This window comes from Lentzea alba, assembly GCF_047445655.1.
GTDB lineage: Bacteria > Actinomycetota > Actinomycetes > Mycobacteriales > Pseudonocardiaceae > Lentzea > Lentzea alba_A.
Genome location: NZ_JAJAEG010000022.1, coordinates 115,344 through 170,811, shown reverse-complemented (window position 1 = coordinate 170,811; position 55,468 = coordinate 115,344). Strand labels below are relative to the sequence as shown.

Here is a 55,468-nt window from a genome sequence, read left to right as displayed (position 1 = left end):
ACAGGAGGCCTCGTGCGTCCGTTGCCAAAGCGGCGCGTTCGGCGGCGAAGGACACGGCGGCGTCGCGTGCGGGGCCGTTGCCGCGGGCCAGTGCGCCGCCGATGCCGGCGACCAGAGCGGCGACGATCACGCCGATGGCGGCCAATTCCTGGTCCACCAGGAACAGCAGCAGGCCGACCAGTGACGTCAAGCAGCTCAGAGCCAGCAAAGCGTTGCGCAGGAACGGGTTCGGCATCGCGATCTCCTGCACCTGCACGGCCGCCACGTCGGCCTCCACCTGGGTGCGGGCTGCGTTCGCGGCGGCCTCGTCCTGGAACTGGCGGGCCGCGTCGACCTCGATCGACGCGGTGGTCAGGCGGGCGCCGGCGGCCGGGTCCAGGCGGGTGGCCAGGCCGCGCAGCACGGAAGGTTCGGCGGAGGTCGAGGGGGACGGGCGGCGTTCGTTGTGGGCGGCGGCCACGGCGAAGGCGGTTTCGTAGGCGGTCGCCACCACGCGGAGGTCGTCGTCCAGGGCTGTCTCGCCGACCGGGAAGTCCGGCAGGGATTCCAGCTCGCCCTCGAGGGTCGCCGCGGACGGGCCGGTCAGCACCCGCGGGTTCGGGGCGGCTCGCCAGGCGGCCAGAGCGCGGTTGACCACGTGGGTCAGCTCCTCCTGCGCGGCCAGGCCGGACGGTGGGGAGTCGCCGAATCGTTCCTGCAGCGTGCGAATCCGGTGCACACGGGCGGAAAGAGCTTCGAGCGCAGCGGAATGCTCCTGCACGGCCAGGCGAGCACGGGCGGCAGCAGCCGAACGGGCCTGCGTGCGCAGATCCAGGTAACGGGAGTGCTCGAGGCGGGCCGCGGCCAGGTCGGTTTCGGCTTCGCGCAGACGGTTCTGGGCGTCGCGCAGCTCGTCAACCGGGGCAGTGAGCCGTTGCAGCGCCTGCTCGACGGTGCCGTCCGTGCCCGCGGTGGCGGCGGCGCGGCGCAGGTGGTCCTGCAGGCCGTCGGCGGCGTCCAGGACGTTCAGGAGCTGTGCCTGGTCGACGCACGCGGTGGCGGCGAACGACGTGCGGTCCAGGCCGAGGCGTTGGGAGACGTCTGGGCACGAGTCGTCGTTCAGGTCGCGGTCGACGGTCACCACCTCGCCGGACTCCAGCGAGACCGTTGCCGCCACGCGCCAGGACTCGCCTTGCCACGGGCGGTGCCGCGACGACGGTTCGCCGCACAGGGCAGCGCGGATCGCGGCGTGCCAGGAGGACTTCGCGGACTCGTTCACGCCCGACACCACGGTCAGGCCCGGCGCCAGCGGCAGCGTCCGGCCGTGCAGCGGCCCGAAGGCGTGCGCGGTCACCGACTCGATCCTCATCGCTCCTCCAACGCGCGCAGGCCGGCCGAGAGCACACGGCCGCGCAAAGCCGTGTCCAGAGACGGATCCGCCAGCACGTCGCGCACGAACTGGCCACGCACGGTCCGTTCCGCCGCGACGGAATCGAAGTCCAGCAACGGGAACGCGTCCGATGCCTCGGCCACCAGCCCGAGCGACCGCGCCGCCGACACGTCGAACACCTCGCGCGACACCGTGCCGTCCTCGTTCACCGTGCACAGCACTGCGCCGCGTTCGCCGGTCTCGTCCGACGTCAGCGGATCGGGGTTGCCGGGGAACGTGTAGTGCGCAGCGTGCTCCGGCGTGTGCACGTGCCCCAGGAACGCGTGATCCAGACCGGTGATCGCGACGTCCTCCGGCGCGGAACCGTGGCACAGAGCCAGGTTCACACCCGAACGGTTCACCGCGAACCCGTCCAGGAAGTCCCGCGTCGGCCCCGGACCGACGTGCGCGGCTCCCCACAGCGTCACGCCGTCGACGAGCTCCACCGGAGTCAGGCATCCCGCGGAGAACACGTGCACGTTCGGTGTCCAGTCCACCTGCTGGTAGACGGACTCGGCGCCGTACCAGTCGTCGTTGCCCGGCGCCAGGAACACCGGCAACGAGCAGTCGAACGCAGACTGCAGGAACGAGGCCGTCGAGGGGGAGCAGCGATCGTGCTCGTACAGGTCGCCGGCGCACAGCACCGCGTCGACATGCGACTCCTCGGCGAGATTCACGATGCGGCCCAACGTGTCGCGCAGCGCCTGGCGCCGCGCGGGCCCCGCGCTGGCGAACTGGGTGTCCAGGTGCAGGTCCGCGAACAGCAGAAGTTTCACCGGTGCCTTCAGGTGAGGTCGATGGTGCCGGACAGGGTCAGGGTCGGCTGGAGCGCCTCGACCACGGCCGCGGTGTCGGCGTGCCAGCCGCGCAGCTCCGTGACGGTCGGGTTCAGCTCGTAGCCGTGGTGCCGGATCGCGCGGCTCAACGCGTGCCACAACTGGGAAGCGTCGTGTGCCACGTCAGCGTCCACATGGGACGGAAGGCTGATCAGCAACGCGTGCACGGGCTGGTCGGTGTTCTCCGCGCCGCAAGCACGCGCGACCGAGCGTTCCACCGCCGTGCGCAACAACTCCGCGCAACACCGGATTCGCACGCCGTCGAGCTGGTCCGGGCGCGCCAGCAGGTTCGCGACGCAGACGAGCCGGTCCTGGACGTCAGAAGGAAGGCTCATCTCTGCAGCCACCCCGCGAGCAGCTCGGTGTCGCGGATCAGCACGTCGAGATCGCCGCCGTCGCCGCCGACGCGGCACGCCTGCAGCAGGTCGACGGCCCACGAGCCGACGACGTCCTCCAGGTGCGGCAACAGCTTTCCCGGCTCGCCGAGGTCGTCGAGCACTGCCAGCGCGATCTTCTGCCTGGTCGTCAGCGCGCACTCCAGCACGCGTTCCACCTCGGCGTGCGGCATCCCGCGACCGAGCCGTTCGCGCCGGAACCGGGCGTGCGACGCGGCTTCGAGAGCCGCCCGGCAGCACGACGCCACCAGCTCGGCCCGCAACGCCTCGGGCAGGTCCTCGTCGCCCCGCATCGCCCGCGCGTCGTTCAGGCACCGGCCGACGGGATCGTCGGACATCCGCACCTGCACCACGGATTCCTCCCCGCGGCACACCTCCCAGACGGTGGCGGTCAGCCGCAGCCGGCGCAGCGCCTCCACGAGTCGTTCGTCGTGCGTGAAGACCACGACCTGGCGGGTCAGCCCGACATCCGCGAGCACCTGGGCGAGCCCGTCCACCTTGGACGGATCCATCGCCTGCACCGGGTCGTCGATCACCACGAACCGGAACGGGCTCTCGTCCACCATCGCGCGCGGCAGGAACAACGCGAGCCCCAGCGAGTGCAGCTCGCCCTGGCTCATCACCGCCAGCGCCGAGTTCGAGACACCGTCGACCGACACGTCCAGCTCGACGTTGCGGGTACCGCCGAGCCGCACCGCGCCCAGGTCGACGTTGCTCTGCTGCCGCAGCCGCTGCCAGATCCGCTGCGACTCCTTGGCGAACGGCGCGATGCGCTGGGACCGCAGCGTCGCGGCGGTCTTGCGGATCCAGTTCTCCGCCTCGGTCACGTCGGCGAGCACCTCGGAGTCCGCAAGCGCTTGCTGCGCCTGCGAATGCCACTCGAACAACGCGAGCGCCATCGGCCGCCACACCAGGTCACGCCGGTCGATCTGCTCGCGCGCCACGGACTTCAGCTGGTCCACGGCCTGTACGAGGTCCGCGTACCGGTCGAACAGCTCCTGTCGCAGCCGCACGGGGTCGTCGATCGAGAAGCAGTCCTCCCACGCCTGCCACGCCTGCAGCACGGCTGTCGTGTCGAGCATGTCCTGCGCCTCGTGCAGCACCTCCGGAGCCGGCTGGCACAACGCCCGCGCGGCTGCCATCGCCACGTCCAGCCGGTCCGCGGCCTCGTGCAGCTCCGCGGCGGCCTTGGTGAGGTGCTCGGCGCGCTCCTTGGCCTTGCCGAGCCACAGCCCGTCGAGCCGGCCGAGGTCGCACACCGGGCACGACTGGTTGCCGCCGGACTCCTGCAGCTGGATCGCGAGCCGCAGGATCTCGCTGCACCTCAACGAGTCCTGCGCGTTGTCGGTCGCCACCACGGTCACCGCGCCGAGCGCCAGGTCGAGGGTGTCGCGGCACCGGTCGATCTCGTCGTCGGGCGTCAGCGGCAGGTCCACGATCTGGTGCAGCAGGCTGGTTCCGCTGCCGACGTCCGCGCCCAGCGCCAGATCCGCGATCGCGTCGAGGTCGGGGGAGTCGCTGCCGAGCAGTGCGGCGGCGCGCCGGGCGCGTTCGTCCGGGGACGCCGCCAGCTCCGCACGTACCCGTTCGCGCCGGTCGTAGGGGCGCGCGACGATCTCGGCGAGGCGCTTGCGGTGTTCGGCGAGAGACTGTTGAGCTTCCGTTATAGCTTCTAACCCCAGCAGACGGTGTAACGCTTCATAGAGGTCCTCAGGCTGCGCGTCGAGGACAGTCCCCAGTTCGCTGTACGGCAGAAACGGCCGGTAGGTCTCCAACGCGTCGTGCCACCTGCGGTCGTCGAACGGCCGGCCGTCCTGCGTCCACTCGCCCTGCGCCAGGTCCTCTTCCAGCGTCCAGCGCCTGCGGATCGTGGTCCGGTCGTTCTGCCCGGCTTGGACCAGCTCCAACTCGACGGCCGTGTCGTTCTGGTGCAGGTTGCGCCACCCCTGCCGCCACACGTCGTGCCGTGCGCGGGTCCAGCGGGCGTTGTAGCCGGTCAGCGCCAGTTCCGCGGCCTCGGCGAAGCTCGACTTGCCCGAGCCGTTGCGCCCGGTGACGATGGTCAGGCCAGGACCTGGCGCCAGCGGCAGGCGTGCCTCGGGACCGATGCCCCGGAAGCCGCGCACACGGATCTCCGACACGAAAATCCCCTGGCCGGGGCCGTCCGTCCGTTCCCGCGGCGCCTCGTGCTGGACGGGCACGCCGGTGAGCGCGCGTTCCAGCGCCGCTTCGCCTCGGCACGCCGCCAGCACCAGTTCCGCCGCACGTGGGGTGAGATCGTCCTTGGTCAGTCGCCCGGCCATAAGTTCGAGTAACCCGGCTTCACCCGCCACGGTCACATTTCCTCCAGCTGCCACCACTCGATAGGGCGGCAACCTAAGGACCAAATGAGACCTACTGGTGAGTACTCACACGATCGAGTGGTGTTACATAGGGTGACTAAAGTAGTTCGCCCTCGTTATGGCTCCCACACTTCCAGCGCCCGGATCACGAAGTACGCGTCGGGCACGTAGGTGCCGTGCTTCGGGTAGGTGGTGAACTCGGCCTCGGTCGAGCAGTTCTCCCGTTGGTAGACACTCGCGTCCCTGCTCAGACGGTTGATGAACGACCTGCCCACGATGTTCAGCGGGATGCATTCGTCGGGGTTCGCGGACTCCAGGTCGAGGCGCTGCACGGCCCCCGTGTAATCCGGCCCCGCCCACACGCAGAACTCGCCCTTGTCGCAGTTCTTGTCACTCTGTGCAACGGCGATCCCACTGGAGGCAACCGCGCCCGCAGTGATCACCAAGGCGGCGATGAGGCTCTTCGTCGACATGGGCGCACCTCCGTCAGAGAACGAGTGTGCGTCCGTTTGGATCAATCGGCGAGACGATCTTGGAGCGCTCGAGCGTCGCGTGGGGCGTAGGCCTTCGCGTCGTTGTCGAAGTAGACGAACACGTCGTGGTGCTTGCGCCACTTCTTGATCTTCTTCGCCCACATGTCGAGGCCTTCGTCGGTGTAGCCGCTGACGTACAGCTCGTCGTGGCCGTGCAGCCGGACGTAGACGAAGTCGCTCGTGACCTCTTCGATCAACGGGTACTTGCCGGCGGCGTCGGCGATCACCAGCGCGATGTCGTGGCGCTTGAGCAGGTCGGTGAACTCCGGCGTCTTGTAGCTGTCGTGGCGGATTTCGAGCGCGTAGCGCATCGGGCGTTCGGCGTCCGTGGTCGTGTGCGCGGGATCTACGCGGTGGTCGTGGCGTTCGGCGGTTTCCGCGGCTTCGGTGGTGGTGCGGGGGAGGCCCTCGAAGAAGCTGGTGAGCAGGTCGGCGTCGAACTGCAGGGTGGGCGGGAGCTGCCAGAGGATCGGGCCGAGCTTCGGGCCGAGTGCGAGAACGCCGGACGCGAGGTAGTTCGCGAGGAGCTCGTTGCCGTCTTTGAGGCGCTTCATGTGCGTGATGAAGCGGCTGCCCTTGACGGCGAACTTGAAGTCGTCCGGGGTTTCCGAGGCCCACTTCTGGTAGCTGGACGGGCGTTGCAGCGAGTAGAAGGAGCCGTTGATCTCGACCGAGTTGAGCTGCTCGCTGAGGTAGGCGAGCTCGCGCTTCTGCGTGACGCCCTTGGGGTAGAACGTGCCGCGCCAGGGCGGGTAGACCCATCCCGAAGTGCCGATCCTGACCTCACCCATGTGGCTATCGTGGCATGGTGGACGCATACCTACAGCGCATCGGTGCCTCGCGTGACTCGTCGTTGGCAGAGCTGCACGAACGGCATCTGCTGAGCGTCCCGTTCGAGAACCTCGACACCCACATGGACACCAGGATCGTGCTGCAGATCCCGTGGCTGTACGACAAGATCGTGGAACGGCGGCGGGGCGGGTTCTGCTACGAGCTCAACGGGTTGTTCGCGGAGTTGTTGCGGCACTTGGGGTACAGCGTCCAGTTGCTGGCCGCGCGGGTGTTCAACGGCGAGGGGTTCGGGCCGCCGTTCGACCATCTCGCATTGCTCGTGGACGACGCGTGGCTGGTCGACGTCGGCTTCGGCTCGTTCGTCCTGCACCCGCTGTCGTGGAGGTCGCGAGAGGACCAGAAGGACCCGTTCGGCATGTTCCGGCTGGTGGACGCCGGTGACGACGTCGAGGTGCTGATGAACGGCGAGCCGTGCTACCGGCTGGAACGGCGGCCGCGAGAACTCTCGGAGTTCGTGCCGACGTGCTGGTGGCAGCAGACCTCGCCGGAGTCGCACTTCCGCAAGGGGCCGATGGCGTCGCTGGCGTTGCCCGACGGGCGGATCACCGTGACCGGCGACAAGATCGTGGTGACGGAAGGCGACCGCAAGACCTCAACCGACGTCGAGGATCCTGCGGCCGCGTTCCTGGAGCATTTCGGAGTTCACTTCCGGCAGAGCAGCGCGTCCGGGGTCCTGCGCCAGTTGTAGGCGACGCCGGCGATGTGCTCGTCCTGCGCGCACTGGCCCTTGTAGTGCCCGTTGGCCCAGTCACCGCCCTGGTCCGGCCGGTTGTCACTCCGGTCGAACCACAGGACGCGTGAGCTGGTGCCGGTGGCGATCGGCGCGCAGACCAGCGTGAAGTTCGCGTAGCCGACGGCCGCGTTGTTCGGCGGACACTGGAGTTTCGTGTAGCCGGACGCCCAGTCGTTCGTCACGTGCTGCTCGTTGGTGACCCTGGTCGTGTTGCTCCACTGTGGACCGCTGACGCACAGCCCGCGGTTGCCCGTGTGGCTGATGCCGACGAGCTTTTCGTTCTGTGGACAGGATTCCTTGAGGAGCATGTTCCACCGGGTCTCGCGCTGGATCTGGCCGGTGCGGCTTGGTGCGTTGACGAGCCGGTTCCACGCCGACGCGCGCCAGTCGTCGCCGTCGTTGACGCCCATGCGGTTTCCGTTGGCGTCCCAGTGCAGGAGCGCCCAGCCGTTGCCGCGCCGGTTGCTGTGGAAGCCGACCAGCGGCCAGTACGCGAAGTCGGTGTCGGTGGCGATCAGGTGGTTCACGAACCGCTCGAACCAGTCGCGCGCCTTGGGGTTGCTCTCCTCGCGCCCGCCGACACCGAACTCGCTGATCCACAACGGCGCGGTGAAGTGCTTCTGCGCCTCGGTGATGAAGAACGCTTGGCGTTGCAGGACGTTGATGTGCTCCTGCGGTGACAGGTCCTGGTAGCGCGGGTCGCTCGTCTCACCGGTTCCCGTCGCGCCGCTGTGGTTCGGGCCCGTGTAGCCGTAGAAGTGGGCCGAGTAGACGAGCTTGTCCGGGTTGGCGAGCGTGTGGCTGAGGAACCGGGCCGGCTCCAGCGTCGGGCGTCCGTGCGGGAAGCCGTCGACCGGGATGCCGGTCCAGTTGATGCCCTCGACGATGACGAGGAGGTCCGGCGCGGCCTGCTGGATGCGGTCCGCGGCCTGCTGCGAGGCCTTGTGCCAGTCGTGATCGTTGCCCCAGCCCCAGTTCGGGTCGTCCCAGATGTTGCGGCGCACCTCGTTGTAGAGGTCGGCACCCACGACCTTCTTGTTGGCCTTGTACCGGTTGGCCATGAACGCCCAGTCGTTGACCCACTGGTCCGTGCTCTGGCTGGTGTTCCAACGCTCGTTGCCGTCCACACCGCAGCACCACCTGGACGTGGTGGTGTGGTTGTTGAGGATGACGGCGAGGTTGTTGCGGGTGAGCTCCGCAACGACGGCGTCGTAGATCTCCAGGGGGCGCTTGCCGTTGAGCTGCGCGTCTTTCAGGCCGTTGACCGGGTTGGTGTCCTTGATCATCTGGTTGGAGAACGGCAGCCGGACGCTGTTGACGCCGATCTCCTGGAAGCCGCCGATGATCGTGGCCATGGTCGCGCGGTCGAGGCCGAGCGGGACCTGGTCGGCCTTCTCGCCGGCGTGGTGGTTGGCGGGGTCGTTGATGTCGCCGGAACCGTTCCAGGTGCCGCTCGCACCGTGCCAGTTGCCGGACTTGAGCTTGAAGCGGTCGCCGTTGGCGTCGACGATCCACCGTCCGCGCGTGCTCAGCGGGCCGGTCCAGGACGCCGGTTCCGCCTGCGCGGGAGCTACGAGACTCGCGGCCAGGAGCAGGGTGGCCGAGACGCGAGAGAGTTTCACGTATGTGAAGTTAGCGGCGAGCCGAGTCGTCGCGCCAGTCCCTTGGCGTTGTCCGGCGCGGCACCTTTCATGGTGTTGTCGAAGTAGACGTAGGTGTCGCGGTTCCAGTCATGGATCTTCTGCGCCCACTCGTCGAGCTGTTTGTCGTCGTAGGAGCTGATGTACAGCTCGTCATGGCCGTGCAGCCTGATGTAGGCGAAGTCGGCGGTGACGGCCTCGATGCACGGGAACGTCGGTGCGTCCGACACGACGTGAGCGACGTTGTGCGCGCGCAGCAGGTCGAAGTAGGTGTCGGTGCGGAACGACTCGTGGCGCGGTTCGATGGCGTGCCGGCTCGGTGGGAGGGCGGCGAGGAAGTCGGCCAGCGTGGCTCGGTCGAACCTCAGGCTCGGCGGCAGTTGCCAGATGAGAGGGCCCTGCTTGGGGCCCAGGGCCAGGGAGTCGAGGAACGTCTTGAGCGGGTCCTCGATGTGGCGCAAGCGTTTGATGTGGGTGATCAGCTTCGGGCCTTTGACGGCGAACACGAAGTCCGGCGGGGTCTCGGCGGACCACTTCTGGTAGTTCGAGGGTGGCTGGAGCCGGTAGAACGAGCTGTTGATCTCGATGGTGGCGACCTGCGTGGCGAGGTGGCTGAGCCAGCGCCGTTGCGGGACGCCGCGGTAGAAGCCGTCGCGCCACTCGGGGTAGCGCCAGCCGGACGTGCCGATCCTGATCACGTTGCCCGGGGTATCCCGGACGTGGTGTAGCTACTCTGTAGCACTTTTCTCGGGTTTGAGCTACCTTGGTGCTATGCAGCAGCTCAAAGCCATCGGGCAGCGTGAGCTCCGCAACGACAACGCGGAGATCATGCGCCGTGTCGAGGCGGGTGAGAGCTTCGTCGTCACCCGCAACAACAAGCCGGTCGCCCAGCTCTCGCCCTATCGGGGGGAAGCCACGTCCCGCCCGCCGCTCGGTGATGTCCAGGTGCTGTTCGGCACGCTGCCGTCGGTCGACGCGGATCGGTGGGAGGCGGACCGGAAGGCGGCTGACGAGATCTTCGGCGCGGACGACCCGCTGGAAGACCCGTGGCAGAGGTGAACCGCTGCCTGCTCGACACCTGTGTGCTGATCAGGCTCGAGCGGGCGAACCTGGGCGAGTACCTGAAGGCCCAGCCGTTCCTCAGCGCGGTCACGATCGCGGAGCTGGCGTTCGGGCTCGACACGGACGACCCGGTCGAGCGCTTCGCCCGCACGGAGCGGTACTACGCGGCGCTGCAGACGTTCGAGGTGCTGCCGTTCGGCGTGGAGGAGGCCAAGGTCTACGGGCAGATGGCCTCGCTGGTGCGGCGCGCCGGTCGCAGCCCCCGGCCGCGGCGGATGGACCTGCAGATCGCCGCCACGGCATCGGTCGCGGGCATGCCGGTGCTGACGATGAACGTCAAGGACTTCAAGGACCTCGACCGGCTCGTGGAGGTCGTGCCGATCCGTCAGGTCTGAGCGGCGCCGTGGAAGAAGAACTGGCCGAGCCCGACGGTGAACACGAGCATCCCGTACAGCGCGTGCTCGATCGACGCCGCCAGAAGTGACCGCGTGCGGCGGTAACGGTTGGCGAAGATCCAGCCGCCCGCCGCCGACAGCACCACGGACACCCAGCTGCCGAAGATGATGTGCACGAACCCGAACGCCGCCGCGCTCGCCGCCGCGGTCCAGTTGCCGAACGCCGGCCCGTAGCGCTCGAACAGGAACGCGCGGAACACCAACTCCTGCGGGTACACGCTGAGCAGTGGGTAGAAGACCATCACCGCGAGCCACAGCAGCGGTTGTTGCCTGGGGAACGCGAACAGCTGGTCCGGGAACAGGACGGCGACGATCGCGATGGCGGCGACTGCGGTGATCGCCCACAGGGTCAAGATCGGGCGGAGCGGGATGTTGCCCGCTCGCCACAACGACTTGCGGTCGAACGTGGGTGAGCGCAGCAGGTACGCGACGCTCGCGCTGCCCAGGACCAGCAGCACGGGGATGGGGCTCGTGCCGCGGGCCAGCAGGTCGTAGACGAGGGTGAGGCCGAAGAAGATGACGACGAACTCGGCCGCCAGCCAGGCTTTGCGCTTCGCGTCGATCGCGAGAAGTGCCACGGCATTCAGCGTAGGTCGTCGAAGTGGCTCGAAACGGGAGTGACAGCAAGCGTTCATCTTTAGGCTGCCCGGCATGGGGTTCACCTGCACGTGTTGCGGTCAGGAGCACGACAGCCTGCCGTTCGCTTACCTGATGGCCGCGCCCGTGTACTGGTCGCCGCAGCTCGCCGAAAACCCGGACAACGTGCTCGGCGACGAGTTCTGCGTGATCGAGAACGAGCACTTCTTCGTGCGCGGCCGGATCGTGCTGCCGGTGCGCGACGCCGCCGAGGACTTCGAGTGGGGCGTGTGGGTGTCGCTGTCCCAGGCGAACTTCATCCGGATGGGAGACGTCTTCGAGGACCCGGCCCGCGTCGGCGAGCCGCCGTACTTCGGCTGGCTGTCGACGATCCTGCCCGGTTACGAGCCCACGACGCTCAACCTCAAGACCAACCTGCACACGCAGCCGCTCGGGGTTCGGCCGTTGATCGAGGTCGAGCCCACTGACCATCCGCTCGCGGTGGAGCAGCGTGAGGGGATCACGCTCGCGCGGGTGCACGAGTTCGCCGAGATGGCACAGCACAGCTGATATATCGGTGACGTTGACCTGCGCCTTAGCAATGACTCTTTGGACTTCGCCCGCAAAAGACTCATTGCAAGGGTGGCGCTGGCGCCGATATGTCAGTCGCGGGTGAAGTACGTCCGGATCCGTTCGAGGTGGTCGATGGTGATGCCTCGGCGGGGGTCGACCGGAACAAGCAACGTGTCGGGCCGGGCCGCCGCCCACTCCGGATCGCGACGTTGGAACTCGTCGTCCAGCCACGCGATCGGCCGCGAGCCGGCTCACTCGGTGATCGCGGGAACCTTGCCGTGGTGACCGTCGCGGTGGTCGGCGCCGCGCCCGCCGAAGCCGATCCACTCCAGCTCGGGCAGCCCGAGTCGCGGCCCGATGAACTTGTTCGCCTCGTGTTCCCACGTCGTGGCCCACACCAGGTCCGCACCGGTCGCGGCCGCGAGCGAAAGCGGCCACGGGCCGTGCGACAGATCCAGCCACACGCGCAACGGTCGGGAGAAACCCGCAGGACGAATGCGGTGTGTGGTGTAGCTGGCCGGACACCGTGTCGGCTTCGCCAGGTATGGGTTCAGCGGGCCGTCGACGTCGACCAGAATCGCCGGTCGCGACAACATGACCTGATCGAAACATCCAGTTTGCTAATGATCCCGCGATTTTTCCCGATACGGGACACATGACTCTCACGGAGATCGCGGCCTGGTGCACGGCAGACCACGTGCGGGCCGCGCTCGAACGTCAGCTCGAAGGCGCGCTCGTGGAGGTCCCCGAGGACGACGACTCACCGCGCCGGGCGTTCAGCGAGGCACTGCGGCGGTCGTTGAACCTGCGCCAGAAGCACCCGTTCGACGTTGTGGCGATCGGCTTGCCCGACCTGCTGCGCTTCCGGGACCTGGTGGCCGGTTCCGAGGTGACGCTACGGGCGACGAACATCGAGGCCTACTTCATCCGGCGGGACGGCAGCGTGGAGCAGTACCAGCCTGAGACCGAGGACTAGGACCACACGACCGGCAGCGCGGTCACGCCGCGCACCATGTAGCCGCGGTTCCAGCCGAGCGACGGTTCTGGCACCGCCAGGTGCAGCGCGGGCATGCGGACGAGCAGGCGTTCCAGCGCTACCTGGAGTTCCAGCCTGGCCAGTTGGGCGCCGAGGCAGTAGTGCGCGCCGTGCCCGAACGCCAGGTGCGGGTTGGGGTCGCGGGTGATGTCGAGGACGCCGGGTGCGGCGAACACGCGCGGGTCGCGGTTCGTCACGGGTACCTCGACGAGCACTGGGTCGCCGCGTGCGATGACCACGTCTGCGACCGGCACGTCCTCGGTGGCGAAGCGTGCGAACACCGCGGTTGTCGGCAGCGGGATGTAGCGCAGCATCTCCTCCACCGCGGCGGGTAGCAGAGAGAGGTCGGCGCGCAGTTCCGCGTGCAGTGACGGTTGTGTCAGCAGCAGGTAGACCATGTTCGGCAGCTGCGTCTTCACGGTTTCCAGGCCGCCCACCAGGATGCTGAACGAGACCATGACGAGCTCTTCGATCGTGAGCTCGCCGGCGTTCAGGTAGCGCACCAGCGCGCCGAACAGGTCGTCCGTCGGCGCTGAGGCACGCCGCGAAGCGAGCGAGGCGAGGTAGTCGCAGATTGCCGTGTAGTGCGATGCGGCGACGTCGGCGGGCACCGCGCCCGTGCTGAGGAAGCTGTCCGCCCACAGGCCGAACTTCTCGTGATCCTCCTGCGGTACGCCCAGCAGGGTCGTGATCATGAGCATCGGGAACGGCCGGGCCAGGCCGGCGACCAGATCGGCCGGCGGGGTCAGGTCGTCCAGCAGCGAGTCCACGATTTCGGCGGCGCGTGGGCGTAAGGCTTGTACGCGGCGCACGGTGAACACGTTCGTCACGAGCTTGCGCAGCCGGGTGTGCTGCGGTGCGTCCAGGGCGAGGATGCCTGGGGCGTTGTTGTGTTCGCCCATACGTGGCTCGTCGAGCGGGTCGGCCGTGGTGCGCACGAAACGGGGATCGCTCAGCACCGCGCGTGCTTCCCGGTGGCCCGTGATGAGCCAGGTTTCCTTGCCGTACGGCATTTTCACGCGGATCAGGGGCGGTGCCGCCGCCAGCTCGGGGTCTATTTCCAACCGATCGGGCTCAGCGAACGGATAACTTCTGGCCATAGGCCGAAAGTAGGCTGATGATCTTGCGAGGTGTAGGCCCGAGCAGGCGAAAGCCCCGGCTCCGTCGAGGAAGAGCCGGGGCTTCAGCCAACACGCACTAGGCAGGCACGGAGGCCACACCCGGTGCCAGGAAACGCTTGCCGGTCACCTTCTCCGAGATGCCGGTGCGGTCCAGGTACGGCGTGATGCCGCCCAGCCAGAACGGCCACCCGGCGCCCAGGATCATGCACAGGTCGATGTCCTGCGCCTCCGCGACCACGCCCTCGTCGAGCATGATGCGGATCTCCTCGGCCAACGCCTCCAGCGCGCGGTTCTTCACCTCGTCACCGGTCAGCGGCGTCGAGCCGAACTCCCACAGCGCCAGCACCTCGGGGTCGACGGTCTGCGCACCGGTGGAGTCCCACTGCCAGACGGCGCCCTTGCCCGCGGCGACGAACTTCTTCATGTTCTCGGACACGGAGAAGCGGTCGGGGAACGCGCCGTGCATCGTCTCCGACACGTGCAGCGCGACGGCGGAACCGACCAGCTGCAGCAGGATCATCGGGGACATCGGCAGGCCGAGCGGCTCGGTGGCCTTGTCGGCGACCTCGAAGGAGGTGCCCTCGTCGACCGACTTGATGACCTCGCCCATGAAGCGGGTCAGCAGGCGGTTCACGACGAACGCGGGCGCGTCCTTCACCAGCACCGAGGACTTCTTCAGCTGCTTGCCGACCGCGAACGCCGTCGCCAGGGTGGCGTCGTCGGTCTGCTCGGCGCGCACGATCTCCAGCAGCGGCATGACCGCGACCGGGTTGAAGAAGTGGAAGCCCACGACGCGCTCGGGGTGCTTGAGCTTCGACGCCATGTCCGTGATGGACAGCGACGAGGTGTTCGTGGCGAGGATGGCCTCGGGGGAGACGTGCTCCTCGACCTCGGCGAACACCTGCTGCTTCACGGCGAGGTCCTCGAACACGGCCTCGATCACGAAGTCGGCGTCGGAGAACGCGGCCTTGTCCAGCGAACCGGAGACCAGCGCCTTGAGGCGGTTCGCCTCGTCCGGCGAGATCCGCTTCTTGCCGGCCAGCTTGTCGATCTCGCTGTGGACGTAGCCGACGCCCTTGTCCACGCGCGCCTGGTCGATGTCGGTCAGCACGACCGGCACGTGCAGGCGGCGGATGAACAGCAGCGCCATCTGCGACGCCATCAGACCGGCGCCGACGACGCCGACCTTGGTCACCTTGCGCGCCAACGACTTGTCCGGCGCGCCGGCCGGGCGCTTCGCGCGCTTCTGCACCAGGTTGAACGAGTACAGGCCCGCGCGCAGCTCGTCGCTCATCACGAGGTCCGCGAGGCCCTCGGTCTCGGCGGCGTAGCCCTTGTCGAGGTCGTTCTCGCGCGCCAGCTCCAGCAGCGCCAGCGCCTTCTCCGCACCCGGAGCGGCACCCTTGGTCTTGCCGGCGACGATCGCCTTGGCCCGCGCGACGGCGGCGTCCCACGCCTCGCCGCGGTCGATCTCCTTGCGCGCCACCGTGATCTCGCCACGCACGACGCCGGACAGCCACAGCAGCGACTGCTCCAGGTAGTCGGCGGAGTCGAACAGCACGTCCGCGATGCCCAGCTTCAACGCCTCGGCGGGCTTGAGCATCTTGTTCTGGTTCAACGCGTTCTCGAAGATCACCGTCACGGCGTCGTTGGCGCCGATCAGGTTCGGCAGCAGCTGCGTGCCGCCCCAGCCCGGGAACAGGCCCAGGAACACCTCGGGCAGCGCGATCGCGGCCGCGTTCGACGCCAGCGTGCGGTAGTGGCACGACAGCGCGAGCTCAAGACCGCCACCCATGACCGCGCCGTTGACGAACGCGAAGGTCGGGATGTCCGAGTCGGTGAACTTCTTGAAGACGTCGTGGCCCAGCTTGCCGATCGTGACGCCCTGCGAGCGGTCCGTCGCCTGCTCGACGGCGGACAGGTCCGCGCCGACGGCGAAGATGAACGGCTTGCCGGTCACCGCGATGGCGGCGGGCTGCGCCGCATAGGCCTCGTCGAACGCCGCGCCCAAGGACACCAGCGACTGCGGGCCGAACGTCGACGGACGGGTGTGGTCCAGGCCGTTGTCGATCGTGATGAACGCGACCGGCTTGTCGAGGCCCGGTACGGAGATCAGACGAGTCTTGGCAACGGTGACGACCTCGTCGGGGAAGATCGCCTTTGCTTCCTCAGCGGTGATGGTCACTTGCCACTCCAGTTCGGGTTCTCCCAGATGACGGTCCCGCCCATGCCGATGCCGATGCACATGGTGGTGAGGCCGTAGCGCACGTCCGGGCGCTCGGCGAACTGACGCGAGAGCTGCGTCATCAGGCGCACGCCGGAAGAAGCCAGCGGGTGGCCAGTGGCGATCGCGCCGCCCCACTGGTTCACGCGCGGGTCGTCGTCGGCGATGCCGAAGTGGTCGAGGAACGCGAGCACCTGGATGGCGAACGCCTCGTTGACCTCGAACAGGCCGATGTCCTCAATGGACAGACCGGCGCGCTCCAAAGCCTTCTCGGTGGCCGGAACCGGGCCGATGCCCATGACCTCGGGCTCGACACCGAGGAACGAGTAGCCGACCATCCGCATGCCGACGGGCAGGCCGAGCTCGCGCGCGGTCTCCTCCTCGGCCAGGATGCAGCCGGTCGCGCCGTCGTTCAGACCGGCCGCGTTGCCCGCGGTGATCCGGCCGTGCGGGCGGAACGGCGTCTTGAGCTTGGCCAGGTCATCGACCGTGGTGCCCGGACGCGGCGGCTCGTCGGCGGTGGCCAGGCCCCAGCCGTGCTCCGCGGAACGGGTCGCGACGGGCACGAGCTCCGGCCCGATCTTGCCGTTCTTCAACGCGTCCGCGTACTTGGCCTGCGAAGCGGCCGCGTAGGCGTCCGTGCGGTCCTTGGTGATGTGCGGGAACCGGTCGTGCAGGTTCTCCGCGGTCTGCCCCATCACGAGCGCGCTGGTGTCGACGATCCTGTCCGACAGGAAGCGCGGGTTCGGGTCGACGCCCTCACCCATCGGGTGCCGGCCCATGTGCTCGACGCCGCCCGCGATGGCGATGTCGTACGCGCCGAACGCGATGCCGCTCGCGGCGGTGGTCACGGCGGTCATCGCGCCCGCGCACATGCGGTCGATCGAGTAACCGGGGACCGACTTCGGCAGGCCCGCGAGCAGTGCCGCCGTGCGTCCGAGCGTGAGGCCCTGGTCGCCGATCTGCGTGGTCGCCGCGATGGCGACCTCGTCCACGCGCTCCGGCGGCAGCTCGGGATGCCTGCGCAGCAGCTCACGGATGACCTTCACGATGAGGTCGTCGGCACGGGTCTCGGCGAAAATGCCCTTGGGACCGGCCTTGCCGAACGGCGTACGGACACCGTCGACGAAGACCACGTTCCGAACGCGTGCCGGCGCTGCTGGTGCGGCCACGGCGTCTCCTCCACTTGTGGTGACAACTCTGTCCACCGGGCAGGGGGTGCGCGACATCCCTACCGGTCGGTAACGCCAACTCTAGCCCTAGTTACTGGCCGGTAACCACAGCGGCACCCCTGTTCGTTGCGTCACACACCTTGCGCACGATCAGGAACAGCGGCAACCCGACCGGGGCCAGCAGGATCGTGATCACCAGAACGGGTGCCATCACCAACGGGTGGATGTTCAGCCGTCGCCCCTCCAAGTACATCCAGCGCCCGACGAACAGGTCCCACGCGAGCATGTGCGCCCACACCAGCGTGGCGCCCACGTCGGTGCTCATGAACTCGGCCAGCGCCGGCAGCTCCGGTCGCGTGACCAGCGGAATCAGCTCTGGCAACGTCGGGATCATGAGCGCGACGTAGATCGCGACGACGGGCAGGATGATGAGGTACGACTCGGCGATCCGCTGCGTCCACGACCACTTCGGCACGAAGATCATGAGGGCCCAGAACGGCGCGGCGAGCAGGAACGTCAGGTCGAACAGGGTGGCGGTCATGCGAGTGCGTACTCCTTCTTGGACTGCTGCGGCTGACGTGCCCACACCACGCCCAGCGCGGTGGCGACGACGATGGCGGCGAAAACGATCAGGGTGAGCGCGTCGGGCTTGACGATCGACTGACCGCGCAGTGCCTGCCAGGTCACGAGCAGGGTCAGGCCGAGGTAGCCGCCGCTGATCACCCACGCGAGGCGCGCGTTGGCCCAGCGGCCGGCGAGCATGATCAGCAGCGGCAGGACCTGCAGCGCGTGCATGCCCACGAAGTGCCCGATCCGCAGGTCGCCGTGGACGGTGCTCCAGCCGGTGAGCGGCATGTACGAGCCGCCGTCCGGCCCGCCGATCGAGTGGCTGCCGAGCACGCCCCCGGCCGGCGACTGCCCCTCGCGCGGCTGCGTCATGAGGAAGCCGACGCTCATGCCGACGAGCGAGACGAGCAGGCTGAGCCGGATCGCCCAGGCCTTGGCGGGGTTGTCGAACTTCTTGCGGAACAGCACGACCGCGATGACCAGGCTCGTGCCGAACAGCACCATCGCCAGCATGCCCATCGCTCCGAACAGCGCTGTGTCCAGCGGCGTCTCGAAGTTGAAGTGGCTGCGCTTTCCCCTGGTGACCTGCGTGACGATGATCGCCATCTCGGCGACGCCCGCCGCCGCGAACACCGTCCCGAACCACCAGGCGATCTTGTGCAGGCGCCCCTGGAGCAGGCTGGTGAACCACGCCAGGGAGGCGCTGTAGAGCGTGAACGACACCGCGAACTTGAACGGTTTGAACCAGATCGGCGAGTCGAGCAGCATCCGGTCGTCCAGCAGCATGCCGAGCGCGGCGATCGGAGTCAGTACGACCATGGACAGCGTGAAGAGCATTAACGGCCGGTGCCAGTTGTACGCGGTCTTCAACATCTCGAACCCCCGGTGACGAATGGATAGCGGTGCTCTCCGCTATCGGAAAGGTACACTATCCATATGCGTGTTGGCGAGCTTTCGAAGCGAAGCGGCGTCCCGGTGGCGACGATCAAGTACTACCTGCGTGAGGGACTGCTGCCCGCCGGCGTGCTGACCAGCCCGAACCAGGCTCACTACGACGAGGAGCACGTCCGTCGGCTGCGGCTCGTGCGGGCGCTGGTGGAAGTGGGGGACCTGTCGATCGCGGCCGTGCGCGATGTGCTCACGGCCATCGACACCCGTGACGACTCGCTGCACAAGAAGCTCGGCGCGGTGCAGGAAGCCATCACCCAGCCCGGCTCGGTGGAGCTCGATCCGCTCGCGGTCGAGGACGTCCAGGCGTTCTTCGCGCGGCAGGGTGAGGGCGAGTGCGTCGACGTGACCGAAAGCAACGTCACGCACGCGCTGGCCGCTGCCCTGTCAGCCGCGCGGTCGGTCGGTCACGATCACTTCCCCGAGCTGCTCGAGCCCTACCTGGAGGGGCTGAAGATCATCGCGCAGGCCGACGTCGACTACATCGCGCGGCGCGGGTCGGCCGACGACATCATCGAGGGGATGGTCGTCGGCACGCTCATCGGGGACGCCGTCATCAAGGCGGTGCGGCGGCTCGCCCACGCCCAGGTGTCGCGCAAGGTGATCGGCGACGGCACCGGCGACTGACCGGCGATATATCGCATATCGCCGCCCACAGAGCGATATGTCAGTTCGCTCGCTCCCGCTGACCTGTGCCTTAGCAATGACTCTTTGGACTTCGTCCGCAAAAGACTCATTGCAAGGGCGGTCAGGCGAGGGTGTGGAGGGCGCGGTACGGGCCGTCGGCGGCGAGCAGATCGGCGGGGGAGCCGTGGGCGGCGACGCGGCCGTCGGTGAGGACCAGGACGCGGTCGGCGTTGGCGGTCAGGCGCAGGTCGTGGGTGATCAGGATCGTGGTGCGGCCTGTCGCGACGCGGCGGAGCGGGCCGAGCAGGCGGTCGGCGGAGTGGGCGTCGAGGCTCGCGGTGGGTTCGTCGAGGACCAGGACCGGGGTGTCGGCGACCATGGCGCGGGCGATCGCGATGCGTTGGCGTTGGCCGCCGGACAGGCCGTGGCCGTGCTGGCCGATGACGGTGCTGTAGCCGTCGGGCAGGGCCGTGATGAAGTCGTGGGCGTCGGCGGCCGCGGCGGCGCGGAGGATGTCCGGGAACGTGGCGGTCGCGGAGCCGAAGGCGATGTTGTCGTAGATCGTGCCGTGGAACATCTGGGTCTGCTGGCCGACGAGGGCGATGTTCGAGCGCAGTGACTCCAGGGTCAGGTCGCGCAGGTCGATGCCGTCCAGAGCCACAGCGCCCGTGGCCGGGTCGTAGAAGCGGAGCAGGAGTTTCGCGATGGTCGACTTGCCCGCGCCGGACGGGCCGGTGATCGCGAGCAGTTCGCCGGGGCGGACGTCGACGCTCAGGGAAGACAGGGCCGGCGACGGCGCGTCCGGGTAGCGGAAGCCGACGGACCGCAGGCTGAGTGAGCCGCGGGCGTTGGACAGGACGGTCGAGCCGTCGGTCAGCGGCGGGGCTGCGTCGAGGAGTTCGATGATGCGTTCGGAGCCGGTGGTGGCGGCGGAGATCAGCACGCGGAGCTGGCCCAGTTGCTGGACCGGGGCGTAGAGCGAGGTCAGGATCGCGGCGAACGCGAGCACTCCGCCCAGGCTGATGCGGCCGGCGGCGATCTCCCAGGCGCCCAGGCCGATGACGGCGAGGACGCTGACGGTCTGTGCCATGTGGACGACCGGGGCGTAGAGGCCGCTGAGGCGGGCGATCGAGAGGTTCGTCGAGAGCATGCGGAGGCCGGCGGCGCGCAGTCGGGACGCTTCGGTTTCCTGGCGGTTGTAGGCCTGCACGACCGTGACGTTCGCGAGGCTTTCTTCGAGGATGGCGGTGATGTCGCCGTTCAACGCGCGTTGCTCGCGGGAGCGGGTGTTGATGTGGCGGGCGAAGCGGCGGGTCACCCACGAGAACAGCGGGACGACGACGAACGCGGCGAGGGACAGTTCCCAGCTCAGGTAGAGCGCGTAGCCGGCGAAGAAGGCGACGCTGAACAACGCGGTGACGAGCTGCACCAGGCCGGAGCCGACGAAGCGTTCGACGGTGTCGACGTCGTCGGTGAGGCGGGCGAGCAGGTCGCCGGGGCGGCGGCGTTCGAAGTAGTCCGGTGGCTGGCGGTGCAGGTGTGCGAAGACCTTGGTGCGCAACTTCAAAAGGAAACGTTCGCCGGTTCGGGTGGTGAGGTACTCGCCGCCGAAAACGAGAATGCTCGACAGCATCGCGACGCCCACCCACATCAGTGCCGGGCGCCAGAATCCCGAGATGTCGCCGGCGCGCAACGCGTCGTCGACGATTCGGGCGAACATGGAGACGGCGAACGCGTCGCAGGCGGCCGCACCGATCAGCAGAACGCTGCCGACCGCGAGCCAGCGCCGGTTGCCTCGCGTGAACGGCCAAAAGCGGTGGAATACGGCACGGGCGGACAGTGCGATTCCCACGGCGACTCCATTCGAAAAAGGGTGAGGCCCGCGGCGGGAGGGTGACGCCGCGGGCCAAGGCCGGCTAGCCGCGGGGCGTGACCTCGGTGCGCGGCGTCACTCGCGGCGTCACGTACGTGCGGGGCGTGATGCGCGGGATGACGTCGACGACCGGGCAGCGGGGGATTTCAACGCGAGCAGACATGGTTCTGCCTCTCTTTCGGACTGTTCGCCACCGGTTGGTGGCGACACGGAAAACGCTACGCAGCCACTCGTTTCAGTGACGTCTCGCAATGTCGTTATGCCGGTGAAACAACTGTTGTGCGAGGGTGTGGAAATGCGCGTACTGATAGCGGAGGACGAACCCGTTCTGGCGGACTTCATCGCCGACGGGCTGCGTCAGCTCGCAATGGCCGTCGACATCGCGCACGACGGTCTGACCGCTGCGGAAAAGCTCGCGGGAAACGAGTACGACGTCGTGGTGCTGGACCGGGATCTGCCCGGAAAGCACGGCGACGACGTGTGCCGCGAGGTCATCGGCAGCGGTCTGCGCACGCGGGTCCTGATGCTGACCGCGATGGACGACGTCCGCGAGCGCGTCAAGGGCCTGCGCATCGGCGCGGACGACTACCTGGGCAAGCCGTTCGACTTCGACGAGCTCGTCGCGCGCATCGACGCACTCGCACGTCGCAGCAGTCCCGCCGCACCGCCGGTGATGCGGCGCGGCGGCATCGAGATGAACACCGCACTGCGGCAGGTCTCGCAGAACGAGCGCTTCTTGTCGTTGTCGGTCAAGGAGTTCGGGGTGCTGCACGCGTTGATGGCGGCCAACGGCGCGGTCGTCAGCGCCGAGGAGCTGCTCACCAGCGTGTGGGACGAGAACGCGGACCCGTTCACGAACGCCGTGCGCATCACGATGTCCCGCCTGCGCGCCAAGCTCGACGACCCGAGCGCCATCGAGACCATCGCCGGCGTCGGCTACCGGCTGCGCGGTGAGCAGACATGAGAAAGCTTTCGCTGCGCACGAGGCTGACGCTGGTCCACATCGGACTGTTCCTGGCGGCGAGCACGATCGTCGTTACGTTCGTGTACTTCGCGAACCGGGCGATCATCCTCAGCCTCGAACGAGCCGTGACCCCGCGGATGTACCTGACCGAGAACGGCACGCCGGGCCAGGTCGCGCCCAGGGAACAGGCCTGGGACGACGCGCTGGCCGGGTTGCTGTGGCAGTCGGTGCTGACGTTCCTGCTGATGGGCGCGGTCGCGGGCCTGCTCGGCTGGTGGCTGACCGGACGGGCGCTGCGCCGCGTCGACGAGGCGTTCGCCGCGCAGGGCCGGTTCATCGCGAACGCCTCCCACGAGCTGCGCACGCCCCTCACCGTCACCAGGACGCTGCTGCAGGTCGGACTGTCCTCTTCGGACCCGGACCGCGTGCAGCGAGCCAGGGAGGAACTCCTGCGCAGCAACGACAGGTCGATCGCGCTCATCAACGGCCTGCTGCAGCTCGCTCGTGGTGAGCAGGAGCCGCACATCAGGGACCGCGTCCGGTTCGACGCTGTCGCCGAACGAGTGGTGCACGAGACCGCGTTCGCCAACATCACCGTCAAAGCCGAGGCCGTGGAGGTCCGGGGCGACGAGCTGCTGCTCGAGCAAGTCGTCCGCAACCTCGTCGACAACGCGGTGCGCTACAACGTCCAGGACGGCAGCGTGTCGGTCCGGGTCACCGCGGTGCCGGGCTGGGCGAGGCTGACCGTGGAGAACACCGGCGCGGTCGTGGAGTCCGTGGAGCAGCTGTTCGAGCCGTTCCACCGCGGAGCCAGGCAACGCACCGGCCCGGACGGCGCCGGTCTCGGGCTGTCTATCGTGCGGGCGGTGGCCACGGCACACGGCGGCCGGGTGCACGCGAAGCCGCGCGAGGGCGGCGGTCTCGTCGTCACGGTGGAAATCCCGAGAACAGGGTGAAAGAGCGGGCGTCCTGCCGGACATGTCCCGAGGTGGAGCAGGTGGATGTGGAACCGCGCCAAAGGGATTTCGAACAGCCGGGATTCGAAGCCGTCGCGCAGGAGCTGATCGAGCCGCTGCGCCGGTATCTGGCCCGGCGGACCGACCCGGCGACCGCCGACGACGTGCTGTCCGAGACGTTGCTGGTGGCCTGGCGGCGGCGGGCCGAGATGCCGGCCGAGCCACTGGCCTGGGCATACGCCGTGGCACGCAACTGTCTCGCGAACGCCGAGCGGTCGCGGCGCAGACAGGACCGGCTGATCGTGCGGATCTGGCAGCTGGCCAGACCGCCCGAGCACGTCCCGGCGCGCGACGACCCGGATCCGGAGCTGGCCAGGGCACTCGGACGGCTGTCGTCGGTCGACGCCGAGCTGGTGCGGCTGTGGGCGTGGGAGGAGCTCGGGCCGGCCGAGATCGCCCAGGTCGTCGGGATGAGCGCCAACGCGGTCAGCATCAGGCTGCACCGCGCCCGCAAGAAGCTGAAGGCAGCACTGGAAGGAGAGCGGCCATGACCGGGGACGAGTTGCGCGAGCGGATGCGCCGCGCCGATCCAGCGGCCTCGTTGCGCCCGTTGCCGGAGGACGAGGCACGACGGCTCGTGGCCGGTGCGACGCTCGATCTGCCCGCGCCGAGGTTCGCGGTGCGACGGCTGCCGGTGCTCGTCGGCGCGGCGGCCGCGATCGCCGTGGTGGCCAGCGTGGTCGTGCTGGCGAGCGGTGATTCCACGAAGACGCCGGAGACAACGGTCGCACTGCCGCCATCGACCCAGCCCGGGTTGGCGACGGGGTCCGGGCTGCCGGACAACAGCGGTGGACGGCCGCCGACCAGCGGTCAGCCACGTCCCAGCGCGGGTAGCTCGGCGGTGACCCCGCCGCCGGTCAGCACCACCCCGTCGGACGGCCGCAAGACCACGGTCGCGGTGCTGACGGAGGTTCCGGCGGATCCCGATGTGCGGTGCCGCAAGCCGGAGGCAGCGGTCCTGGCGGCGAACGCGAGCATGGTGTTCGAGGCGACGGTGCTGCGGATCGAAGGCAACGTCGTGACGCTGCAGGTGCACCGCGCGTGGATCGGTGAGGCCGACCAGATCGAGGTCCGGAACACCACGAACTCGCCGGTGCTGGCCGGGTTCGAGCCGGAGGTCGGCAGGAAGTACCTCGTCGCGGCCGCCGACATGAAGGTGATGGGTTGCGGCTACAGCGGTCTCGACGAGCCCGACCTGCGGGCGGTCTACGACGAGGCATTCCCCAGGCGCTGACGGAAAAGGGGCCCGGTACCGGGCCCCTTTTCACTACTTGGTGAGATAGGCGTTGATCACGGTCTGGGTGACCGAGTCACCGCCCTTGCTGACAGCCGTGGCCCGCAACGAGACGCTGCCACCCTTGGCCGGGTTGTTCACGAACATCGAGCCGCCGATCACCCACGCCTTGTGCCAGGTGACGCCCTTGTCGTAGGACACCTGCGCGGTCAGCGACTTGGTCTGTCCACCTTGGACGGTCAACGGCACGCGCTGCAGCCGGTGCGCGGGCAACGTGCCGTCCAGCGCGAGTTCCGGCGTGAACCGGACCATCGACAACGGCACCTGCGTGGGGCCGTCGGTCCGCGCCGAGTCGAAGCCCCACGTCGTGGTGACCGAGGTGCTGATCGCGGCGACACCCGAACGGTTCGCCGTGGTGGTCAGCTCGAACCGGCCGGGCGCCTCGGGCAGGGAGAAGAACGTCTCCAGGTCCAGCGGCCGGTCGGTCGAGTCGATCACCTTGCCGCCCTGCTTGAGCAGGGTCGATCCGGATTCCACGACCGATCCGCCGGTGCGGCCCTGACCGTCGGTGAAGAACGGCAGGCTGCCGAACAGGATGTCACCGTCGCGGTACAGGCCGACGCGCCGCTCGTTCGACAGCGCCGGGCCGAAAACGCCGGTGTTGAACGTCTTCTTGTACGTGCGGCCCGGCTTGAACTGCTCGTCCTCGCCGTTCCAGTACGCCTCGGTGGTGTCGCCGTTGTCCTGCTCGAAGCGGAAGCCCCAGGTGTTGGCAGGGGAGTACAGGTGCAGCTTCCGCGTGTGCGGCAAGGAATATCCGAACGCCACGCCGAACACGGCGCTGTCGCCGAGGGCGGCCTGAGCGTGCAGGAACCCGGTGCGTCCCTCAGCCGTCGTGCCCGCCGAGGCCGCGATGGTCACGAGATCCTTGGCCTTCAACTGTTTGCGGTAACCCGTCCAGAACTTCGTGAGCGTCGTGGACTGGTCGGCGACGTGGAACTCCTCGCGTTCCGCGCCCGTGTAGGAGGCGACGACGAGCTCGTTCATCTCGCCGGACTTGCCCTCCGGACCGACGTGCGCGGTGCTGAGCACGTTGAGCGGCAAGCCGAGCAGACCCCAGCCGTACTCCATCGACGGCACCTTGTGGCCGACCCTGATGTACGAGTGGCGCTCGGCCGGGTTGCCCGGCAGTCCGATGTCGACCGGCTTGGCCTGGCGGGAGTCCAGCGTGATCGTGGTGTCGGCGTTGACCTCGATGTTGGTGCCGTTGAACCAGTTGTAGCCGGGATTCGGCTGCTCCGGTCCGACCCACTGACGCCCGCTCAGCAGGTAGCGGCCCTTGGGCAGCCGCAACGTCTCCAGCCCGGTGCCGAGCTGGTGGAACGTGCCCTTGGCGTCGCTCGTGACGCCCTGCAGATCGGTGCGCCAGTCCGCGGCGGGCTTGCCGTCGCGGCCGATCGCCTTGACCGTGACGCTGTACCGCTCGGGTTCACGCGTCACCGCCGCCGGAGTCACAACGGTTTGGCCGCCGCCGCTCGCGTTGATGTACGCGCTGAACGTGCCGGACGCGTCACCGCCCAGCTTGGTGGCCGCGGTGAGAGTGGTCGTCGCGGTGCCACGCGCGGGAACTTCCAGTTTGGAGTCATGGAGAGTGAAGAAGCCTTCTGGGGCGGTCGTGCTGATGGTCAGGTCGAGCGTGACCGGCTGGTCGCTTTCGTTGCGGTACAGGACATCCCGCTTGATCGGTTCGTCGTCGTGGTGCGGCCACAGCGCCGTGCCGAACGAGACCGAACCCGACGTGACGGTCTGCTTGATCGCCTTGGCGACGTCGGTGCGGCCCGCGCCCTGCTCGAACGGGTTGTGCGCGCCCGGTTTCGCGGACGCCATCAGCGCGGCCTTGAGCTGGTCGCCGCGCCAGTCCGGGTGCGCCTGAGCCAGGATCGCCGCCGCGCCCGCGACGTGCGGGGTGGCCATCGACGTGCCGTTGAGCGAGATGTAGCCGTCGGCCGGCTTGGGCATGGTGTCGCCGAGCCTGCCCGCGGCCGCCGCCCCGATGCCGACGCCGGGTGCGGTGATGTCCGGCTTGATCGCGCCGTCGCCGTTGCGCGGACCGGTGCTGGAGAACGACGCCAGCTTGTCGTTCCGGTCCACGGCACCGACGGTGAGCGCGGCCTCCGCACTGCCGGGGGAGCCGACGGAGTTCGGGCCGAAGTTGCCCGACGCGATCACGAAGAGGGTGCCGGTCTCCTGGGAGAGCTTGTTGATCAGGATCTCCATCGGGTCCAGCAACGGGCTGTCCTCGCCGCCGAGGCTCATGTTGACGACGTCGGCCTGCTGCTCGACCGCCCACTCGATGCCCGCGAGGATCCCGGACTCGTAACCGGAACCGTCGTCGCCGAGCACCTTGCCGTCGAGGATGCGCGCGCCCGGCGCCACGCCCTTGAACTTGCCTCCCGACTTCACACCGGTGCCGGCGGCGATGGACGCGACGTGCGTGCCGTGGCCGACGCGGTCGGAGTTGTCGGGGGAGTCGGTGAAGTTCTTCTCCGCGATCTCCTGGGTGGCGAGGTCGGGGTGGGTGTTGTCGACGCCGGTGTCCAGCACGGCGATCTTCACGCCCGTGCCGTCGAACCCGGCCTGCCACGCCTGCGGTGCGCCGATCTGGGTGGTGCTGCGGTCGAGCGCGGTCTTGTGCACCGCGTCGAGCCAGATCGTGGTCTTGGCGCTGCGGCTGTTGGCCGCCAACGACTTCCACAGGTCCGGTGAGGTGACCGTGACGGCGTCGACGCCGATCCGGTTGAACTTGCGGGCGCCCGGCAGACCCGTGCCGCCCGACACGAGCACGCGGAGGCCGTTGTGCTTCGTGTACTCGGGGCGGCTGAGCAGGGCCAGGTCGAACAGGCGCCGGTCGAGCCTGCCCTCGCTGATCATGCCTTCGACGTCGGCCGGGATCGCGTAGAAGTGCGCCCGTCCTCTCGGGTGCTGACGGGGATGCGTTCACGGCCGGGTGCCGGCTTGAACTCCGCCGGCCTGCCGTGCTCGTCGGTGCGGACCTGGTCACCCGTGATCAGGGTGATCCAGTGCGCGGTTTTCGGGGCTGTGTCGGCCTTTGCCGCGGCGGGGGTGGCGCCGGTGAGCGCCGTGGCCAGCGCGAGGCCGGCCACGGCGAGGGGGAGATTTCGTTTCAACGGAGGCCTCTCCTAGGGACGGACAACTCCTCTGGTGGGCATATGTCCGTCAGGAGGGGCCGGTCTTTCAGTAGGTGATTCCCGGGAAATTCACTCGTGCCTGATCGAACTGCGCGCGGTTGAAGCCGCTGTTGAACGCCTGCTGCGCCAGGCCGCTGAGGTTCCGGCCGACGGCGCCGCTCATGAAGTGGACGAACTCGCCCGCGTTCATCCGGCGCGTGTAGATCAGGTTGCGGTTGTCGTTCTCCAGCCGCTTGGGGAAGTGCTGGTTCAGCAACCCGAAGAACCGGTCCATGAACGCCATGGTGCTGCCGGTCTCCAGGTACAGCGGGTGGAACCAGTCGCGGAACCACGCCGCCTGCTGTGCGCCTTGCGGCAGGTTGTCGCGGTTGTTCATGTACTGGTTGAACACCCTGGTCGCGTCGTCGGTCCGACCCGACTTGCGGTAGAAGTCGTACTGGCAGATCTCGGCCCACTTGCTGTCGCCCCAGATCTCGCCGAACGCCGGGGATTCGTGCACACCCTGGCTCGCGCCCTCGACGATGTGGCACTCCTCGTGCGTGATCACGTCGCGCAGGGTCGCGTTGTTGATGCTCCAGCCGTTGTCACCGACGTCGATGGTGTTGCGGAACCCGGCGAAGTCGTCGAACCGGTTCACCACCGTGCCGCCGTGGTAGCGGTCCTGGTGGAAGAACGCGAGCAACGGCTTGGGGTACCCGAACCTGGTGCAGTTCGGCCCGATCGGCGCCGGGAGCGGCCGGTTGACCGCGCAGCTGCCGTAGGTCTCGCGGTAGTGGCGCCAGACCTCGGCCACGAACGGCGCCGCCCACGCGGTCTGTGACGGCGGCAGCGCGAGCAACGCGGGATCGAAGTACACGGCCACGTCGGCGTTGCACGACACCCTGGTCATCAACGTCGTGTGCTCGGCGACGTAGTCGGTCAGCGTCGTTGGTGCGTCGGGGTGGCACGTGCCGGGGTCGCTCCCGATCGGCGGTGGGTCGAGGTAGACCTCGAACTCGTAGATCCGCGCCGTGGCGTCGTTGACGTTGAGCCTCACGTAGCGCGCGCTCCGCTGGCTCCAGGTGTGGCGGGTGACGTTGGCGGTGTTGCCGGTCGTCGTCGACACCGTCGTGAAGTTCGTGCCGTCGGTGCTCGTCTGGACGTTGAACGCGCTGGTGTTCCCGCCTTCACCACCGGCGCCGGCGTGGCGGATGATCACGCCGCCGACGGTCCTGTTCGCCTGCAGATCCACCTGCAGGAACCTCGTCGCGGCTGACGAGCACCACTTGTCGCTCAGGCCACCGGTGACGCTGCCGTTGACGGCCTTCTCCGGGCCTTCTGCGGTGGCGCACGGGGTGCTGCCGGTGGCGGGCCGGTTGAGGGCGAGGTTGCCCGAGGGCTGGCCGCCGTCGACGTCGTAGACCTCGAACTCGTAGATCCGGGCCGTTGCGCCGCCCTGCTCGCCCTGGGTGATGTTGAGCCGGACGTACCGGGCGCTGGTGGCAGCGATGTCATGGGTGGACACGTCGGCGGTGTTGTTCGTGACGGTCGTCGTGGTGGTCCAGGCCGTGCCGTTGGTGCTCGTCTGAACGGTGAAGGCTCGGGTGTTGAGGCCTTGCCCCTCACCTCCGGCACCGGCGTGCTTGATCACGAACCGGCCGATCGTGGTCGGTGTGCCGAGGTCGACCTGGAGGAACCTGGTGGCCGCCGTCGAGCACCACTTGTCGGTGTTTCCGCCGGTCACGCTGCCGTTGAACGCTTTGGCCGGGGATTCCTCCTGCGCGCAGGACGCCGATCCCGTGGCCGGCTTGTTCAGTGCGACGTTCGTCGCCGCGGCTGCTTGTGGCGCGGTGGCGACTGTTGCGGCCGTGATCAACAGCAGGCCTGTGAGCAACCGGGAAATCCGACGGCGATGTGATGATCTCTGCATCGGTAGAGCTCCCATCCGTCGTGACAACGTTGTCAGGCGGCGGTGAGGAGAAGCCTACTCGCGAGTCGGTACCGGGAAATCCGCTCAACGGACGGCTCGGAACGCCCAGAATTTCCCAGTCGGGTACATGTGGAACGCATGACTTCTCGCGTGCCGTGGGACCCAGACGACTACCTCGCGCTCGCCCGCCGGGCCTGTTTCATCTGCGAGCTCCTGGCGGACAACCCCGACTACCCGCACCACGTCGCGTATCGGGACGAGGTGGCCATCGTGTTCGCGAGCAAGTTCCCCTCGGTGCTCGGGCACTTCCTGGTGGCGCCGGTCGACCACCGCGAGCACGCGATCGGCGACTTCACGCCGGACGAGTACGCGGCGATCCAACGGGTCGTGCACCGGGCCGGCAGTGCGTTGAGCTCTCTGCTGCCCGTTGAGCGGCTCTACGTCCTGTCGCTGGGCAGTCAGCAGGCCAACCGGCACGTCCACTGGCACCTCGCGCCGTTGCCGCCGGGCGTGCCCTACGAGGATCAGCAGACCGCTGTCTTCGAGGCCGCCCGTGGCCACCTCGACCTGCCCGACGGCCAGATCGCCGACCTGACTCGGCGCCTCGGCGAACGCCTGCATGCGGACTGAAAGTGACCTAGATCGACCATGGGTTCCCGAGGAGAGGAGTTCTGATGTTGCGCGGAACGGCCACTGCCGGCTACGTCGCCGACGACGTCCCGGCCGCCGCCAGGTGGTACGCCGAGCTGCTCGGCATCGAGCCGTACTTCGTGCGCCCGGACGCCGAGAACCCGGCCTACGTCGAGTTCCGGGTGGGTGACCACGAGCACGAGCTCGGCATCCTCGACCGCCGCTACGCCCCGGCCTCCGACGGGACAGGTGGGGTGTCCGTCGCCTGGCACGTCGACGACATCGACGCCGCGTTGGAGCGGCTCGCGGCCATGGGGGCCACCGAGCGCGAGCCCAAGACCTTCCTCGAAGACGGGTTCGTCTCCGCGTCGGTGCTCGACCCCTTCGGGAACGTGCTCAGCCTGACCTGCAACCCGCACCACCCTCGACCAGCTGGCGCGCGATCGGGGCGCTCTCAGCCGAACGCACGCCGCCAGCGGACCTCGCCGTCCTGCACCTCGCCGGTGGCGGTCAGCCCGGCGGAGGCGGCCACGGCGGCGGACGCGTGGTGGTCGGGATGCACGTGCGCGATGACGGTCTGGACGGGCTGGGTGCCGAGCCAGCCGACGAGTCCGCGCGCCGCCTCGCCGGCGATGCCGCGCCCTTGCCACGGCGTGCCGACGACCCAGGCGATCTCGGCGGTCCGGCCGGTGATGGTCGCCTGGACGGTGCCGACGAGGCAGCTCTCGTCGCGCAGGGAGATCACCCAGTTGAGCCAGCGCTCGGACGGGTCGGGGGAGCCCGCGACGAGCCGTCGGTAGCGGGCCTGGAGGGCGTCCGGGGTCAGCGGGGTGCCGCCGATGAACGTGTGCAGCGCCGGGTCCGCGAGCACCCCGGCCATCTCTTCGGCGTGCTCGACCTGGAGCGGGATCAGGTCGAGCCGGTCCGTGCCGATCATCGTCGCGGAACCCCTTCCATGGCCAGGGTCGTGGCGGTCCGCATCGCGGCGAGGGTCGCCGCTGGGGTGTCGCCGCGTTGGAGGCTGGTCACGGCCGCGGCGCTGATCGCGCCCATCAGGGCACCGACGACCGCGGCGGCGGTCAGGTCGTCCAGCTCGTCCGGGTAGGCGGCGCGGAGGGCTGCGGCGATGCGGGTTTGTGCGGTGAACGTCGTGTGCAGCACGCGGGCTTGCACGGCCGGGGTGGTCACCACGAGCCGTGCGCGGAGTGCGGCCAGGCCGGCCGGCAGGTCGCCCTCCGCGGTGCTGGTGATCATGCGGTCCGCCGCGGTGGCCAGTGCGTCCCGCAGCGGGGTGCCGGGTGGGCGTTCGGCGATGGCGTCCACGGCCAGGGAGGCGCGGTTGTCGGCATCGGTGAGCAGCACGTCCTCCTTGGTGGGGAAGTGCAGGAAGAACGTGCGTTTGCTGACGTCGGCGGCCTCCGCGATGTCGGCGACGCCGGTTTCGTCGTAGCCCTGCTCGGTGAAGAGCCGCACCGCGGCGGCGACGAGCGACTGGCGGGTGGCCTGCTTCTTGCGTTCGCGGCGGCCGGGATCGTCTGACACGGGTCGATCTTAGTGCACTCCGATAATTAATGCACTCAGTATACTGATGCATTGAGTGCAACGAAGGGGGAGCTATGGCCGGGCGGACGGTGCTGGTGACCGGAGGCGGGCGGGGGATCGGGCGGGCGGAGGCGCTGCACCTCGCTGAAGCCGGGATGAACGTCGTGGTGAACGACCCCGGCGTCGAGATCGACGGGCGCGGTGGGGACGAGGGCGTTGCCGCTGCCGTCGTCGACGAGATCCGCGGTCGCGGCGGGCGGGCGGTGGCCGACACCGGAAGCGTGGCGAACTGGGAGGACGCGCGGCGCGTGGTCGAGCGGGCCGTCGAGGAGTTCGGCGACCTGCACGCCGTCGTCAACAACGCCGCCACGGAGGCCAACAAGGGGTTGGAGCCGCTCACCGAGGCGGAGTTCGACGGCGTCGTCGCGGTCAAGCTGAAGGGCACCTTCGCCGTGAGTCACTGGGCCGCTGTCCACTGGCGGGAGCAGCACGAGGCCGGTGTCCGGGTCGACCGGGCGATCGTCAACACCGCGTCCGGGTCCGGTCTGCTCAACCCGCTGCCGACGCAGTCGAACTACGCCGCGGCGAACGCGGCCGTCGCCGCCATGACCACCGTCCACGCGTTGGAGCTGCGGCGGCTGGGCGTGCGGGTCAACTGCGTCAGCCCGTCGATGGTGCGCACACGGTTGACCGCCACGTTGCCCGGCATGACAGACCCCGGTGTGGTCGCACCGCTCGTCACGTACCTGGTGAGCGACGGCTGCCCGCTGACCGGGCAGGTGCTGTCGGTGCGCGGCGGCTCCGTCGCGGTCAACCGCGGCTGGTCGCTCGGGCCGCGCGTCGACGGCGGTGACGAACCGTGGACCGTCGCCGCGCTGGCCGGTGCGCTCGCCGCCGTCGAGATGGACGACCCCTTCGACACGTTGACGACGGCACTCGGCGGTGCACTCGGCCTGAGCAGGCGCTAGGACGTCGAGGCCGTCGTCAACGGACAGCTGAACTGATATATCGGATATCAGTTAGGGGGTGTTGGGGCTGTTGCAGCCAACGCTTTCGTCAGAGCTTCAAGCGTTAGTTCGATCTGCCACGACCGCGCCCCGTTCTCGCGCAGCACCGAGGCCACGGATTCGGGGGAGAGGTCGGCCGGAGGTTGCCAGCAGGTGCGGCGCACCAGGTCGGGCAGCAGGAGGTTCTCCACCGGCAGGGTGTTGGCCTCGGCGATCGCCGACAGCGACGTGCGGGCCGCGGCCAGGCGGGCGGCGGCGTCCGGGTCCTTGTCCGCCCAGCGGTTGGGCGGGGGCGGGCCGTCGTGCTGGCCGGCGGGCTCGGGGAGCTCCGCCTTGGTGAGGCCGGCGGCCTTGCGCAGGGCGTTCATCCAGACGCCGGACATGCGGCGCTGGGCTCGGCCGCGGAACACCGGCAGCGCCAGCAGTTCGGCTTCCGAAGCGGGGTTGCGAGCGGCCGCCTCCATCAGGGCGGAGTCCGGGAGGACTCGGCCGGGGGCGATGTCGCGTTCGCGGGCCACGGCGTCGCGGGCTTCCCAGAGCGAACGCACCATGGCCAGCTGCCGCTGGTTGCGCACGCGGTGGATACCCGACGTGCGCCGCCAGGGATCGGTACGGGGGCGCGGCAACGGCGCCATCCGGACCGCCTCGAACTCCTCGAGCGCCCAGGCGAGCTTGCCCTGGCGCTCCAGCTCGGTTTCGAGTACGTCGCGCAGCTGCACGAGCAGCTCCACGTCGAGAGCGGCATACGTCAGCCAATCGGCAGGAAGGGGCCGGCGTGACCAGTCGGCCGCGCCGTGCCCCTTCTCGAGCCTGTAACCAAGTAGCCGTTCCACCAGCGTGCCCAGCGCGACACGTTCGAACCCAGCCAGCCTGCCCGCCAGCTCGGTGTCGAACAGCACGCCGGGTCGCAGCCCGAGTTCGGCGAGGCACGGCAGGTCCTGAGACGCCGCGTGCAACACCCACTCAGTGCCATCCAGCGCCTGCACCAGCGGGTCGAGCCGTCCGCCTAGGGCGATCGGGTCGACCAACCATGTGCCGGCGCCTTCCCGGCGCAGTTGCACCAGATAGGCACGCTGTGAGTAGCGGTAGCCCGAGGCTCGCTCGGTGTCCACCGCGACCGGGCCCTTCGCCCCGGCGAGCGCGTCAGCGGCTCGCCGGAGCGCAGCAGGATCGGCGACCACGGGCGGGACCCCATCAGCAGGTTCCGTCAGCGGTACCGGATCTGGTCCGGTTGGTGCGGTTGGCTCGTCGGCGGGTACATCCACAGCGGATGACCCTACGACGATCGCACCACTCACAGGTGTTCTCGGCCGGTTCAGTGCTTCAAACCGGTATCTAACGGATCACGCCGGCACGCATGGCCAGCGCGACCATCTGAGCGCGATCCCCGGTGCCCAGCTTCCGGCCGATCCGCGACAGGTGAGACTTCACCGTCAACGCGGACAGGCTCAGAGCCTCGCCGATTTCCTTGTTGCTCTGGCCATCGGCGACCAGCTGGAGCACCTCGACCTCACGCGCGGAGAGTTCCCGCGGCGTGTTGTCGGTGCCCGGCACCCGAGTACCCGCTGCGAGTACTGGTGCCACGCTCGGATCTGCGTAAACGCCGCCATCGAGAACCCGGCGCACCCCGTCGGTGACCACCATCGGAGAGGCGGACTTCAGGAGGTACGCCTGGGCGCCCGCCTGGAAGGCCGACCTGACCGCGTAGGGGTCGTCGGAGGATGCGAGGACCACGATGCGGGGCCAGCCCTGGGCACGGAGTTCCGTGACCAGGTCGATGCCGGTGCCATCCGGCAGACCCAGATCGAGGATCGCGAGGTCGCAAGGTCCGGTAGCAAGTGCCCGCGCCCGAGCCTCTGCCACCGATGCGGCCTCATGCACTGTCCCGGCTCCCATTTGGGTGAGCCGAGCTGATATCGCCTCCCTCAGCAGTGGGTGGTCGTCGACCACCAGCACTGAAAAAAGCTCTTCCCGCGGGTGCGGGACCATGTTCGCCGGCAACGAGCCGGCTGGCGTGGTACGAACGGCCTGACCTAAGCCGACGGCAGCCACGTCACTACCTCCCTGGAGTCGGTCGTGCCCCCCGACCGGCACCGGAGACTTTCGTCCAATCAGCCGCGCCACTGATCGACCGAAAGTGGTGTCGTCTGGGGCAGCGTAGCCGCCCATGCGGGTCTACGGGACGATCAATCGGGTATCTATCCCTATTGAGTTGTGACAGATGGCCTCATGTGTCACACGATCGGATGACAACTAGATAGGGGGAGTAACACGAGTCCCTCTCAGAACGACATCTAGGAGTTGGTTGTGCCGAGCTCTACCGGTCACGAGCGAGCGCGAGCGTTGCTGCAGCGTGTGCCCCTCGTCGACGGCCACAACGACCTTCCGTGGGCACTTCGCGAGTTCGGCGACGGAACGGGCGAGGACGTCTACACGACCGCCGCGAAGATCGATCTCACGGAACGTCATCCCAGCCTGCACACGGACATCGTGAAAATGCGCGAGGGTGGACTCGGCATGCAGTTCTGGTCCGTCTGGATTCCGTGCCGGCTGGCCGGAGACGGAGCCGTCACCGCCGTGCTCGAGCAGGTCGAACTGGTCTACGAGCTGGCCGAGCGGTACTCCGACCACATGGGCATCGCGACCACCGCCGCGGAGGCTGAAAAAGTTTTCGCGTCCGGGCGTGTCGCCTCCCTCCTGGGCGCGGAGGGCGGACATTCCATCAACTCTTCACTCGGAGTTCTGCGCGCGTTGCGCCGGCTGGGCGTCCGCTACATGACACTGACCCACAACGACAACACGCCGTGGGCCGACAGCGCCACTGACCAGCCAGAACACGGCGGGCTGACCGAGTTCGGCCGTGAGGTCGTGCGCGAGATGAACCGGATCGGCATGTTGGTCGACCTGAGTCACGTCGCGCCGAGCACGATGCACGCCGCGCTCGACACGAGCGTCAAGCCCGTCATCTTCAGTCACTCGTCGTGTCGGCACGTTGCCGACCATCCGCGCAACATTCCTGACGACGTCCTGGTGAAGCTCAAGGCCAACGGCGGTGTGGCCATGATCACATTTGTCCCGGACTTCGTGTCACCCCGTGTCGCTGAATGGGACGCAGCCCTTCGTGACGCGATGACAGCCGCCGGCGAGAAGCACGCCGACCTGCAGGCCCGCGGCAAGTTCCTGGAGTCGTGGACGGGCGAGCCGAAGCCCGCCGTCACGATCGACGACGTCGTCGCACACCTGGAGCACGCGCGTGAGGTCGTCGGCATCGACCACATCGGCCTCGGCGGCGACTACGACGGCGTGAAGGAACTGCCGCAGGGGCTCGAGGACGTCTCGACCTACCCGAACCTCATCGGAGCGCTGCTCGACAAGGGCTGGTCCGAGGACGACTGCACGAAGCTCGCCGGCGCGAACGTCCTGCGCGTCCTCCGCGACGCCGACAGCTGATCCGACCGCCCGCTCACCGATATATCAGTTCCCTTGACCGTTTCCGGGTGCCGCCGACCTGCGCTTTAGCAATGACTCTTTGGACTTCGTCCGCAAAAGACTCATTGCAAAGGCGTGGGGCCGGCGGCTGCCGAGGGGTGGGCGGCCGCTGGGAGAGGTGGTCAAGCACGGCGGCTGGCTGCGGGGTGGGGGAGCTGAGCGACGGCTGCGGGTGGGCGCGCCGGCGAGCGAGGCGACTGCTGAGGGGTGGGTGAGTGGCCGGTGCGTAATGCGGTGGGCGAGCGAGGAGGCCGGCAGACGGCGCTAGCGGCGGATGCGGGTTGGCGGGCTGGAGCGAGGTGCCTGGGTGAGCGAGGCGGCACCAGCGGGCCGCGGGTGAGCGAGCGGCTGGAGCGCGGTAGCCGCGGGTGGGTGAGCCGAGCGCGGGCGTGCGTGAGCGGGCGCGGCGGTCAGCCGTCTGCGTCAGCCGTCTGCGTCAGCCATCTGTGCAACGTGAGTGAACAGGGTCGGCTGCGGTCAGCCCGAGTGGCAACGCGAGGCCGTGAGCGGGTGCGACGAGCCGATGTGTTGGCGAACCGATATATCGGCTGGCTTGCGAGTGCTGGCCGATGCTCTCGCTGCTCGGGACTAGCGCTGGCCGAACATCGTGACCCCGACGGGCGGCAGCCCGACGGCCGTCGCCATCAGTTCGTAGAACGCGGTGCCGTGCTCGGCGAGCTCCCCGTCCAAAGCGGTCCACGACGCCCGCAGCTCCAGGTCGTCCGTCCGAGCCGGGCCGGCGATGTCGCCGAACCTGGCCGACGACGTCTGCGTCACGGTCCCGCCCAGCGCCGTGAACCCGGCGCCGGACTGCTCCAACGCCTCCGTCAGCCAGGACCAGCCGACCTCGGGCAGCAGCGGGTCGGAGGCGAGTTCGTGGTCGAGCTCGACGCGGACGTAGGCCACGACGCGCAGGACGCCGCCCCACGCCTCGTCGCCGTCCGGGTCGTGCAGCAGCACCAGCCGTCCGGTCGACAGTTCGTCCGACGGGCCGGTGACCTCAGCCGTCAGCGCGTACGCCCACGGCGCGAGCCGCTGCGGTGGGCGAACTTCGGTGAGTTCGATCTCGGGCCTGTGGCGAACCGACTTGAGCGTCCCCACCGCCCGGCGGAAGATTTCCGGCTCGGTCACACAACTGACTGTATGCCTCGCAAACCGACCGAGTGACGGCGGCACGCCGAGACGTGGGACCATGAAAGAGACATGACTTCACAAGTTCCTCTCCTCGTGGCCGCAAGTGGCGGCACCCCGTCGCACACCCCTGTCTGGTTCATGCGGCAGGCGGGACGGTCGTTGCCCGAGTACCGGGCGCTGCGCCAGGGCACCGCGATGCTCGACGCCTGCATGGACCCGCAGATGGTCTGCGAGATCACCATGCAGCCGATCCGGCGGCACGGTGTCGACGGCGCGATCCTGTTCTCCGACATCGTGGTGCCGCTCAAGGCCGCCGGTGTCGACCTCGACATCGTCGCGGGTGTCGGTCCCGTGGTCGCGAACCCGGTTCGGACGCTCGACGACGTGCGGAACCTGCCGGAGCTGCACGCCGAGCAGGTCCAGCCGGTCGCGGACGCCATCGGGTTGCTGCTCAAGGAACTCCCGGCCGAGGTCGCGCTGATCGGGTTCGCCGGAGCGCCGTTCACGCTGGCGAGCTACCTGGTCGAGGGCGGGCCCAGCAAGAACCACGAGCGCACCAAGGCGCTCATGCACGGCAACCCCGAGCTGTGGCACGCGCTGCTGGCGAAGATCGCGGACGTCACGGCGGCGTTCCTGCACGCGCAGCTCGACGCGGGCGTGCAGGCCGTGCAGCTGTTCGACTCGTGGGCGGGCGCGCTGTCCGAGCGCGACTACCGCGAGTTCGTGCTGCCGCACTCGAAGCGGGTCCTCGAAACGATCACGACCGTGCCGCGCATCCACTTCGGAGTCGGCACCGGCGAGCTGCTGCCCGCCATGCGCGAAGCCGGCGCGGACGTCGTCGGCGTCGACTGGCGGATCCCGCTCGACGTGGCGGTCGACAGGCTCGAAAAAGCGAACCCCGAGCTGCCGAAGCCGGTCGTGCAGGGCAACCTCGACCCGGCGCTGTTCTTCGCGGGCTTCGAGGCCGTCGAACGCGAGGTGCGCCGCATCCACGCCGAGGGCAAGGCCGCCGCGGGCCACATCTTCAACCTCGGCCACGGCGTGCTCCCCGACACCGATCCGGAGATCATCACCCGGACCGTCGAACTGATCCACAGCTTGTAATGCACGGAAGAGCGCCGCACGTAGCCGTCGTCGGGGGAGGCATCTCCGGCCTGGCCGCCGCGCACCGCCTCAGGATGCTGCTCGGCCCGCAGGCCAGGATCACCGTGATCGAGCAGTCCGACCGGCTCGGCGGCAAGCTGCGCACGACCGAGCTCGCAGGCGTGCGGTTCGACGTGGGCGCGGAGGCGTTCCTGCACCGCAAGCCCGAGGCGCAGGAGCTGATCAACGAGGTCGGGCTCGCCGAGCAGGTCGTGCACCCGACGTCGGCGAGAGCCTCAGTACACGCGGCCGGGCGCACGCACCAGCTGCCGGCGCACACGTTCATGGGCGTCCCGGCGAGCGTCGAGGCCGTGCGGCACATGCTCTCGTCCGAGGGCGCGCTGCGGGTCGAGATGGAACCGACGCTGCCGCCGATCGAGCTCAAAGGTGGCGACGTCGCCGTCGGCGCGCTGATGAAGGACAGGTTCGGCTCGGAGGTCGCGGACCGGTTGGTCAGCCCGTTGCTCGGCGGTGTCTACGCGGGCCGCGCGGACGAGCTCGGCCTGCGCGCCACGATGCCGCAGATCGCGACGCTGCTGGACAAGGGCGTCGGATCGCTGCTGGCCGCGGCCGCGATGATGATGCCCGCGCCGCCACAGCCACGCGCTGCCCGCCCGCCGGTGTTCGCCAGCCTGAGCAACGGTGTCTCGACGCTCGTCGACCGGCTCGCCGAGGTCGCGAGGCCCGAGGTCCGGCTGCGGCTGCCCGTCCGCGTGTTGTCGTGGCTCGGCGACGGCTGGCGGTTGGAGATCGGCTCGGCCGCGACCCCGGAGTACCTGGAGTGCGACGGCGTCGTGCTCGCGGTGCCCGCGCCCAGTGCCCGCAAGCTGCTGTCCGAGATCGCGCCGCAGGTGTCCGCCGCGTACGGCAAGATCGAGGTCGCCTCGATGGCCGTGGTCGCGCTGGCGCTGCCGCCCGGCACCGAACTCCCGGACCGCTCCGGCATCCTGATCGCGGAGGGGGAGCGGTACAGCGACCGCATCACCCCGTTCACCGCCAAGGCCTTCACGTTCTCCAGCCGCAAGTGGGCCCACTACGGCGAACCGGTCATCCTGCGCGGCTCGGTCGGCCGCCACGGTGAGACGGCGCTCCTGCAGCGCAGCGATGCGGACCTGGTGAAAGCCGTGCGGAACGACCTGTACGAGCTCACCGGCGTCAGGGCAGAGCCGATCGACTACGTGGTGCAGCGCTGGGGCGGTGGGCTGCCGCAGTACGGCGTGGGCCACGTCGACCTGGTGGAGACGATCGAACGCGGAATCGGCGACGTCCCCGGTCTGGCAGTGGCGGGCGCCACGCTGCACGGCGTCGGCGTGCCCGCGTGCATCGCCACCGCCGACGCGGCCGCCGCCCGTGTCGCAGCACACCTGCTGGGCCGCGTTCGCCGCTGAAGAGCCCGTGCCAAGATGGACGTATGGCGCGCCTGAACTACAACGAGCTCAACGACACCATCCGCTACACGATGTGGTCGGTGTTCCGGGTCGAACCCGGCAAGCTGCCCGAAGACCGCAGCGCTGCCGCCAGCGAGACCCAGAACTACCTGGACGCGTTGGAGGGCAAGGGCGTCGTCGTCCGCGGCGTCTACGACGTGGCCGGTCTGCGCGCCGACGCGGACTTCATGATCTGGTGGCACGCCGAGGAGATCGAGCAGGTGCAGGCCGCCTACACCGGCTTCCGCCGCACCCCGCTCGGCAAGGTCTCCACGCCGGTCTGGTCGCAGGTCGCCCTGCACCGGCCCGCGGAGTTCAACCGCAGCCACATCCCGGCGTTCCTCGCCGGTGAAGAGGCTCGCAAGTACGTGTGCGTCTACCCGTTCGTGCGGTCCTACGAGTGGTACCTGCTGCCGGAGGAGGACCGCCGCAAGATGCTGGCGGACCACGGCAAGGAAGCCCGCGACTACCCGGACGTGCGCGCGAACACCGTCGCGTCGTTCGCGCTCGGCGACTACGAGTGGATGCTCGCGTTCGAAGCCGACGAGCTGCACCGCATCGTCGACCTGATGCGTCACCTGCGCGGCACCGAGGCGCGGCTGCACGTGCGAGAGGAAATCCCCTTCTACACGGGCACCCGCGTCCCGGCGGCCGAGCTGGTGCTTAACCTGCCGTGACCCGGTAAGCCCGGATCACCGTCAGCTCAACGGTGTTGCCCTTCGCGTCCTTCGCGGTGGCCTTCAACGAAGTCCACTTGGCGCTGGACGGGTTGTAGACCAACGCGCTGTTGCCGACCACACCGGCGTTGCGCCACGTCTTGCCGTCGTCGTGCGAGTACTGGACGCCGGTGACGCGCACCTTGCCGGTGTCGCCCTGCGACTGGGTGAGCAACCCGATGCGCTGCAACGTGCCCGCGGGCACCGAGCCGTTGTCGTCGAGCTTCGGCGTGAAGCGCACGACCGACATCGGCACCGTGTCGAGCTTGCCTTCGGTGCCCTTGGACTTGAAGGTCCACGCCGCCGACACCTTGGTGCTGAACTCGAACTGCGAGCTCCGGTCCATGCTCATCTCGGCCCGGAAGTCGCCGTTCGGCAGCGGCACGTTGTTGAAGACGGCGCCGGGCGTGGCGGTCTCGCCGATCAGGACACCGTTGCGGTACAGCGCCGTGCGGGCACTGTCCCCAGTGGACGCTCCGTCGCCGTGGGACGCGTCGCTCACCAGCGGCACGCCGATGTACATCTGGGTGCCGTAGCGCTCGGCGAACGCGTAGGGCGACTCGGGCAGGCCCGGCGAGAACACCGGACGAACCTCGCGCTCCTGGTACGTCCTGCCCGCCTTGTAGGTGCGCAGGCCGGAGACGATGCGCTCCTGGGCACCGTTGGCGTGTCGCGTGCTCACCGCGGACTGCCAGCGCACGTCCTCGGTCGACACGTAGTCGACCGCCTTGGCGCCGTAGGCCACCGGGTAGAGCGCGGTGCCGCCGCCGAGGCCGTGCACGGACAACGGGATCTCGCCCTTCGACGCCTGGCTGTCCGGCTTGAGGCCGCCGATGGTGGACTCGACCCGCGCCAGATCCGTCTTCGCCGGCGTCTTCGTCAGACCGACCGGCAGGCTGCCGCCGACCGGGTACGCGAGCCGGTAGAACGTGTGCGGATCCGCCGCGGCGTTGGCGTGCAGCGTCGCCATCGACGACAGCTCCTTCGGCGAGAGCGGACCGCCGGCCTGCGCCGTGGCCATGCCCTCGAAGCCGCCGAACGAGAACATCGTGGCGGTCATCATCGAGTCGCCGTAGGTGCGCCGCCAGTTCAGGACGCCGATCACGAAGTCGCCGGTGGGTTCCGGTGCCTTCACCACCAACGGCTTCGCCAGGCGGGCGTCCTGCTTGATCGTCACGTCGCTGTGCAGCGTGACCGTCGGCTGGAACAGCATGTCGAAGTTCTCGGCCGTGGAGATCGACGAGTCGAGCGAGTAGACGCCCTTGGGCAGCCGGACCTTCTGGTCGCCCGCGCCGATGACCGGCTTGAAGAACCGGTTGGTCAGGCCGTCGATGAACGTCAGCGAGCTCGCCGGGTCGTTCCCGTCGCGGCCGGTCAGGTCGATCGTGAGGGTGTAGCTCTCCACCTCGCGGTCGATGCCGACGAGCGTGCGGACGGTGTGCGGGCCGGACGTCGCGACGATCTCGCCGGTGAACGCGGCGTCCTGCGTGCCGACGCGGCTGTCACCGGTGACGTTGACGGTCGCGGTGCCCTTGGCCGGCACCGTGACCTTGGTGGCGCTCAACGTGAACATCCCCGCGGGCGCACCGGAGCTGAGCGCGAGGTCGAGCGTCAGAGCCGCGTCGGTCGGGTTGCTGTAGGTGATCGGCTTGGTGACCGGCTTGTCGTCACCGTGCGGCCACTGGTGCAGGCCGAGGTTCACCCCGACGACGTCGGCGGTCAGCACCTGGTTGATCGCCTTGGCCACGTCGATGCGGCCGGCGCCCTGGTCGTACGCGCTCACGCCCGGCGTCGGCTTGGCCGTGGTGGCCAGCACCGACTTGAGCTGCGCGGGCGTCCACTCCGGGTGCTGCTGGCGCAACAGCGCCGCGGCACCGGCCACGTGCGGCGTCGCCATGGACGTGCCGCTGGCCGCGAGGTGCTCGGTGGTGCCGGCCTTGGCGGCGACGATGTCGACACCCGGCGCGGTCACCTCGGGCTTGAGCCCGCTGTCTCCGGTGCGAGGGCCCTTGCTGGAGAACGGGGCGAGCTTGTCGTCGCGGTCCACGGCGCCGACCGACAGCGCGGCCTCGGCCGTGCTGGGTGAGCTGACCGTGCCGGGCGCACCCGAGTTGCCCGCCGCGATGACGAACAGGGTGCCGAACTTGGCCGTCAGGTCGTTGACCGCCTGTTCGAGCGGGTCGACGTCCGGGGTGTCCCCGCCGCCGAGGCTCATGTTCACGACCTGTGCGCCCTGCTCGGCGGCCCAGGCCATGCCGTCGAGGATCCAGGACTCCTGGCAGCCGAACTCGACGCAGACCTTCGCGTCGAGCAGCTGTGCGCCCGGTGCGACGCCGCCGTAGCGCGACCCGACGCTCGCGATGGTCGAGCCGACGTGCGTGCCGTGGCCGACGTTGTCGGTGTTGTCCGGGTCGCTGGTGAAGTTCTTCTGTGCCACCTCACGGCCCTGCAGGTCGGGGTGGTTCTGGTCGATGCCGGTGTCGACGACGGCGACCTTGATCCCGGTGCCGGTGATGCCGCGCTGGTGGGCCGCGGGCGCGCCGATCTGGGCGACGCTGCGGTCCAGGCTCGGCTTGCGGATGCCGTCGAGCCAGACCTTCTCACCGGAGTCCGCGGTCGCCTTGAGAGCGCTCCAGTCGTTCGACGACCTGGCCCCGAGTCTGGCCTTGCCGTCCACGATCAACGGCATCCGGTCGCGGTAGCCGAACTCCAGCAACGTGGTGACGTCGAAGAGTCTGCGGTCGAGCCGGTCCGCCGCCAACGGCTCGATCGCGTCCTTCGGGATCACCATCGTGTGCCCGTCGGCACCGCGGTGGGTCTTGAACTTCATCCTCCCGCGGCCCTCGCCGGGCTGGATGGCGACGACCTCCCTGTTGTGTCCCAGCAGGACCTTGTCACCGGTGACGAGCGTGACCTCGTCGACAGCCTGGTGAGGTGTTCCCGGTTGGGGTGCCGCCGACGCGAGTGTCGGTGGCACCGCGGTCAGTGCGAGCGCCGTGAAGGCGGCGCCCAGCACTTTGGATTTGCCACGCATTCGAATCCCCTCGGTGGTTCGAATTTCTGCGCGCTGTGGTTCGCGCAGGCCGAAGGGCCTTCTGCGAAAAGCGAAGGCAATGCGAAAATGACCCCCCGACGCTTTCGAACGTATCGAGGGTGGCCGGGGTCACACAGGGCTGAACGGGGGATTCTTGTCCGCGTTTTGTTCGCCCGTCAGTTCGACTGCCAGAACTTCCAGCGAGCCTTGCGCTTCGCTGACAGTTCTCCTGCGGCACGGCACCATTCCGCGAAGGCTGCGGCATCCTCGCGCGCGCGTGAGCCCGCGCGACGTGGGTTTTCGACGGCGTACGCGTCGAAGAGCGGCCGGAACCGGTCACCGAGCTCGTCGGCGACCTCCGGGCCCAGCATCCGCACGATGCCGCGGCGTTTCGACAGCAGTGCGCGGCGCTCGACGTCGAAGCGTTGTTCGTCGAATCCCGCGGGAACGGGTCCTTTCGCGAGCAAAGCGTTCAACAGCTCGGCCTGCTGGGCGGCCAGCCTTTCGCGCGCGGCCGAAGGATCATTGTTCGCGATCATTTCAACCACGGTGCTTGTCCACGACCGCGCGGATCGCGGCGAGTTCGGACGCGATTTCGGTGTCGGACGGGTAGTTGTCGTCGCGTTCCAGCAGAACACCGGGTGGTGTCACGCGGGAACACAGTTCGTCGAGCACACCGAGCACTTCCGGCAGCACGGCGTGCGCGTGCGTGTCGTGGTAGACGTCGCCCTGGTCGACACCGCCGGCCACGTGGACGTAAGCCAATCGCTCCAGCGGGATCTCGTCAAGGAAGCGTTCCGGATCCGTGCCGATGTTGCGGGCGTTCGCGTAGAGGTTCGCGACGTCGACCAACAGCCAGCAGTCCGTGCGCTCGACGAGCTCGGCGAGGAACTCCCCCTCGGACAGCTCGCCGTCCGGCCACTCCAGCAGCGCGGCCACGTTCTCCAGCGCGAGCGGCACCGGCAGGTTCGCCTGGGCCAGCTTGACGTTCGCGACGAGCACGTCCAACGCGTCCTTCGTGCGCGGCACCGGCATGAGGTGGCCGGAGTCGAGCCCGCCCGCGCGGACGAAGCACACGTGGTCGCTCACCATCGGCGCGCCGACCGCCTCGGCGATCCTGCCGAGGTGCGTGACGCGGTCGAGGTCGACCTGCTCCGCGCCGCCCAGCGACAGCGAGACGGCGTGGGGGAGCACCGGGATGCCGCGTTCGAGCAGGATCGTCACCGACTCCGGCAGGTGCCCGACGTGCAGGTTCTCCGCGACGACCTCGACGAAGTCCACGCCGGGGAGCCGTTCCACGGTCAAGTCGATCTCGGAGCGCCAGCCGATGCCCACGCCCAGGTCCTTGATCCCCGCCATCAGTCGCCTCCTCCGCCGCCACCGCAGCCTCCGCCACCGCCGCAGCTGCTGCCACCGGACGAACAGCTGCTCCCGCTGCTGCTCGACGAACAACTACTGCTACCACATCCGCTGCCGCAGCTGCTGCAGCTCGCCGCCGAACCACACCCGGAGCCGCCACCGTCCGAAGAGGACTTCTTGGCGTGCTTTCCTTGCTTGAGCGGCAGCATCTTGACGATGCTCTGCGAGAGCTCGAAGAGGTCGCCGACCTTCTGCCCGGCGACCTTGCCGCAGAAGCCGTACAACGCCACCGCGTGCACCCGGTCGTGTGCGGTCACGGTCCGCAACGCCTCCTTGCCCGCACTGGTGATCGCTTCCCGCCCGCGCATCCAGACGAAGAGCAGCAGGGCGATCGGCACACCGACGAAGAACGGCGGGAAGGCGAAGCCGCCCACGACCAGCACGCCCGCGATCGCCAGGAAGGCCCACCACATCTCGTTGCGGCGGCGGGGCCGTTGCATCAGCTTCTGGTCGAGCAGATGCTGGTGCAGCGTGTTCATGTGCGAGCTGTGCGCGACCTTTTGCACGACGGTGTCGAACCTGACCGGGGTCCGCACTATCGCCAGAATGCGCGCCTCGACCTGCGTGGTCGCGCCGTAGTTGTTGGTGTGCACGGCGGACACGCGGCCGTCGCGCCCCACTCGCACCAGACCGGCGTCGATGAGCCGGGCCAGCGCGGTCTCGGCCGCCCGGCCGGGACCGGCGGTGAGGAAGCCGATCTGCTCCGCGGACAGCCGCGTCCCCTGGGCGGTTGTCGGTGTGGTCATTCAGTTTCCCCCTTAACTGCTGGAGCTGCTGCAGCTGCTACTACTGCTGCTCGAGCAACTCGAACTGCTACTGCTCGAACAACTGGAGCTGCTGCTGCAGCTGCTGCTGGAACAGCTCGACGAAGAGCCGCAGCTGTGGCTGTAGTCGTAGCTGCTGCTGCAACCGCCACCGTCCGAACTGGACTTGCTCCTGCCGTGGTGGTGCACCGGCGGCAGGTGGATCAGGTGGGCAGGCAGGCCGAACATGTCCGACACTCGCTGCCGCCCCATCATGCCGTGCAGTCCGCGCAACGCCACCGCGTCCACCCGGCTGCGCGTGTTGCTGGTCGCGTGCTTGAGTGCCGCCCTGCCGAACGGGGTGAGCATCCCCTTGTCCCGCATGAGGATCACGAGGAAGAGCAGCATCGCCGTGAACGCGAGGAGCTTCATGTCGACCACCACCGCCACGAACGCGGTGGCGACGGTCAGGAGGAACAGCAGCAGCCGGAACGCCTGCCGGTAACCCCGTGCCTTGCCCCATTGCCGGCGGACCAACGTCTTGTCCACCAGGCCTTGCCGCAGCGAGGCCATCTCCTGGCTGTGCGCCGCCGGCTGCACGACCGACGCGATCGAGCGTGCGCCGCTGTGCAGTCCGTTGAGGATGTTCGCTTCCAACGCCGTGGTGGCGCCGTAACCGTTCTGGTAGACGGCGGTCACGAGTCCCTCCCGGGAAACGCGCACGAGACCGCCGTCCATCAGCCGCGCGAACGCCGTCTCGGCCGCCCTGCGCGGTCCCCCTGCCAGGAACCCGATCTCCTCCGCGGACCAGCCTGTCCGGTGCGGTGTCGAAGCGTTGGCCATCAGCACTCCCCTCACTGGTGTCCGTGCATCTTCGACGTGAGATCTGCCTCCGGGTTCCGGTTGTTACCTGAAATGGCCCAGCCAGTGGAAAGCGGGTCAGCCTCCGCCGCCACCACCGCAGCCGCCGCCCCCACCACCGCAGCTGCTTCCTCCAGAACTCGACGAACACGAGGAAGAACTGGAGGAACACGCGCTGTAGGTGGTGCCGGTGCTGGAGCTGTACGCGGCCGAGCCGGCGGAGGAGGCGAGCAGCGAGCTGCGCACCGCCAGATCCGGGTAGACCGCGAGTCCGTCCAGGGCGACCAGTCCGGCGGCGCCCGCGTAGACACCGGCGGGCGAACCGGCCAACCCACCCCCTGCGGTGGCGCGGGTCGAGTTGAGCACACGATCCCCCTTGGTCGTGCGCACGAGCCTCCAGCGCCACGTGACGAGCCAGATGAGCACCGGGGTGATGACGAGCTGCAAGGTCAGCCAGCCGACCGGCGCACCGATCGCGACGCCGTTGACCCAGCGGGCGAGCCCGATCGCGAGCAGCACCCACAGCGCGATGGATCCCTTGCGCAGCGCGCTTTTCGCCGTTTCAGGGTCGACCACGAGGCCCATGTCCTCGAGCCGCCGGCCGATCGCGGTGACGACGTCGTCCTTGGCGACCGCGGGGATCATCAACCCGAGCGTGCGGTTGGTGTAGCGCTGGCTGTCGGCCATGACGGCCCGGTCGACCGCGTTCACCGACTGCGAGTTGGCCGTGGCGGAAACGGTGCCACGGCGTGAAGTGCGAAGCTCACCCGAGGTGAGCAGACGCGCGACAGACGTCTCGACCACGCGCCTTGGACCGCCCGCAAGATATGCGAGCTCGTCCATGTCCAGTGAGCGCACGGGCTGATTGCTGTGACCCGCCCGCACGCGCACCCGGACAACGATCGCGACCAGCACTGCCAGTGCCAGTCCGATCCAGTACAGCTGAAGGAACTCCGGTCCGGACAATCCCCAAGGCCTCATGTGACCCACCCCCTGACTGCCCCGAAAGTGCTTCGGTGCGTTCATGGTGTGGTCCGGGCCACAGGCTCACAAGCCTTGTTGACGAAGCCTTAGGGTTGCCCGCTTTTTGCCAGGTTGTGGCAGTTTGCCAAGTCGGGACGACTCGGCCTCAGCTCGACGAGCCGCCGTCGACTCCGCTGGAGCCTTCGCCGTCGGTACCGAAGAAGTACATGGTGCCTCCCAGGTCGGTCCGGTCCGATGCGACCGGACTGGGCTCAGTCTCCTATTCGGACGGAACGAGTTTCAAGGAGACGGAGTTGATGCAGTACCGCTGGTCCGTCGGTGTGGGGTACCCCTCACCTTCGAAAACGTGCCCGAGGTGGCTGTGGCATGTGGCGCAGAGCACTTCGATCCGGGTCATGCCGAGCGCCCGGTCCTCACGCAGGATGACCGTGTCTCCGGCCAACGGCGAGAAGAACGACGGCCAGCCGCAGTGCGAGTCGAACTTGGTGTCGCTGCGGAAGAGTTCGGCTCCGCACGCACGGCACTCGTAGATGCCCTCGGTCTTGGTCTCGGTGTACTCGCCGGTCCAGGGACGCTCGGTGCCGGCCTGGCGCAGCACCGCGTACTCGGCGGGGTTGAGCTGGGCGCGCCATTCCTCTTCGGAACGCACGACTTTGGGGGTGGCGCCGACAACAGGTTCCATGACCCTTTATAACGCCGTTGCCGCCCTTGGGCTTCCCGGGCGGCGGTGTTCGCGCCGATGCCGTAAGACCCCGTTAAGAAGTCGTTTTCGTTTGGGGCAGAAGAAATTCAGAAGATGATGGTGAGGATGTCGCTCAGCGCGAACCAGATCGTCAGGATCACGCCGAGCAGGATCAGGCCCACGACGAGGACGGCCGCCAGCCGCTGATGGCCTGTCGTCCGGTTCGCCGAGTCGGCGAAGTCCTGGACGCCCTCCAGGTAGCCCTCGACGGTGTAGCCGGGGCGTTCGCGCTTCATCCGGTCGAGGTGCTCGGCGAACGCCTTCGTCTCGGGATCGTGGGGGTCGAGGCCGATCAGTTCCTCCTCGAACTGCTCGCGCTCGTCCTTGGAATCGCCCATAACGCCAAGGGTAGTGCCAAGGTCAGCTCGCGAGCGCGAGAGCGGGCTTTACGGCACCAACGGCACGCCCGTGGCCCAGGACCGGCACGGTGGCGAGGTCCTCGACCTTGCTGACGTCCACGCCGAGGCGCTTCAACACCGCGACGATGACGACCGCACGAGCACGCGACGAACCGTCCGCGATTTTGAGCGCGACACCCTCACCCGTGGGCAGGCCGACGGCGTAGACACCCTCGGCGCCGTCCTTCGCGATGACGCCGGGCAGGGCGTCCATCAGCACGGTGACGTCACGGCCGGTGCCGCCGACCCACTGCGGGTAGGCGTTCATGGCGGCGGCGACGCGGTGTTCGAGGGTGCCGGCGGGGGCGCTGGCAAGGCGGCCGAACGCCCTGGCGAGGCCGGTCAGGCTGATGGCGAAGATCGGGGCGCCGCAGCCGTCGACGCCGACCTGGGCGACGGGCTCGCCGGCGACGTCCTCGATGGTCTCGCGGGTGGCGACCTGCAGCGGGTGCGTCGGGTCCAGGTAGTCCTCGGTCGACCAGCCGTTGGCGACGCAGGTGGCGAGCATGGCGGCGTGCTTGCCTGAGCAGTTCATGTACTTGGGCGCGCGGGAGAGGCCGCAGGCGAGGTGCTGGGCGCGCGCCTCGTCGCCGAGCGGCAGGTCCGGGGTGCACTGCAGGGCGTCCTCGGACAGGCCGGCCTCGGCCAGGATCCGGAGCGCGCCCTCGACGTGGAAGTCCTCGCCGGAGTGCGACGCGCAGGCCAGCGCGAGCAGCTCGCCGTCGAGGTCCAGGCCGCTGCGGAGCATCGCGAGGGCTTGGAGCGGCTTGTTCGACGAGCGCGGGAACGCGACGTCGTCAGGAGTGCCGATGGAGAGCGTGGAAATGCCGTTGGGATCGGTCGCGACGACCGTGCCGTGGTGCACCGACTCCAGGAAGTCGCCCCGCCAGACCTCGGCCACAACCTCGTGTCCCATGTCAGCCCTCCCGCGCTAGTCCGAAACTGCCAACTGTCGACAGTTGACACGTTCGCTAGTTTAGCTGCAGGACGGCCGGTGCCGTCCAGATCAGGAGACGAAGGTGACACCTCCTACCCCGCTGCACCTCAGTCTGGCCGGGCAGGCCGTCGACGTCTTGCGCGAGCAGGTGCTGACTGGGGAAATCCCTCCAGGCTCCCGGGTCAACGAGGTCGAGGTGGCGCAGAAGCTCGGCATCAGCCGGGGTCCGCTGCGCGAGGCGATCCGGCACCTGGCCTCCGAGGGGCTGCTGACGCTGGTGCCGCACCGTGGCGCGTTCGTGCCCGACGCCGACGCGCAGGACGTGAGGGCGCTGTTCGAGCTGCGGGCCGCCCTCGAATGCGCGGCGGCGGAGCTCGCGGCCTCCCGGCGGACCGACGTCGACCTCGTCCGCCTGCACGAGGTGTGCGCGGAGAGCCGCCGCAACTACAAGACCGGGCAGCCGTTCCCGTACCGCCTGGACCTCGCGTTCCACCAGTCGTTGCTGGACGCGGCCCGCAGCCCGCACATCGCCGAGCAGGTGCGGCTCGTGCAGCAACGCGTGGTGCTCCTTCGCAGCGCGTTGGAGGACGACCCGCCCCACCAGCACGCGTCGATGGACGACCACGACGAACTGGTCCGTGCGATCGAGGACGGCGACGCGGCCAGGGCCTCGACCGTGATGCGAAGGCACCTCTCTCGCGTGTGTGCGCAGATGCTCACGAGCTTGAACCACTAACGTCGGTGGTGTGACGTTCGGCGCCCGGCTCCAGCAGCACCGCAAGAACGCCGGGCTCAGCCAGGAGGAGCTCAGCGAGCGCTCCGGCGTCAGCGTCCGCGCGATCAGCGACATGGAACGCGGCCGGGCCCGCTCGCCGCAGCGCCGCACCACCGAGGCCCTGCTCGACGCCCTCGACCTCGACGAACCCGCGCGCGACGAGCTGCGCAGGCTTGCCAGGTCAGGGCGGGTCGCGCCGGCCGGGCCGGTCTGGTCGCTGCCGCTGTTCGTGGCGGACCTCGTGGGCCGGGATGCGGAGCTCGACACGATCGCTGCTCTCGACGGTGGGCTCGTGGTGGTGCACGGGGCTGCGGGCACGGGTAAGACGAGTCTCGCGGTGAAGGCCGCACATCTGCTTGAGGCACGGTTTCCGGACGGTCAGCTGCTCATCGAGCTGGAGGGGTCCGCGCCGCCGTTGCGGCGGTTGCTCAAGGATCTCGGGGTTGCGGGCGAGCACGTGCCGGAGGACCCGGACGCCCAGACGAGGCTCTATCGGTCGTTGCTCGTGGGAAAGCGTTTGCTGCTCGTGCTCGACGGTGTGAGCACAGAGAAGGAGGTCCGCACGCTGGCGACGGATCGGCCGGGTTGCCTCACGATCGTGACGTCCCGGCGACGGCTGGCCGGGCTGACGGGTCCCACCTGGATCAGGCTCGGAGGGCTCACCGAAGAGGCCGCCGTCGAGCTGCTCGCGTCGATCATCGGTCCGCAACGCGTCGAGGCCGACCACCGGGCGGCAGTGGAACTCGTGCAGCTGTGCGGGATGTCGCCGCTCGCGTTGCGGATCGCGGGCAACCGGCTCGCCAGCCGGCCCCGCTGGCCGCTCGGGCACCTGGTCGAGCAGCTCAAGGAACGGCACCTGGCCGCCCTGACCGCGGGTGACCTGGAGGTGCGCGGAGCGTTCGAGGTGTCCATGGCGCACCTGCCCGAGACCGCGCGGCTGGTGTTCCGCAGGCTCGGGCTGCTCGTCGGCACGCACGTCACCCCGCAGCTCGCCGCCGAACTGGCCGGTATCGAGGTCGTCGAAGCGGAACAGGCGTTGGAGGACCTCGCCGACGTCAGCCTGCTCGACACCGATGACCGCGGTTACTCGATCCACGGACTCGTCCGGACGTTCGCCAACGGCCTGATCGACACGACGGACGAAGAGGCGCACCGCAGGATGCTCACCTCGCTGCTGGAAACGACGGTCGCTGCGGGAGTCCTATTCGGACAGACCGGTGACGCACGGCGCGTGAGCCCGCACGGCAAGGCCTTCCCGGACGTGCAGACGGCCAGGTGCTGGCTGGACGGCCACCGCGACCTGCTGCCCGAGATCATCGAACGGGCGCAGGCCGGGGATCTGCACGACGAGGTGGCTCGCGCGGTGATCGCGGTCTCGCACTACGCCTCCATCGAGCCAGGCCCGGTCTGGGAGCACGTCTACCGCACCGGACTCGCGTCGGCGCTCCAGCCGTGGCAGGAGATCGTGGTGCTCAGCCAGCTCGGCTGGGTGCTGTTCGACATGGCCGGGAAGCCGGGGCCCGCACTGGAAGTGCTGACCCGTGCGGCGGCGCTCGCCGAGTCGTCGGGGGAGACGGGGCACATCGGCTGGGTGTGGCTCGTCGCGTCAGCGGCGCACAGCAGACTCGGACGGGCTGACGAAGCCGAACGTGTGTGTCGTGAGGCCATCGAGTGGATGCGCGAGCCGATGGACGTGCTCTATGCACGGGGCGTGCTCGGCGTTATGTGGTGCCGGATGAACCGGGCCGACGACGCAGTGGCCGTGCACGAAGAAGTGGCCGGCGAACTGCGCACCTTCGCGCACACCCTCTACGAACTCTCAGCCCTTGGCCGCACGCTCTGGTGGCTCGGCCTCGCCCTGATGGCAGCCCATCGGCCAGACGAGGCCGTTGCGGCGTTCACCGAGGCTGAGGAGGTCTACAAGCGCACAAGGATGACGTCGTGGCGTGCGCGCACGCTGTGGCATCGCGCGGAAGCTCACCGAGCCAAAGGTCGCCTGGCCGAGGAGGACGAGGACCTCACCGCGGCGTTGACGGGGTTCCGCGCGACCGGTGACGGCTTCCGGGAGATCGAGACGCTGCGCGCGCTCGCGGACAACGCCAAGTCACGGGGCGACCACAGCGCGTGGCAACGTCATCTGCGAGACTCGCTCGCGGCGTGCGAACGGTGGGACACGGACGCAACGCGCGAGATCGCCGCCGAAGTGAAGAAGTGCCTGGCCAGAGGGTGAGGGAATGCGGGCGACCACCTTCAGCGAGTTCCTGCGCTTCTACCGGCGGCGGGCGGTGCTGACCCAGGAGGACCTCGCCGCGCGCACCGGCTTGAGCGTGCGGACGCTCAGCGACCTCGAACGCGGCCGCGTGCAGACCCCGCAGGCGCAGACCGTCGACCTGCTGGTCACCGGCCTTGCTCTCGACACCGCCGAAGCAGCGGAGTTCGTGGCACTTGCCAGGTCGGCCGAAGCCGCACAACCACGTCCCGAACGCACGGACAGCGCGCCACCGCCCGCAAAGCCGCTCACGGGCCGGGCTGCGGAACAAGAAGAACTCGCGGAGTGCATCCGAAACGCGGCCGCGTCGTCGGTGCTGGACGTTGTCGTCGTGCACGGGCCTCCGGGCGTGGGGAAGACCTCTCTCGCGGTCGACGCGGCACACCGGTTCGCCGGCTCGTTCACCGACGGCTGCCTCTACCTGGACCTGCGCGGCATGGACCCGGCACCGTTGTCCGCGGAACGGGCGATCACCCGCATGCTGCGCGCGTTCGGTGTGCCGGACGCACGAATGCCGTCCGATCTCGACGACCGTGCGCGCCTCTACCGGTCGATGCTGCGCGAACGCACCGTGCTGCTCGTGCTCGACAACGCCGCGAACGAGGCGCAGGTCCGCCCGCTGCTCGCCGCCAGCCCCGGCTCGCTGGTGCTGGTCACCAGCCGCAACGTGCTGGCCGGGCTGGACTGCCGGCACCGGCTCGACCTCGGCCCGCTGCGCCACGACAATGCCGTCGCGTTGCTCGCCGCGACCGCCGGCGCCGACCGGATCGAGGCCGACCGGGAGTCCGCTGACCTGGTCGCGTCGTTGTGCGGCGGCATCCCGCTGGCGCTCGCCATCGCGGGCCACCGGCTGACCAGCCTGTCGTTGCGCCACCTCGCCGAACAGCTCTCCGACGAACGCGAACGGCTCGACGTCCTGGCGACCGGCGACGTCCAGGTCCGCACCGCGTTCGAGCTGTCCTACCGGCTGCTGGCACCGGAAGCCGCCCTGATCTTCCGCAGGCTCGCGCTGGTCCACGGCCCGGACACGTCCGTGGCCCTCGCCGCGATCGCCGCCGACATCCCGTACGACGACGCGGAGACGTTGCTGGAGGAACTCGTCGACGCGAGCCTCCTCCGACCGGAAGTCCCTGGCCGGTACTCGTGCCACGACCTGATCCGCGACTACGCGCGCGAACGCTTGCACGGCGAGGAACCCGACCACGAGACACACCGCCTGCGCACGCGCGACTGGTTGCTGACCACCGCGACAAAGGCCGCGTCGTCGTTCTTCCCGGACGACCAGGGCTCCTCAGACCTGGTGAGTGCGGACCGCTGGCTGTCCGACGAGCTGGCGAACTGGCGGGGCGCGCTCGGTGAGGCAGTCGGCGACGGCGCCCACGAGCTGGTGCTGGCACTGGCCCGGTCGATGCACTGGTACTCCGACCATCGCGGCGTGGGCGACCTCTGGCTGGAGGTCTACTCGGCAGGCGTTGAGGCCGCACGGGCGCTCGACCGGCCCGAAGACGAAGCAAAGCAGCTCAACTTCCTGTGCTGGGTTCACGTCGCCCGCGTCACGAACATCCCACGGGCGATGGAAACGCACGAGGAGGCGCTGCGCGTCGCGGAGAAATGCGGCTCAGTGCTCGAAACGGCGTGGGCGCACTACTACCGCGCGGCCATCGAGACCCGCACCAGCACCCACGCGGCGGGCGTGACCCATGCCAGGCGGGCCGCCGAGCTGTTCCGGCAGGCCGGGCTGCCGCTGGGCACCGTGATCTCGCTGTCGTACGCGGGCGTTCTGCTGCAACGGATGGGCAGCTTCGATGAGGCCGTGGCGACGCATCAGGCGTGCATCGCCGAGGTACGAACGGTGCGTGGCACGCGACGTGGTGTGGCGAACGAGAACGCCGCCCAGCTGCTGCTGCGCCTCGCGGACTGTCTCACCGCCGCCGGAGACCACGAGGAAGCGCTCGTCGTGGCGGACGAGGCCGACGCGCTCGTCAATCCCGCGGTGTCGGGCGTCCGGGCACTGGTGCAGCACACCCGCGGCCTCGCGCTGAGCAACGCGGGACGGCTCGCCGAGGCCCGTGACCAGCTGGCCGGTGCCGCCGACGTGTTGGCCGACCCGGAGTCGCGCGTGTCCGTGCTGATCGCTCTGGCCGATGTGTGTGCGCGGATGGGAGACGACGACGCGGCAACGCGGCACCGAGTGCGCGCGCTCGCGGAGTCGGAGGGCTATGCGTCGCCCGGCATGACGAAACTGCAGGACCAGCTGATGAACGCGCTCAGGCTGTCAGCGTAAAACGGTGCTGAGGAACGCATCCGCGTCGAATCGTTCGGCACCGGGTGGCACGAGCCGGTAGGTGGCGTCGAGGAACTTCCGCAGTGTCCCGGTCGGCAGCCGGAACACCGTGACGTGCCGGTCGGAGATCAGTTCGAGCATCAACGTGCGGCTGGCGTGCGGACGCAACCGCACGTCGCCGATGCCCGTGGCCTTGGTCATGCCCTCGGCGAGCAGGTCCCTGCCCATGATCCAGGTCGCCACCCCGCCTCCCGCGTGGAACCGCATCGTCACCGCGAACGGGTCGTCCGCCTGGTAGAGCAGCTCGGTCTCGACCGGCGCGGTGTTGCCGTCCGGCCGGACGAAGTCGAAGACGGTGCGTGATGCGACCCGCATCGGGACTCCCTGAGGTGTTCGCCGGTGTTCAGCAGGTGTCACGTAGTTGGGGCCGAAATGGTTCACACCGGCGTGTTGCCATTACCAATTCCGTCCAGGAGCCTGCGGGCGACGACGTGCCCGGAACCGCCGTTGACGCCGTGACCGGGCCAGGTCCCCGCGCCCACGAGGTGCACGTTCGGCACCGTCGTGGTGTGGCTCGGCTGCCCGGGCAACGGGCGGAAGACGTAGCTGCCCGCGAGGTCGTGACTGCC

Annotated in this window: 54 protein-coding genes and 1 pseudogene (2 of these 55 only partly in view); 20 read left to right on the top strand and 35 right to left on the bottom strand. The window is 68.9% G+C overall.

The genetic code is table 11. The annotated features are described in order from the left end of the window. The 6 genes from LFM09_RS32735 to LFM09_RS32710 form a co-directional block, all read right to left on the bottom strand. Nucleotides 1–1,348: the 5' portion of an AAA family ATPase gene (locus LFM09_RS32735; protein ID WP_414100444.1), read on the bottom strand. 1,283 nt of this gene lie to the left of the window's left edge; the window shows 1,348 of its 2,631 coding nt (coding positions 1–1,348); the start codon lies at nt 1,346–1,348; its stop codon lies beyond the left edge, outside the window. Then, nucleotides 1,345–2,184 (bottom strand): metallophosphoesterase family protein, encoded by an 840-nt coding sequence (locus tag LFM09_RS32730; protein WP_414100443.1) that lies wholly within the window; start codon nt 2,182–2,184, stop codon nt 1,345–1,347. Before LFM09_RS32730 ends, LFM09_RS32735 begins: the two co-directional genes overlap by 4 nt. An 8-nt stretch (nt 2,185–2,192) precedes the next feature. Next, the gene (locus LFM09_RS32725) at nt 2,193–2,579 is read right to left on the bottom strand and encodes a hypothetical protein (RefSeq protein WP_414100442.1); all 387 of its coding nucleotides are present in this window, start codon (nt 2,577–2,579) and stop codon (nt 2,193–2,195) included. After that, nucleotides 2,576–4,942: an AAA family ATPase gene (locus LFM09_RS32720; protein WP_414100441.1), complete on the bottom strand. Its 2,367-nt coding sequence runs from the start codon at nt 4,940–4,942 to the stop codon at nt 2,576–2,578. The genes LFM09_RS32725 and LFM09_RS32720 overlap by 4 nt, the downstream gene beginning before the upstream one ends. Nucleotides 4,943–5,097: 155 nt before the next feature. After that, entirely contained in the window at nt 5,098–5,454 is a 357-nt protein-coding gene (locus tag LFM09_RS32715) for a peptidase inhibitor family I36 protein (protein ID WP_414100440.1), read from the bottom strand. 41 nt (nt 5,455–5,495) lie between these two features. Beyond that, nucleotides 5,496–6,305, bottom strand: coding sequence for a DUF72 domain-containing protein (locus LFM09_RS32710; protein ID WP_414100439.1), 810 nt, complete (start codon nt 6,303–6,305; stop codon nt 5,496–5,498). A gap of 17 nt (nt 6,306–6,322) precedes the next feature. On the opposite strand from LFM09_RS32710, the gene LFM09_RS32705 reads away from it, so the two are divergent. Beyond that, nucleotides 6,323–7,054, top strand: coding sequence for an arylamine N-acetyltransferase family protein (locus LFM09_RS32705; RefSeq protein ID WP_414100438.1), 732 nt, complete (start codon nt 6,323–6,325; stop codon nt 7,052–7,054). Here the strand turns inward: LFM09_RS32705 and LFM09_RS32700 are convergent. Both LFM09_RS32700 and LFM09_RS32695 read right to left on the bottom strand, forming a co-directional pair. Next, nucleotides 7,009–8,721, bottom strand: a complete 1,713-nt coding sequence (locus LFM09_RS32700) for a glycoside hydrolase family 5 protein (protein WP_414100437.1) — start codon at nt 8,719–8,721, stop codon at nt 7,009–7,011. The genes LFM09_RS32705 and LFM09_RS32700 overlap by 46 nt on opposite strands. Continuing rightward, the gene (locus LFM09_RS32695; RefSeq protein ID WP_414100436.1) at nt 8,718–9,437 is read right to left on the bottom strand and encodes a DUF72 domain-containing protein; all 720 of its coding nucleotides are present in this window, start codon (nt 9,435–9,437) and stop codon (nt 8,718–8,720) included. The genes LFM09_RS32700 and LFM09_RS32695 overlap by 4 nt, the downstream gene beginning before the upstream one ends. Before the next feature lie 73 nt (nt 9,438–9,510). Between LFM09_RS32695 and LFM09_RS32690 the strand changes: the two genes are divergently transcribed. Then, entirely contained in the window at nt 9,511–9,798 is a 288-nt protein-coding gene (locus LFM09_RS32690) for a type II toxin-antitoxin system Phd/YefM family antitoxin (RefSeq protein ID WP_414100435.1), read from the top strand. Continuing rightward, nucleotides 9,786–10,196, top strand: a complete 411-nt coding sequence (locus LFM09_RS32685; RefSeq protein WP_414100434.1) for a type II toxin-antitoxin system VapC family toxin — start codon at nt 9,786–9,788, stop codon at nt 10,194–10,196. The genes LFM09_RS32690 and LFM09_RS32685 overlap by 13 nt, the downstream gene beginning before the upstream one ends. On the opposite strand, the gene LFM09_RS32680 is transcribed toward LFM09_RS32685, so the two are convergent. Next, nucleotides 10,187–10,834 (bottom strand): CPBP family intramembrane glutamic endopeptidase, encoded by a 648-nt coding sequence (locus LFM09_RS32680; protein WP_414100433.1) that lies wholly within the window; start codon nt 10,832–10,834, stop codon nt 10,187–10,189. The two genes, LFM09_RS32685 and LFM09_RS32680, sit on opposite strands and share 10 nt — an antisense overlap. Nucleotides 10,835–10,907: 73 nt before the next feature. On the opposite strand from LFM09_RS32680, the gene LFM09_RS32675 reads away from it, so the two are divergent. After that, nucleotides 10,908–11,402 carry a DUF2199 domain-containing protein gene (locus LFM09_RS32675; RefSeq protein ID WP_414100432.1) on the top strand — a complete coding sequence of 165 codons (495 nt, stop codon included), beginning with the start codon at nt 10,908–10,910 and terminating at the stop codon, nt 11,400–11,402. Between the two features lie 254 nt (nt 11,403–11,656). On the opposite strand, the gene LFM09_RS32670 is transcribed toward LFM09_RS32675, so the two are convergent. Then, entirely contained in the window at nt 11,657–12,001 is a 345-nt protein-coding gene (locus LFM09_RS32670; RefSeq protein ID WP_414100431.1) for a hypothetical protein, read from the bottom strand. A 59-nt stretch (nt 12,002–12,060) separates the two neighbouring features. Between LFM09_RS32670 and LFM09_RS32665 the strand changes: the two genes are divergently transcribed. Further along, complete coding sequence (locus tag LFM09_RS32665; RefSeq protein ID WP_414100430.1) at nt 12,061–12,381, top strand: hypothetical protein; 321 nt, start codon at nt 12,061–12,063, stop codon at nt 12,379–12,381. Here LFM09_RS32665 and LFM09_RS32660 read toward each other — a convergent pair. The 5 genes from LFM09_RS32660 to LFM09_RS32640 form a co-directional block, all read right to left on the bottom strand. Next, nucleotides 12,378–13,541: a cytochrome P450 gene (locus LFM09_RS32660; RefSeq protein ID WP_414100429.1), complete on the bottom strand. Its 1,164-nt coding sequence runs from the start codon at nt 13,539–13,541 to the stop codon at nt 12,378–12,380. The genes LFM09_RS32665 and LFM09_RS32660 overlap by 4 nt on opposite strands. Nucleotides 13,542–13,638: 97 nt before the next feature. After that, nucleotides 13,639–15,747: a 3-hydroxyacyl-CoA dehydrogenase NAD-binding domain-containing protein gene (locus LFM09_RS32655; RefSeq protein WP_414100428.1), complete on the bottom strand. Its 2,109-nt coding sequence runs from the start codon at nt 15,745–15,747 to the stop codon at nt 13,639–13,641. Further along, entirely contained in the window at nt 15,744–17,015 is a 1,272-nt protein-coding gene (locus LFM09_RS32650) for a thiolase family protein (RefSeq protein ID WP_414100427.1), read from the bottom strand. Before LFM09_RS32650 ends, LFM09_RS32655 begins: the two co-directional genes overlap by 4 nt. Nucleotides 17,016–17,049: 34 nt before the next feature. Continuing rightward, entirely contained in the window at nt 17,050–17,499 is a 450-nt protein-coding gene (locus LFM09_RS32645; protein ID WP_414100426.1) for an ABA4-like family protein, read from the bottom strand. Next, entirely contained in the window at nt 17,496–18,398 is a 903-nt protein-coding gene (locus LFM09_RS32640; protein ID WP_414100425.1) for a hypothetical protein, read from the bottom strand. Before LFM09_RS32640 ends, LFM09_RS32645 begins: the two co-directional genes overlap by 4 nt. A 63-nt stretch (nt 18,399–18,461) precedes the next feature. On the opposite strand from LFM09_RS32640, the gene LFM09_RS32635 reads away from it, so the two are divergent. Next, nucleotides 18,462–19,100, top strand: coding sequence for a MerR family transcriptional regulator (locus tag LFM09_RS32635; protein WP_414100424.1), 639 nt, complete (start codon nt 18,462–18,464; stop codon nt 19,098–19,100). 121 nt (nt 19,101–19,221) lie between these two features. Here the strand turns inward: LFM09_RS32635 and LFM09_RS32630 are convergent, their stop codons facing one another. Beyond that, nucleotides 19,222–20,952 (bottom strand): ABC transporter ATP-binding protein, encoded by a 1,731-nt coding sequence (locus LFM09_RS32630; RefSeq protein ID WP_414100423.1) that lies wholly within the window; start codon nt 20,950–20,952, stop codon nt 19,222–19,224. 316 nt (nt 20,953–21,268) lie between these two features. Here LFM09_RS32630 and LFM09_RS32625 point away from each other — a divergent pair, with 316 nt between their 5' ends. Genes LFM09_RS32625 through LFM09_RS32610 form a run of 4 tightly spaced genes read left to right on the top strand, consistent with a single transcriptional unit; the run spans nt 21,269 to nt 24,187 of the window. Further along, the gene (locus LFM09_RS32625) at nt 21,269–21,937 is read left to right on the top strand and encodes a response regulator transcription factor (protein ID WP_414100422.1); all 669 of its coding nucleotides are present in this window, start codon (nt 21,269–21,271) and stop codon (nt 21,935–21,937) included. Next, nucleotides 21,934–22,893 (top strand): sensor histidine kinase, encoded by a 960-nt coding sequence (locus LFM09_RS32620; RefSeq protein ID WP_414100421.1) that lies wholly within the window; start codon nt 21,934–21,936, stop codon nt 22,891–22,893. The genes LFM09_RS32625 and LFM09_RS32620 overlap by 4 nt, the downstream gene beginning before the upstream one ends. Before the next feature lie 41 nt (nt 22,894–22,934). After that, a complete protein-coding gene (locus tag LFM09_RS32615) occupies nt 22,935–23,444 on the top strand; it encodes an RNA polymerase sigma factor (protein WP_414100420.1) in 510 nt (169 codons plus the stop codon). After that, complete coding sequence (locus LFM09_RS32610; protein WP_414100419.1) at nt 23,441–24,187, top strand: hypothetical protein; 747 nt, start codon at nt 23,441–23,443, stop codon at nt 24,185–24,187. The genes LFM09_RS32615 and LFM09_RS32610 overlap by 4 nt, the downstream gene beginning before the upstream one ends. Before the next feature lie 33 nt (nt 24,188–24,220). On the opposite strand, the gene LFM09_RS32605 is transcribed toward LFM09_RS32610, so the two are convergent. The 3 genes from LFM09_RS32605 to LFM09_RS32595 form a co-directional block, all read right to left on the bottom strand. Further along, entirely contained in the window at nt 24,221–27,118 is a 2,898-nt protein-coding gene (locus LFM09_RS32605; RefSeq protein ID WP_414100418.1) for a S8 family serine peptidase, read from the bottom strand. Continuing rightward, complete coding sequence (locus LFM09_RS32600) at nt 27,115–27,375, bottom strand: hypothetical protein (protein WP_414100417.1); 261 nt, start codon at nt 27,373–27,375, stop codon at nt 27,115–27,117. Before LFM09_RS32600 ends, LFM09_RS32605 begins: the two co-directional genes overlap by 4 nt. A 67-nt stretch (nt 27,376–27,442) precedes the next feature. Then, nucleotides 27,443–29,269: a discoidin domain-containing protein gene (locus tag LFM09_RS32595; protein ID WP_414100416.1), complete on the bottom strand. Its 1,827-nt coding sequence runs from the start codon at nt 29,267–29,269 to the stop codon at nt 27,443–27,445. 174 nt (nt 29,270–29,443) lie between these two features. On the opposite strand from LFM09_RS32595, the gene LFM09_RS32590 reads away from it, so the two are divergent. Then, the gene (locus tag LFM09_RS32590) at nt 29,444–29,935 is read left to right on the top strand and encodes an HIT family protein (protein WP_414100415.1); all 492 of its coding nucleotides are present in this window, start codon (nt 29,444–29,446) and stop codon (nt 29,933–29,935) included. 44 nt (nt 29,936–29,979) lie between these two features. Continuing rightward, nucleotides 29,980–30,327 (top strand): annotated as a pseudogene (locus LFM09_RS32585) (VOC family protein); the annotation flags it as partial. Nucleotides 30,328–30,389: 62 nt separating this feature from the next. Here LFM09_RS32585 and LFM09_RS32580 read toward each other — a convergent pair. Then, nucleotides 30,390–30,872, bottom strand: coding sequence for a GNAT family N-acetyltransferase (locus LFM09_RS32580; protein WP_414100414.1), 483 nt, complete (start codon nt 30,870–30,872; stop codon nt 30,390–30,392). Then, entirely contained in the window at nt 30,869–31,477 is a 609-nt protein-coding gene (locus LFM09_RS32575; RefSeq protein WP_414100413.1) for a TetR/AcrR family transcriptional regulator, read from the bottom strand. Before LFM09_RS32575 ends, LFM09_RS32580 begins: the two co-directional genes overlap by 4 nt. A gap of 74 nt (nt 31,478–31,551) precedes the next feature. On the opposite strand from LFM09_RS32575, the gene LFM09_RS32570 reads away from it, so the two are divergent. Beyond that, a complete protein-coding gene (locus LFM09_RS32570; protein ID WP_414100412.1) occupies nt 31,552–32,445 on the top strand; it encodes an SDR family NAD(P)-dependent oxidoreductase in 894 nt (297 codons plus the stop codon). Between the two features lie 47 nt (nt 32,446–32,492). On the opposite strand, the gene LFM09_RS32565 is transcribed toward LFM09_RS32570, so the two are convergent. Further along, a complete protein-coding gene (locus tag LFM09_RS32565) occupies nt 32,493–33,749 on the bottom strand; it encodes an HRDC domain-containing protein (protein WP_414100411.1) in 1,257 nt (418 codons plus the stop codon). 70 nt (nt 33,750–33,819) lie between these two features. Further along, nucleotides 33,820–34,473 carry a response regulator gene (locus LFM09_RS32560; protein ID WP_181320591.1) on the bottom strand — a complete coding sequence of 218 codons (654 nt, stop codon included), beginning with the start codon at nt 34,471–34,473 and terminating at the stop codon, nt 33,820–33,822. 318 nt (nt 34,474–34,791) lie between these two features. On the opposite strand from LFM09_RS32560, the gene LFM09_RS32555 reads away from it, so the two are divergent. Then, complete coding sequence (locus LFM09_RS32555; RefSeq protein WP_414100410.1) at nt 34,792–35,934, top strand: dipeptidase; 1,143 nt, start codon at nt 34,792–34,794, stop codon at nt 35,932–35,934. A gap of 627 nt (nt 35,935–36,561) precedes the next feature. On the opposite strand, the gene LFM09_RS32550 is transcribed toward LFM09_RS32555, so the two are convergent. After that, nucleotides 36,562–37,104: a DUF3000 domain-containing protein gene (locus tag LFM09_RS32550; RefSeq protein ID WP_045314992.1), complete on the bottom strand. Its 543-nt coding sequence runs from the start codon at nt 37,102–37,104 to the stop codon at nt 36,562–36,564. A 72-nt stretch (nt 37,105–37,176) separates the two neighbouring features. Here LFM09_RS32550 and hemE point away from each other — a divergent pair, with 72 nt between their 5' ends. From hemE to hemQ, 3 genes are read left to right on the top strand one after another with little or no spacing between them, the layout of a single operon-like run. Then, nucleotides 37,177–38,211: a uroporphyrinogen decarboxylase gene (hemE, locus tag LFM09_RS32545; RefSeq protein WP_414100409.1), complete on the top strand. Its 1,035-nt coding sequence runs from the start codon at nt 37,177–37,179 to the stop codon at nt 38,209–38,211. Beyond that, nucleotides 38,211–39,638, top strand: coding sequence for a protoporphyrinogen oxidase (gene hemG, locus LFM09_RS32540; RefSeq protein WP_414100408.1), 1,428 nt, complete (start codon nt 38,211–38,213; stop codon nt 39,636–39,638). Before hemE ends, hemG begins: the two co-directional genes overlap by 1 nt. A gap of 23 nt (nt 39,639–39,661) precedes the next feature. After that, on the top strand, nt 39,662–40,354 hold the full coding sequence (gene hemQ, locus LFM09_RS32535) for a hydrogen peroxide-dependent heme synthase (RefSeq protein WP_414100407.1): 693 nt from the start codon (nt 39,662–39,664) through the stop codon (nt 40,352–40,354). On the opposite strand, the gene LFM09_RS32530 is transcribed toward hemQ, so the two are convergent. The 9 genes from LFM09_RS32530 to LFM09_RS32490 all read right to left on the bottom strand — a co-directional run bounded on the left by LFM09_RS32530 (nt 40,341) and on the right by LFM09_RS32490 (nt 49,490). Further along, nucleotides 40,341–43,427 (bottom strand): S8 family peptidase, encoded by a 3,087-nt coding sequence (locus LFM09_RS32530; RefSeq protein ID WP_414100406.1) that lies wholly within the window; start codon nt 43,425–43,427, stop codon nt 40,341–40,343. The two genes, hemQ and LFM09_RS32530, sit on opposite strands and share 14 nt — an antisense overlap. Nucleotides 43,428–43,603: 176 nt before the next feature. Further along, nucleotides 43,604–43,966: a hypothetical protein gene (locus tag LFM09_RS32525; protein WP_414100405.1), complete on the bottom strand. Its 363-nt coding sequence runs from the start codon at nt 43,964–43,966 to the stop codon at nt 43,604–43,606. Between the two features lies 1 nt (nt 43,967). Then, nucleotides 43,968–44,786 carry a DUF692 domain-containing protein gene (locus tag LFM09_RS32520; protein ID WP_414100404.1) on the bottom strand — a complete coding sequence of 273 codons (819 nt, stop codon included), beginning with the start codon at nt 44,784–44,786 and terminating at the stop codon, nt 43,968–43,970. Beyond that, entirely contained in the window at nt 44,786–45,592 is an 807-nt protein-coding gene (locus tag LFM09_RS32515) for a TIGR04222 domain-containing membrane protein (protein WP_414100403.1), read from the bottom strand. The genes LFM09_RS32520 and LFM09_RS32515 overlap by 1 nt, the downstream gene beginning before the upstream one ends. Nucleotides 45,593–45,604: 12 nt before the next feature. Then, a complete protein-coding gene (locus LFM09_RS32510; RefSeq protein ID WP_414100402.1) occupies nt 45,605–46,432 on the bottom strand; it encodes a TIGR04222 domain-containing membrane protein in 828 nt (275 codons plus the stop codon). A 96-nt stretch (nt 46,433–46,528) separates the two neighbouring features. Beyond that, nucleotides 46,529–47,431: a TIGR04222 domain-containing membrane protein gene (locus LFM09_RS32505; protein ID WP_414100401.1), complete on the bottom strand. Its 903-nt coding sequence runs from the start codon at nt 47,429–47,431 to the stop codon at nt 46,529–46,531. A gap of 262 nt (nt 47,432–47,693) precedes the next feature. Beyond that, entirely contained in the window at nt 47,694–48,116 is a 423-nt protein-coding gene (msrB, locus tag LFM09_RS32500; RefSeq protein WP_414100400.1) for a peptide-methionine (R)-S-oxide reductase MsrB, read from the bottom strand. Between the two features lie 107 nt (nt 48,117–48,223). Beyond that, a complete protein-coding gene (locus LFM09_RS32495; protein ID WP_414100399.1) occupies nt 48,224–48,514 on the bottom strand; it encodes a hypothetical protein in 291 nt (96 codons plus the stop codon). Between the two features lie 22 nt (nt 48,515–48,536). Then, nucleotides 48,537–49,490, bottom strand: coding sequence for an asparaginase (locus LFM09_RS32490; protein ID WP_414100398.1), 954 nt, complete (start codon nt 49,488–49,490; stop codon nt 48,537–48,539). Between the two features lie 103 nt (nt 49,491–49,593). Between LFM09_RS32490 and LFM09_RS32485 the strand changes: the two genes are divergently transcribed. The 3 genes from LFM09_RS32485 to LFM09_RS32475 are packed head-to-tail and all read left to right on the top strand — an operon-like array spanning nt 49,594 to nt 54,839. Continuing rightward, the gene (locus tag LFM09_RS32485) at nt 49,594–50,247 is read left to right on the top strand and encodes a GntR family transcriptional regulator (RefSeq protein ID WP_414100397.1); all 654 of its coding nucleotides are present in this window, start codon (nt 49,594–49,596) and stop codon (nt 50,245–50,247) included. Between the two features lie 10 nt (nt 50,248–50,257). Then, nucleotides 50,258–52,516: a helix-turn-helix domain-containing protein gene (locus LFM09_RS32480; RefSeq protein ID WP_414100396.1), complete on the top strand. Its 2,259-nt coding sequence runs from the start codon at nt 50,258–50,260 to the stop codon at nt 52,514–52,516. A 4-nt stretch (nt 52,517–52,520) separates the two neighbouring features. Then, on the top strand, nt 52,521–54,839 hold the full coding sequence (locus LFM09_RS32475) for an ATP-binding protein (RefSeq protein ID WP_414100395.1): 2,319 nt from the start codon (nt 52,521–52,523) through the stop codon (nt 54,837–54,839). On the opposite strand, the gene LFM09_RS32470 is transcribed toward LFM09_RS32475, so the two are convergent. Together LFM09_RS32470 and LFM09_RS32465 are read right to left on the bottom strand one after the other, a co-directional pair. Further along, nucleotides 54,831–55,214 (bottom strand): SsgA family sporulation/cell division regulator, encoded by a 384-nt coding sequence (locus LFM09_RS32470; RefSeq protein WP_414100394.1) that lies wholly within the window; start codon nt 55,212–55,214, stop codon nt 54,831–54,833. The genes LFM09_RS32475 and LFM09_RS32470 overlap by 9 nt on opposite strands. Before the next feature lie 62 nt (nt 55,215–55,276). Then, nucleotides 55,277–55,468, bottom strand: partial view of a phytoene desaturase family protein gene (locus LFM09_RS32465; protein WP_414100393.1) — the 3' portion only. Its footprint extends 1,386 nt past the window's final position; only the last 192 of its 1,578 coding nucleotides appear in the window; its start codon lies off the right edge, out of view; it ends in the stop codon at nt 55,277–55,279.

What these genes read in the sequence shown, in the direction of transcription:
- LFM09_RS32675 (WP_414100432.1), top strand. Translation starts at nt 10,908, where the DNA reads ATGGGGTTCACCTGCACGTGTTGCGGTCAGGAGCACGACAGCCTGCCG.
- LFM09_RS32665 (WP_414100430.1), top strand. Translation starts at nt 12,061, where the DNA reads ATGACTCTCACGGAGATCGCGGCCTGGTGCACGGCAGACCACGTGCGG.
- LFM09_RS32725 (WP_414100442.1), bottom strand. Translation starts at nt 2,579, where the DNA reads ATGAGCCTTCCTTCTGACGTCCAGGACCGGCTCGTCTGCGTCGCGAAC.
- LFM09_RS32520 (WP_414100404.1), bottom strand. Translation starts at nt 44,786, where the DNA reads ATGGCGGGGATCAAGGACCTGGGCGTGGGCATCGGCTGGCGCTCCGAG.
- LFM09_RS32525 (WP_414100405.1), bottom strand. Translation starts at nt 43,966, where the DNA reads ATGATCGCGAACAATGATCCTTCGGCCGCGCGCGAAAGGCTGGCCGCC.
- LFM09_RS32590 (WP_414100415.1), top strand. Translation starts at nt 29,444, where the DNA reads ATGACTTCTCGCGTGCCGTGGGACCCAGACGACTACCTCGCGCTCGCC.
- LFM09_RS32495 (WP_414100399.1), bottom strand. Translation starts at nt 48,514, where the DNA reads ATGGGCGATTCCAAGGACGAGCGCGAGCAGTTCGAGGAGGAACTGATC.
- LFM09_RS32605 (WP_414100418.1), bottom strand. Translation starts at nt 27,118, where the DNA reads ATGATCAGCGAGGGCAGGCTCGACCGGCGCCTGTTCGACCTGGCCCTG.
- LFM09_RS32670 (WP_414100431.1), bottom strand. Translation starts at nt 12,001, where the DNA reads ATGTTGTCGCGACCGGCGATTCTGGTCGACGTCGACGGCCCGCTGAAC.
- LFM09_RS32650 (WP_414100427.1), bottom strand. Translation starts at nt 17,015, where the DNA reads ATGTCGCGCACCCCCTGCCCGGTGGACAGAGTTGTCACCACAAGTGGA.
- LFM09_RS32580 (WP_414100414.1), bottom strand. Translation starts at nt 30,872, where the DNA reads ATGATCGGCACGGACCGGCTCGACCTGATCCCGCTCCAGGTCGAGCAC.
- LFM09_RS32475 (WP_414100395.1), top strand. Translation starts at nt 52,521, where the DNA reads ATGCGGGCGACCACCTTCAGCGAGTTCCTGCGCTTCTACCGGCGGCGG.
- LFM09_RS32645 (WP_414100426.1), bottom strand. Translation starts at nt 17,499, where the DNA reads ATGACCGCCACCCTGTTCGACCTGACGTTCCTGCTCGCCGCGCCGTTC.
- LFM09_RS32490 (WP_414100398.1), bottom strand. Translation starts at nt 49,490, where the DNA reads ATGGGACACGAGGTTGTGGCCGAGGTCTGGCGGGGCGACTTCCTGGAG.
- LFM09_RS32625 (WP_414100422.1), top strand. Translation starts at nt 21,269, where the DNA reads ATGCGCGTACTGATAGCGGAGGACGAACCCGTTCTGGCGGACTTCATC.
- LFM09_RS32710 (WP_414100439.1), bottom strand. Translation starts at nt 6,305, where the DNA reads ATGGGTGAGGTCAGGATCGGCACTTCGGGATGGGTCTACCCGCCCTGG.
- LFM09_RS32690 (WP_414100435.1), top strand. Translation starts at nt 9,511, where the DNA reads ATGCAGCAGCTCAAAGCCATCGGGCAGCGTGAGCTCCGCAACGACAAC.
- hemE (WP_414100409.1), top strand. Translation starts at nt 37,177, where the DNA reads ATGACTTCACAAGTTCCTCTCCTCGTGGCCGCAAGTGGCGGCACCCCG.
- LFM09_RS32635 (WP_414100424.1), top strand. Translation starts at nt 18,462, where the DNA reads ATGCGTGTTGGCGAGCTTTCGAAGCGAAGCGGCGTCCCGGTGGCGACG.
- LFM09_RS32470 (WP_414100394.1), bottom strand. Translation starts at nt 55,214, where the DNA reads ATGCGGGTCGCATCACGCACCGTCTTCGACTTCGTCCGGCCGGACGGC.
- msrB (WP_414100400.1), bottom strand. Translation starts at nt 48,116, where the DNA reads ATGGAACCTGTTGTCGGCGCCACCCCCAAAGTCGTGCGTTCCGAAGAG.
- LFM09_RS32720 (WP_414100441.1), bottom strand. Translation starts at nt 4,942, where the DNA reads ATGGCCGGGCGACTGACCAAGGACGATCTCACCCCACGTGCGGCGGAA.
- LFM09_RS32570 (WP_414100412.1), top strand. Translation starts at nt 31,552, where the DNA reads ATGGCCGGGCGGACGGTGCTGGTGACCGGAGGCGGGCGGGGGATCGGG.
- LFM09_RS32640 (WP_414100425.1), bottom strand. Translation starts at nt 18,398, where the DNA reads ATGTTGAAGACCGCGTACAACTGGCACCGGCCGTTAATGCTCTTCACG.
- hemQ (WP_414100407.1), top strand. Translation starts at nt 39,662, where the DNA reads ATGGCGCGCCTGAACTACAACGAGCTCAACGACACCATCCGCTACACG.
- LFM09_RS32620 (WP_414100421.1), top strand. Translation starts at nt 21,934, where the DNA reads ATGAGAAAGCTTTCGCTGCGCACGAGGCTGACGCTGGTCCACATCGGA.
- LFM09_RS32505 (WP_414100401.1), bottom strand. Translation starts at nt 47,431, where the DNA reads ATGAGGCCTTGGGGATTGTCCGGACCGGAGTTCCTTCAGCTGTACTGG.
- LFM09_RS32610 (WP_414100419.1), top strand. Translation starts at nt 23,441, where the DNA reads ATGACCGGGGACGAGTTGCGCGAGCGGATGCGCCGCGCCGATCCAGCG.
- LFM09_RS32530 (WP_414100406.1), bottom strand. Translation starts at nt 43,427, where the DNA reads ATGCGTGGCAAATCCAAAGTGCTGGGCGCCGCCTTCACGGCGCTCGCA.
- LFM09_RS32715 (WP_414100440.1), bottom strand. Translation starts at nt 5,454, where the DNA reads ATGTCGACGAAGAGCCTCATCGCCGCCTTGGTGATCACTGCGGGCGCG.
- hemG (WP_414100408.1), top strand. Translation starts at nt 38,211, where the DNA reads ATGCACGGAAGAGCGCCGCACGTAGCCGTCGTCGGGGGAGGCATCTCC.
- LFM09_RS32510 (WP_414100402.1), bottom strand. Translation starts at nt 46,432, where the DNA reads ATGGCCAACGCTTCGACACCGCACCGGACAGGCTGGTCCGCGGAGGAG.
- LFM09_RS32560 (WP_181320591.1), bottom strand. Translation starts at nt 34,473, where the DNA reads ATGGTCCCGCACCCGCGGGAAGAGCTTTTTTCAGTGCTGGTGGTCGAC.
- LFM09_RS32660 (WP_414100429.1), bottom strand. Translation starts at nt 13,541, where the DNA reads ATGGCCAGAAGTTATCCGTTCGCTGAGCCCGATCGGTTGGAAATAGAC.
- LFM09_RS32515 (WP_414100403.1), bottom strand. Translation starts at nt 45,592, where the DNA reads ATGACCACACCGACAACCGCCCAGGGGACGCGGCTGTCCGCGGAGCAG.